Here is a 56485-nt window from a genome sequence, read left to right as displayed (position 1 = left end):
CCGCAGCGATGCGCAGATCCGCCAGTTTCTGGTCGCCCGCTATGGCGAGTTCGTGCTGTATCGCCCGCGCGTCGAATCACGTACCTGGCTGTTGTGGTTCGGTCCGCTGCTGGTGTTGTTACTCGGTGGTGCCGCGGTTGCGTTGGTGGTGCGCCGACGCAGCGTTGCAGCGCCCGCCCTGCCCGCCGATGAGCAGGAGTGGTGATGGTCGGCTTCGTGGTTGCGGTGGTGGTGCTGGCCTTGCTCGCGTTCGCCGTGGCGCTGCGGCCGCTGTGGCGAGAGGCACGCGGCCTTACCGCCAGCGTCGCGGTGTTGCTGCTGGCCGCGAGTGCGGCACTGTATTGGTTGGTCGGCACGCCGAGCGCGATCGAGCAACCGGCCAATCGACCAGCCGCGCCACGCTCGTTGGACGAAGCCATCGTGCAACTGCGCGCGGCACTGGCGCGCAATCCCGAGCAAGCCGAAGGCTGGGTATTGCTGGGGCGCTCGTTGTCCAGCCAACAGAAATTTGCCGAAGCGCGTGATGCATTTGCGCGCGCGGTTGCGTTGCGTCCGGATGAGCCGGACGTGCTGGTGGCTGCCGCGCAATCGCGCATGCTGGCCGATGACAGCGGGCGCCCGGATCCTGAAGCCACGCGTCTGCTCGAACATGCGCTGGCGCTGCAACCGAATCATCAACGCGCACGCTGGTTTCTGGGCGTGGTGCAGCGCCAGGCGGGTCAGCCGGCAAAGGCCAGCGAGACCTGGACGCCGTTGCTGCGCGTGGTCGATGCCAACACCCGTCCGGGCTTGCTCGAACAGATCAACGCCGCACGTCGTGAGGCCAAGCTGGAACCGATCCAGGCACCGGCAGCAACGGCCAACGGAAAACGGATCCAGGTGCGCGTGACGCTGGACGCCGAATTCGCCAAACGCACCGGCTTGCCTGGCGACGCCAGTGTCTTCGTGATTGCGCGCGCCGCAGACACGCCGATGCCGGTAGCGGTGGAAAAACACGCGCTGAGCGCATTGCCGTTGACCATCACCCTGGACGACGGCGACAGCCCGATGCCGACGCGCACGCTGTCGTCGCTGGACAAGGTGCAGGTGCTTGCCAGGGTGTCGCGCAGCGGCAATGCGATGCGCCAGGCCGACGACGTCGAGAGCGTGCCGGTGATGGTGGAACTGCCTGCCGCCGTGCCGGTGGAGCTGGTGATCGGCCGCTGATTGTCCGCCACCTGTCGTTGCTCGCCAGGGGCCAATGGACTAAGCGCGGCCAACAACACGCAGCGCCTAATCGCACGTCGGTGATGGACGGCGCGGCGGAGCCGCAGATCCGCGGCGGTAGCATCACACAGCACAAGGGCTCACACCGACGCCCCAGTCCCATCCTTGCACCCGGCGCATGCCATGGCAGATAGAATTGCCACATGACTGAATTCATTCCTCCCGGCACGCGCTTCCACGCCCTGCCCTCGCCGTTTCCGATGAAGCGCGGCGGCGTGCTGCATAACGCGCGTGTCGCCTATGAAACCTGGGGAACCTTGGCCGCCGATTGCAGCAACGCCGTATTGATCGTCACTGGCCTGTCTCCCAACGCGCACGCGGCGGCCAACCACGCCAATCCAGAGCCGGGTTGGTGGGAAGCAATGGTCGGGCCGGGCAAGCCGATCGATACCGATCGCTGGTTCGTGGTCTGCGTCAATTCGCTGGGCAGCTGCAAGGGCTCGACCGGCCCGGCGTCGATCGACCCTGCCACCGGCGCGCTGTATCGCCTCACTTTTCCAGAGTTATCGATCGAAGATGTGGCCGATGCCGCAGCCGACGTGGTGCGCGCGTTGGGCATCGAACAACTGGCGTGCCTGATCGGTAACTCGATGGGCGGCATGACCGCATTGGCGTTGTTGATGCGCCACCCCGGCATCGCGCGCAGCCATATCAACATCTCCGGCAGCGCGCAGGCGTTGCCGTTCTCGATCGCCATCCGCTCGCTGCAGCGCGAAGCCATCCGCCTGGATCCGCACTGGAACGGCGGCCATTACGACGACACGCGTTACCCGGAATCGGGCATGCGAATGGCACGCAAGCTCGGCGTGATCACCTACCGCTCGGCACTGGAATGGGACGGCCGTTTCGGCCGGGTGCGGCTGGATTCGGAACAGGCTGCCGACGATCCGTTCGGGCTGGAATTCCAGGTCGAAAGCTATCTGGAAGGCCATGCGCGCCGCTTCGTGCGCTTCTTCGATCCCAATTGCTATCTGTATCTGAGCCGCTCGATGGATTGGTTCGATCTGGCCGAGTATGTCAACGACAGGACGGCTATCGAGGCCCGTGTCGATGGCCGGCAAGCCGACGGCTCGCATATTGCCGCGCCCCCGGACACAGATGCTTCGACAGACGCCACGGTGCTGGCCGGCCTGGCGCAGATCCGCATCGCGCGTGCGTTGGCGATCGGTGCCAATACCGACATCCTGTTCCCGGTGCAGCAACAGGAACAGATCGCCGAAGGCCTGCGCGCCGGCGGCGCCGATGCGCATTTCCTTGGACTGGATTCGCCCCAAGGCCATGATGCATTTCTAGTCGATTTTGCCCGCTTCGGACCTGCGGTGCGTGACTTTCTGGATAGATGCTGAATAGGTGACCCAATTGCATTGTTGCCATAATGGCCTGATGCGCCACGGTGACCTGAAGGCGATCACGCTATGATGCGGTCAAATTTAAGTTTGGCGTAAGCGGCATGAATCCATTGGAGAAAATTTCGATCCGAGGCTACAAGTCGATCAGGCGACTGGATGACTTGCGCTTAGGCCCGCTCAATGTACTCGTAGGTGCCAATGGGGCCGGCAAGAGCAATTTTATCGGCTTCTTCCGCATGCTCGCCAAATTAATGGCTGGCGAGCTTGGCTATTACGTCGCCAAGAGCGGCGGCCCTGATGCAATGCTTCATTATGGCCGCAAGCAAACACCGCAAATGTCAGCGGAAATGTATTTCGGAAACAATGGTTACCGGCTCATGCTTGAGCCCACGCAGAGCAACTCTCTCATTTTCGCCGAGGAGTCGTTTTATTGGAACTACACTGGCAAGTTTTACTCACTGGGGACTGGCCACAGTGAGACCAAGACGGAAAGCGGGGTCCAGTCCAAGATTGCGAATTTTGTTGTTCCGGCAGTTAGAAGCTGGATTGTTTATCACTTTCACGACACCAGCGACTCAGCACCCGTCAAACAGGCTTGCGCACTAAACGATAACGAGCGCCTGCGACCTGACGGAGCAAACCTTGCTTCTTATCTTTATCGTCTTCGAGAGCAGTTCCCGGAAAATTATCGCCGTATCGTCGATACTGTACGCCTAGTCGCTCCATTCTTTGCTGATTTTCAGTTACGCCCTAACCCTCTGGATACAAGCTCGATCCAACTCGAATGGCGAGAGAAAGGAAGCGACTTTCCATTTCTGGGTCACCACCTCTCAGACGGCAGCGTCCGCTTCATCTGTCTGACGACAGTACTGTTGCAGCCAGACGAACTGATGCCAACAACAATTCTGTTCGACGAACCGGAACTAGGGTTGCACCCTTATGCAATTGAGCTTCTGGCCTCGTTAATGCGTCACGCGGCTGAGCGCCATCAATTGATCATTTCCACTCAGTCCGTCGAGCTTCTAAATCAATTCGAGACGACTGATGTGATTATTGTTGATCGAGAAGGCGATCAATCGGTGTTCCGTCGACTGGAAGAAACCACCCTGGATCAGTGGCTTGAAGAATACTCACTGGGTGATTTGTGGAAGCGCAATGTCTTTGGAGGGAGGCCGCGCTAATGGCAGGCAATCATACCCGGGTAAACATCCTGGTCGAAGGCCAGACCGAAGAAACTTTCGTCCGCGAACTACTAGCGCCGCATCTAGCAAGTTTTGAGGTTTGGATAACTGCACGCATCATCGAGACAAGCAAAGGGCATAAGGGCGGGGCCGTCAGCTACGGAAAAATCGTCCACCAAGTGAAGCGCTGGTGTCAACAGGACCGCCAAGCCGTAGTGACGACGTTGTTCGACGTCTATGGTCTGCCGGGCGATTTTCCAGGCTTTATGCATTGGAACCCTGCATTGCCCTCACCTCCACAAGTTAACGCACTGGAGACAGCATTGGCCGGTGGGGTCAACGAACCAAACCTGATTCCTTATCTGCAACTGCACGAGTTCGAGGCGCTTCTCTTCAGCGAGCTGACCGCATTCTCTTACGTCGGTGTACCAGCTCGCGTGATTGATGATTGGCAGACACAGCTAGCTCAGTTCGTTCATCCCGAAGCAATCAATAATTCAACCGAAACTGCGCCATCAAAACGTTTGATTGCAGGCTGGCCTACGTATGCGAAAGCCAAACCTTTATATGGAACGCTAATTGCCTTACAAATCGGCCTACCACAAATGCGCGTCAGCTGCCCACGCTTCAATGCCTGGGTCGATCGTCTGGAAGCGCTGTAAGAACCGATTGATCTGCAAGCAGTGACTGCTCTGGCACCTGCGATTCCGCCCTAGCTTGGCAAATTGTCTGAGCACCACATTTTCCCATCCAGCATGCGATAACGCCGCTGCACCACGCCGTCGGGCACGCGGTCGTGGGTGATCATCACCAGGCTGCGGTCGCCCAGCGCAGCGGAGAGATCGAGCAACAATGCGTGCGCGGTATCCACATCCAGGCCGTCGGTGGGTTCGTCCAGCAACACGATCGCTGCGTCGCGCAGCAATGCGCGCGCCAATGCCAGCCGGCGCGCCTGGCCGGCCGAGAGCGTGGCGCCGTTTTCGCCCACCCAGGTGTCCAGGCCGTTCTGCGCGGTGGCCCATGCGCGCAAGCGCACCTGATCCAGCACGGTCCACAGGGCCGCATCGCTTGCGGCGGTATCGCCGATGAGCAGGTTATCGCGCACCGTGCCGGCAAACACCGGGGCGTTCTGCGGCAGCCAGGCAATGCGCTGATGCCATTGCGTCTGCGCAAAGTGGCGCAGATCGATATCGGCATACGTCACCTGCCCCGCCTGCGGATCCCATAAACGCAGCAGCAGTGCGGACAAGGTGCTCTTGCCACTGCCGCTGTCGCCGCTGATGGCGATACGCTCGCCAGGCGCCAGCGTCAGATCCAGCGCGTGCAGCACCGGACGTGCACTGCCCGGCCAGGCAAAGCCGACCTGATGCAGTTGCAGCGTGCCGCTGCGTGGTGCATCCGTGGCCTGCGCCGGATCGGCGACCGACGGTGCCTGATCGACGATGGCCTGCAAGCGCGTGGCCGCAACGCGCGCGCCCTGCAGCGCCTGCAACGCAAGCCCGGCGCCGGCCCACACCTCGAGCAGCGCCATGGTCAAAAATACCAAGCCGGCCGCCGTTTCCGCCGCAATCCATCCGTGTCCTGCGGCACCCAGTGCCAGCCAAAGCATACAAACCAGGCCGATACCGCCGCAGAGCGCGTGCAACAGATTGCCGCCGATCAGCCGACGGCGCTGGATGCGATCGCCATCGACCACCGCTGCCGCCGCCGCATCGACCTGGTGCAGCCAGGCACCTTGCGCATCGACGGCGGCGAGATCGACAGCACCTTCCAGTCCCTCGAACGCCTGCGTACGCAATGCGGTGCGTTGCTGCGCGCGCACTTGTTCGCGTTGCGCACCGCCGCGCGCCACCTGCCACGGCACCAGCCCGCCGATGACCACGCCGAGCACCGCCAGCAACCACGCCGCAGGCGGATACATCAACGCGGCCGCAACCATACCCGCAAGCCAGATCCCCACCAGGGCGGTCAACGGCGCCAGTGCGCGCACGCTCAGGCCATCGACTTCGCCGATGTCCGACATCAGGCGCGCCAGCAGATCGCCGGTGCGCGTGGCCGATAACCGACCCGGCGCCAGCGGCAACGCGCGGCCGAAGAACCACACACGCAGATCGCGGGCGATGCGCAGCGTGGCATCGTGGCCGATCAACTTTTCGCCATAGCGCGAGACGATGCGCGCAAAGGTCAATGCGCGAATGCCGGCCGAGGGCGAGAAGAAATTGAAGCCGGTGCCCATGCCCACGACGCCGGCCAGCGCCGCAGCGGTCAAAAAGCTGCCGGACAGGCCGAGCAGGCCCACCCCGGCGAGCATCGTGACCAGCACCAGCAATGCGGACAGCAGCAGGCGCCAGGCATGCCGGCGAAAGACATCACGCAAGCGATCGGCCGGAGCGATATTCATCGCGCCTCCATTGCGACAGTTGCGCCACGCAGGTCGATCACCGTATCGGCCCAGCGCATCACCGCAGTGCTGTGCGTCGCCAGTACCACCGCACGACCGCGCGCAAATACCCCAAGCGTGCGCAACAGTTCCGCTTCGGTGTCCGGGTCGAGAAAGGCGGTCGGTTCGTCCAGCAGCAACAGGTCCGGCTCACGCAACAGCAGCCGTGCCAACGCCACCCGCCGCGCTTCGCCACCGGACAGGCCAAAGCCGCGCTCGCCGATCACCGTATCCAGGCCCGCAGGCAACTGTGCAGCAAAGCGCAGTACCTGCGCGGCGTCGGCCACCGCGTGCAGGCGCGCGTCGCTGGCCTGTGGATCGGCCAGGCGCAGGTTGTCGGCGATGCTGCCGTGAAACAGATACGGCCGCTGCGTGGCATAGCCGATGCGTGCGCCCGGACGCAGCGCCACGCTGCCCGCCTCGGCTGCAAGCCAGCCGGCCAGACCTTCCAGCAAGGTGCTCTTGCCGCTGCCGCTGGCACCGATCACGGCCACACGTTGCCCAGGCTGCAAGACCAGCGAAAAATGTTCGACCACCGTGTATGGAGCGCCTGGCGGCCGTAGCGCAAGATCGCGTGCCTGCAACAGCGGTCCGTGCGCCTGCGCAGGCTCTAGCGCGCGCGCCGGCACGGTCACCCGCACCGTTGCCGATGGCGGCTCGAATCCCTCCAACAGGCGTTCGGCTTCAGCCACCGCAGCCAATGCGTTGGCACGGTCGTGGTAATGCGCGGCCAGCCGCCGCAGTGGCGCGAAGAATTCCGGTGCCAGCAGCAGGCAGAACATGCCCGCGCCCAGGGTCGGCAAGCCATGCAGATCGAGCATACCCAGATAGCTCAGGCCGAAGTACAGCGCCACGATCGCCACGCTCACCGAAGCGAAGAACTCGAGCACCGTGGACGACAGGAAGGCAATCCGCAGCACCTTGAGCGATCGCTCGCGTACGCCTTCAGCGGCAGCGGCAATGCCGCTCAACTCTGCATCGCCGCGTCCGTACACGCGCAGCAACCCGAGGCCTTTCAAGCGATCGGCAAAGTGCCCGCCCATGCGTGCCAGTTCGCCCAGCTGATCGCGCCCGGCGGCTTCGGCGCCCCAGCCCACCAGCATCATGAAAAACGGGATCAGCGGCGCAGTCAGCAACAGCACCAGGCCCACCACCCAATCGACCGAAAACACCGCAATCAGGATCAGCGGCGGCACCAACGTCATCTCGGTGCGGGCGAGCTGGTAGCCGACGAAGTAGCCCTCCAGCGCATCGGTATGCGCCAGGCTCAATTCGCCCAGTTCGCCGCTGCGTTGCCGGCGCAACCACACCGGCCCGTGCTGCACCAGGCGGCGCGCGATGCGGGCACGCAATTCGCGCTTGGCCACATCGGCCACCTCGCCGGTCAGCGACTGTGCCCAGGCGTTGAGCAGGGCACGGCCCACCAACGCACAGACCAGCCCCGCCCCCACCTCGCGCAACTGCGTCAGTGCCAGATGCTGCACCAGCACGGCCTGCAGCAACCAGGCGATCGCCGCCGATTGTGCGAGCAACAGCAGACCGGACACCGCCACCGCCACGCCGGCCAGGCGCCGCGCGCGCCTGGCCGGGGCAGCCAGTGCATCCAGCCATTGGCCGCGTTGACGGCGCTGGGCTGGCGTTTCGCTGGCTCGCACGCTGGGCTGGCTCACATCGCTCTCTGGGAAGACATCGTGTTGCAGGCGATTGTAAGTCGCCACTTGCCGCTACGGGCTGCGCATTGTGACGCACCCGCTCGCCACAGCATTGATTTGGATCAACGCGCATGTCGCGGCAAGCGCAGATGATCGGACGCATTCCTTCATCGACACCCAACCAGGCCCACCCGCCATGATCGACTCGACAGTTGTCGAACTGTCGCGGCTGCAGTTTGCAGTCACCGCGATGTACCACTTCATCTTTCCGCCGCTCACCATGGGCCTGTCGTTCCTGCTCGGCATCATGGAGAGCGTCTATGTGATGACCGGCAAGGACATCTGGCGGCGCATGACGATGTTCTGGGGCGTGCTGTTCGGCATCAACTTCGCCATGGGCGTGGGCACCGGCATCGTGATGGAGTTCGAGTTCGGCATGAACTGGTCGTACTACAGCCATTACGTGGGCGATATCTTCGGCGCACCGCTGGCGATCGAAGGGTTGATGGCGTTCTTCCTGGAAGCGACCTTCCTGGGCCTGTTCTTCCTCGGCTGGAACCGGCTGAGCAAGGTGCAGCATCTGGCCACCACCTGGCTGGTGGCGCTGGGCAGCAACTTCTCGGCGTTGTGGATTTTGATCGCCAACGGCTGGATGCAGAATCCGACCGGCGCGGTGTTCAACCCGGACACCATGCGCATGGAAGTGGTCGACTTCATGGCGGTGCTGTTCAACCCGGTGGCGCAGGCCAAGTTCGTGCACACCGTCAGCGCGGGCTATGTGCTCGGTGCGGTGTTCGTGATGTCGATCAGCGCGTTCTACCTGCTGCGCGGCAAGCATGTGGAGATGGCGCGGCGTTCGTTCGCGGTGGCTGCCGCGTTCGGCCTGCTGTCGTCGCTGTCGGTGGTGGTGCTCGGCGATGAGAGCGGCTATGCCGCCAACGAACATCAAAAAATGAAACTGGCGGCGATCGAAGCGATGTGGGAAACCGAAGCCGCGCCGGCCGACTTCACCGCCTTCGGCATTCCCAACCAGCAGACCCATACCAACGACTACGCGATCAAGATTCCGTATCTGATGGGGTTGATCGCCACGCGCTCGCTGGACCAGCCGATCCCCGGCATCCTGGAACTGGTCGGACGCGCCGAACACCGCATCCGCGGCGGTCAGATCGCCTACGGCGCGCTGCAGCGTATCCGCGCCAACAAGGACGACGCCGACGCGCGCACGATCTTCGATGCACATTGGCAGGATCTGGGCCACGGCCTGCTGCTCAAGCGCTATCGCGACGATATCGGCAATGCCACGCCCGAGCAGATCGCCCAGGCCGCCATGGACACGGTGCCGCGCGTGCTGCCGCTGTTCTGGACCTTCCGCATCATGGCCGCCATCGGCATCTATCTGATCGCCTTTTTCGCCGTCGCATTCTGGTTCGCCTGCAAGCACAGCTTCCAGGAAAAGCGCTGGTTTCTGACCGTGGCGCTGTGGACCCTGCCGCTGCCGTGGATCGCGATCGAGTGCGGTTGGTTCGTGGCCGAATACGGCCGCCAGCCGTGGGCGGTGGAAGGCGTGCTGCCGACTTTCTATGCGGCATCGGGCCTGGATCTGTACGAAATCCTGTTGACCCTGGTCGGCTTCACCGCGCTGTACACCACGCTGCTGGTGATCGCGGTCAGGTTGTCGTTGAAGACGATCGGCAAAGGCCCGGACCTGCTGTTTCCGCCGAGCAACACCATCCCGTCACCGAACACCAGCTCGCCCCACGCGTCCACACCCAACGCCCCATTGCGCACCGGCGCACCGTAAGCCAGGAGAGACACCATGGATTTCATCTTGCTCGACTACACCACGCTGCGCCTGATCTGGTGGCTGCTGCTGGGCGTGTTGCTGTCCGGTTACGCGGTGATGGGCGGCTTCGATCTGGGCGTCAGCACGTTGTTGCCGCTGGTCGCCCGCAACGATACCGAACGGCGCCTGGTGATCAACACCATCGGCCCGGTCTGGGAAGGCAGCCAGGTGTGGCTGATCCTGGGAGGCGGTGCGATCTTCGCTGCATTCCCGCCGTTGTATGCGGTGAGTTTTTCCGGGTTCTATCTGGCGATGTTCCTGATCCTGTTCGCGCTGATCCTGCGCCCGGTCGGCTTCAAGTTCCGCAGCAAGCTGGCCGGGCCGCGCTGGCGCAACAACTGGGATTGGGCGTTGTTTGTCGGCGGCTGCATTCCGGCGCTGATCATGGGCGTGGCGGTCGGCAACGTGTTGCTCGGTGTGCCGTTCCACTTCGACGACAGCATGCGCACGTTCTACACCGGCAACCTGTTCGGGCTGCTGACGCCGTTCGCGCTGCTCGCCGGGCTGCTCAGCGTGGCGATGCTGATGGCGCACGGCGCGGCGATGCTGGTGCTCAAGACCGACGGACCGGTGGCCGCACGTGCGGCGCGGTTCGGCAGCATCGCCGCGCTCTGTGCAGTGGCAGTGTTTGTGGCCGCCGGCGCCTGGGTGTCACTGGGATTGCCCGGCTATGCGGTGACCTCGGCGTTGGCCACCGATGCACCCACCAATCCGCTGGCCAAGACCGTAGCACTCACGGCCGCCGGCGGTTGGTTGCACAACTACACCCGCATGCCGGCCACGTTGATCGCGCCGCTGGTGGGCCTGGTCGGGCTGGCGATGAATGCGCTGCTGTTGCGTGTACGTCGCGGCGGCCTGGCGTTCATCGCCTCGGGCTGCGCCATCGTCGGCATCATCTTCACTGTCGGCTTTGCGTTGTTTCCGTTTCTGCTGCCCTCTTCCACCGCACCCAGCGCAAGCCTGACGGTGTGGGATGCCTCCAGCAGCCGTTTGACGCTCTGGATCATGTTGCTGGCAACCAGCGTGTTCCTGCCGATCGTGCTGGTCTACACGAGCTGGGTCTATCGCGTGCTCAAGGGCAAGGTCACTGCCGACGAAATGGCGGTCAATCCAAACGCATATTGAGTTCGTCTCGTCTCGTCGCCGCTGCGATGCGCATCGCAGCCGCAATGCCGCTTCACCCTTTCACGCTGATCGACGTCACTTGAGGAGAACACCGATGTGGTATTTCGCATGGATCCTGGGCACCGGCCTGGCGGCCTTGGCTGGCGTGCTCAACGGCATGTGGTTTGAAGCCCGCGAGCCCGGGCGTAGCCAATCGCAGCAGTAAAAATATTTCGCTGAATGCTTGCCGATTCCGCATTCCCTATGTAACATACGCGGCTCCTTCGGGGTGTAGCTCAGTCTGGTAGAGCGCTACGTTCGGGACGTAGAGGTCGCAGGTTCGAATCCTGTCTCCCCGACCAGTTTCAAAACACAAAACCGGCCTCGTGCCGGTTTTGTGTTTTCAGGCGCCGTCGCACGAATGTGCACGGTGCGGATGGTCTGTCATGTCTGTTGTCACTGCCGCTGCATCCTCGTCCGCCCGCCTGCGTGGTCGCGGGTTGGTGCTGGCTGCGATCCTGTTGTCCGCGTTCAATCTACGCACTGCAGTGACGTCGCTGACGCCGCTGCTGGAACGCATCGCCGACGAGTACGCATTCGGCGCGCCCACCATGGGCGCGCTCGGCATGTTGCCGACCGCTGCGTTCGCACTCACCGGGGTTGCCACGCCTGCGCTGCTGCGCCGTTTCGGCCTGCCGCGCACCGCGCTGGTGTCCATGGCCCTGGCAACGCTCGGCTTGCTCTTGCGTCCGCTGCTGCCGGGCACTGCCGGGCTGCTGGTCGGATCGTTGGTCGCGCTGGCCGGCATGGGCATGGGCAATGTGGTGTTGCCGCCCTTGGTCAAACGCTACTTCGGCGACCGCGTGGGCGGTGTCAGCACGCTGTACATCACCGTGCTGCAGGTCGGCACCTTGTTGCCGGCGTTGCTGGCGGTACCGGTGGCCGATGCGCTCGGCTGGCGCAGCTCGATGGTGGTGTGGGTCCTGCCGGCGTTGCTGGCGTTGGCGGCGTGGGCGCTGGTGCAGGCCAACCATCGCCGTCTGCGCGCCACCGGGCCGGCGCCGGTCACGCCCACCCCGGAGGCCGAAGGCCGCGTGGCGCGTACCGCCTTGGGCTGGAGCATGGCGCTGACCTTCGGCATGACCTCGCTGATCACCTATTCGATGTTCACCTGGTTGCCGACGCTGCTGCGCGAAGCCGGCGCATCGCCTGCGTTCGGCGGGACCATGGTGGCGCTGTTCGCGGCACTGGGCATGGTCGGCGCGTTGACGATGCCGGCACTGGCAGTGCGCATGCGCAACCCGTTTCCGATCGTGCTGCTATGCGCGGCCTGCGATGTGGCCGCATTCGCCGGCCTGTGGTGGGCACCGCTGGCCGCGCCGGTGCTGTGGGTGACGCTGCTCGGCCTGGGGCCGAGCACGTTTCCGCTGGCGCTGGTGCTGGTCAACCAGCGTTGCCGCACGGCCGCCGGCTCGGCGGCGCTGTCCGGGTTTTCGCAGGGTGTTGGCTACGCGGTGAGCTGTCTGGGGCCGTTCCTGTTCGGCTGGCTGCATGCGCACAATGGCGGCTGGACCGCGCCGTTCGGCTTTTTGCTGATCTGCCTGCTGGTGAAGCTGGCAAGCGCCTGGGTGGCCTGCCGCCCGCAGTTGCTGGAAGACGTGTGGGCGCCGCCGGCACGCGGCGCCCGCGCGGTCAACGGACCGGCAGACTGATGTAGCTGGGCTGCTCCGGGCTCACGTAGACCCGCTGGGTGGCCTTTTGATAATCCCCCGGCTTGGCGAAGAAGATGTTGTCCACGTAGGTCTGCGGATTGCGGTCGTACAGCGGGAACAGGCTGGACTGCACCTGCACCATCACCCGGTGGCCGGGCTGGAAGGTGTGGTTGGCGGTCGGCAAGCCGAACTGGAACGCCAGCGGTTGATTGGATGCCAGCGGCTTGGGCGCGCTGAAACTTTCGCGATAACGGCCGCGGAAGATCGCCAGCGACACCGGCAGCTCGTAGCCGCCCAGCTTGGGATTGGACGCCATCTCGTCCGGATAGACGTCGATCAGCTTCACCACCCAGTCGCTGTCGCTGCCGCTGGTGGACGCCTGCAGATGCACTTGCGGTGCGCCGGCGATCTGCAACGGTTCGGTCAGCGGCTCGGTGACGAAGGTCAGCACGTCCGGGCGGCCATCGACGAAGCGCTGGTCCTGCACCAGCCAGGTGGTCCACATGCTGCGATCGGCAAAATCCACCGGGCGCGGCACGAACGGCACCGGCTTGGCCGGATCGGCCACGTATTCCTCGAAACCCGGCTGCCCCACCGCCGGCCGCTGGAACGACAGCTTGCCGCCGGCCTGCAGATATAGCGGCTTGCTGGTCGATGCGCAGCCCTTGGCGCAGCTGCGCGGCCACGCCTGCAGACGGTCCCAGTGATTCTCGCCGGTGTTGTAGATGAACACCGGCGGCGTGCTCGCCTTGGGCGCGCCATCGACCAGGTATTGATCGAAGAACGGACGCAGCACGTCGTGACGGAACTGGCGCGCGGTATCGCCGTCGAACGTCAATGCGCCCAACGCGCTGCCGTCGTAGTTCACCTGACTATGCCGCCACGGTCCCATCACCAGATAGTTGAGCGTGTTGCTCTTGTCGCGCGGTTCCATCGCCGCGTAGCTATGGATCGCACCCCACATGTCTTCCTGGTCCCACAGGCCCTGCAGCCACATGGTGGGCACTTTCATCGGCGTGCGCGCCATGACGGTGTCCAGCGCCTGGTCCTGCCAGAACGCATCGTAGGCGGCGTGTTCGGTGAGCTTGTGCCACCACGGCAATTGCTCCAGACCCGCGGCCTTGGCAAAGTCGCCTGCCGAGCCGGCGCGCAGGAAATTGCTGTAGTCGTCATGCCCCTGGCGCGCGATGCCGGTGCCCTTGCCGCGCTGGGTGAGCTGACCGGTGAAGTAATCGAAATTGACCTGACGGAACGCGCCGTAATTGAACCAGTCGTCGCCCATCCAGCCATCGATCATCGGACTTTCCGGCACCGCGACCTTGAGCGCCGGATGCGGATTGGTCAGCGCCATCACCACGGTGAAGCCCTCGTAGGACGAGCCGATCATGCCGACCTTGCCGTTGGACTCCTTCACGTTTTTCACCAGCCAGTCGATGGTGTCCCAGGCATCGGTGGCATGGTCGACCTCGCTGGGATTGAGCGTACCGCGCAACGGCCGGGTCATCACGTAATCGCCTTCCGAGCCGTACTTGCCGCGCACGTCCTGGATCACCCGGATATAGCCGCCCTCCACGAACACATCGTCGCCCTGCGCGAGCAGATCCTTCATATGCGGCGAGGCCATGCGCTCGGTGCGCCCGCTGGCGTTGTACGGCGTGCGCGTGAGCACCATCGGCGCGTTGCGCGCGCCCTTGGGCAGCACGATCACCGTATGCAGCTTGACCCCGTCGCGCATCGGGATCATCACCTCGCGCTTGATGTAGTCGTTGGCGGCGTCGGCCGCCACGAACGGCTTGCCGGTGATATCCGGCGTCATCGGCGAGGTTTGCGCAATTGCGCTACCGGTAGCGGCGGCAATGGCGGTGGCGAGCAGGCAGGCGGCAAAACGGCGCATGGAATCTCCGGCAACGACGGGGGGCAGGATGGACAACCGCAGCAGGGTAGGCACAGGCGCCCCGCCTGCGGGAGTGTCGAAGGTACCGGGTAGGTCGCGCTGCGGTGCGGATTGGCTGAGAGGCATCGGCGCTTGCGATGTCGCGAAATGACCACGCCATGCTGCCTGCACGTTGCAAGCCGGTCTTCGCTTGGTCAGCGTAAGCCAGCCCGAAGCCAAGCAAACGTCAGTTGGCAGACCTGGAACCCTCACGCTTCCGCAGGAACTGCAGATGCCTTGCAACATTCGATCGCACGGTTACAGCGACTGAGCGCCTGCGCGATATCCGCTTCAATGGCACGGCAGCGCCGGCTTCAGTGCCGTACCTGACCTTCGCCACGCACCACAAAACGCTCCACCGTGAGCGCTTCCAGCCCCATCGGGCCGTAGGAATGCAGCCGCGTGGTCGAGATGCCGATCTCGGCACCCAGGCCCAGCTCGCCGCCATCGGAAAACCGCGACGACGCGTTGATCATCACCACCGCCGAGCGCAGCGCCTGTACGAAGCGCTCCGCATTGGCGTCGTCCTGCGTGGCGATCACTTCGGTGTGGTCCGAGCCGTACTGGCGGATATGCGTCAGCGCCGTGTCCAGGTCCGGCACCACGCCGATCGCCAGGATCAGATCGAGGAATTCGGCAGCGTAATCGTCGTCGCTGGCAAGGGCGATATCCGGCAGCACGGCGCGCGTTGCCGCATCGCCACGCAGTTCCACGTTGCGCGCGCGCAAGGCCTGCGCAGCAAGCGGAAGAAACTGCGCGGCGATGTCCGCATGCACCAGCAAGGTCTCCAGCGCATTGCAGGCAGACGGCCGCGTCGCCTTGCCGTCGATCAGCAGGCGCACGGCCAGATCCACATCGGCCGACGCATCCACGAACAGGTGGCACACCCCCTTGTAATGCTTGATCACCGGCACGCGCGCGTGCTCGGCGACAAAACGGATCAGGCCTTCGCCACCACGCGGAATGGCCAGGTCGATAATGTCGCTGAGCTGCAGCAGTTCCAGCATGGTGTCGCGGCGCAGATCCTCCACCAGCGTCAACGCCGCCTCCGGCACCCCCGCCGCGCGCAAGGCGCGCTGCAGCGCACGCGCAATGGCGGTATTGGAATGGATCGCCTCCGAACCGCCGCGCAGAATCACCCCGTTGCCGGCCTTGATGCACAGCGCTGCCGCATCGGCGGTCACGTTGGGCCGCGCTTCGTAAATCATTGCGATCACGCCCAGCGGCACGCGCACCTTCTGCACGACGATGCCATTGGGACGAATGTCCTCGCGCGTGATCTGCCCGACCGGATCGGGCAACTGCGCAACCTCGCGCAACGCGGCCGCAATGCCGGCCAGACGCTGCGGATCGAGCGCCAGCCGATCGAGCATCGCACTGCCCACCCCCTTCTCGCGCGCCGCCGCAAGATCCCGCGCATTTGCGGCGAGGATCAACGCGGCATCCTGCTCCAACGCAGCGGCCATGGCATCGAGCAACGCCTGCTTGGCGGACGAGGACAGTTGCGACAGCACTTGCGCGGCATCGCGGCATTGCAGGGCGAGAGTTTTGATGGTCATTGGGGGAATCGGGAGTGGGGAATCGGGAATGGTAAAAGCGCGCGCCATCACTTTACTGCGACGGAATCGGCAGCGGGAAAATCAGCGGAAAACGCCCTTGCGATTCTCCATTCCCGATTCTCCATTCCCAATCCCCGCTACAACAGCACCAAATCATCGCGATGCACCACATTCTCGCCATAACTGTAGCCGAGCACATGCTCGATCTCGCGCGAGTGGCGACCGGCGATGCGGCGGATATCGACGGCCGAATACTGGCTGACGCCGCGTGCCAGGCAACGCTCGCCATCGCCATCGCGCAGGCGGATTTCCACCATGTCGCCACGACGGAAATCGCCTTCCGCGCAGGCCACGCCGCCGGGCAATAGCGAGGCGCCCTTGTCGGTGAGCGCCGCCGCAGCGCCACCATCGACCAGGATCGCGCCAGGCTCCACCGGCGCGTGACGCAGCCAGTACTTGCGGGCGGCAACCCGCGTGCGCGCGGCGTGGATGCGCGTACCGCGCAGGCGATCCTGCGCCAGTGCGCGGACCACCTCGCCACTGCGGCCGTTGAACAGATAGGTTTCGATGCCGGCCGCGCCGGCCTTGGCCGCCGCCTCCAGCTTGGTGCGCATGCCGCCGGTACCCACGCCGCTGCCGCTGCCACCGGCCATCGCCAACACCTCTGCGGTGAGGTCGGGCACCGCGTCGAGCGCACGCGCCATCGGATTGCTGCGCGGATCGGCGCTGTACAGTCCATCGATATCGGTGGCGATGAACAACGCATCGGCATCGACCAGTGCCGCCACGATCGCAGCGAGATTGTCGTTGTCGCCCAGCTTGAGCTCGTCCACCGACACGGTGTCGTTCTCGTTGATGACCGGCAACGCGCCCAGCCGCAACAACTCGCCCAGGGTGGCGCGCGCATTGAGATAACGGCGACGGTTACGCAGGTCGTCGTGGGTGAGCAATACCTGCGCGACCGGTCGCTCGAAAAAGCGCTGCCACAGCGCGATCAACTGCGCCTGCCCCAGCGCCGCCAGCGCCTGCCGCGCGGCAATCGGAGCGCCCACAGCGGCGGCCTTGGGCAGGATCGCGCGACCCGCCGCCACCGCACCGGACGACACGATCACCAACTCGCGCCCGACCGCCAGATTGGCCGAGACGAACTGCGCCAGCCCCAGTGCAAAGCGCGGCGACAAGCCACCGCCATCGGCGGCAAGCAGGCTGCTGCCGACCTTGAGCACCGCACGCCGCCACGGCGGCAGCGGCTGTTCGGTGAAGGGCGATGCCGTGCCGGTGGGCGTGCTCATGGCGGCGAGGTACTCAGAACGTGTTCCATTCGTAGACGCTCAGCGTGGACGCATCGCGCAGGACCAGAGGGTCGCGCGCGACGATCTGTTTGGCCTGGTCCAGGCTACTGACGTTGACCAGCACATACGCCCCACCCGAGCGATCGCTGAAACCACCGGTCAGCTCGAGTTGCCCAGCAGCTCGCAGTTCCTCCAGGAACGCCAGATGCGGCTCCACCACATCGGCGGGAAACTCGGCATTGCGGATCGCCACGACCAGGTAGCGCGTCTTCATCAGCCTACGTCCTTTGCGCGTGCGGCCGCTGGCGTGCGTTCGCGGCCATGCGGTGCAGAGATCACCAGAAAGCGCGCTTCGCCCTCCGACAGATTGTGCATTTGGTGGGTCGAACCCGGTGGCACGTGCAGGCCCTGCCCCACACGCAACACATGCTGGGTGCCATCGACCTGCAGCATCACTTCCCCGGCCAGCACGTAGAAGAAATGGCGTGCGCGGCTATGCCGATGGCGCAGTTCGGCAACGCCTGGCGGCATGTGTTCTTCGAGTACGCTCAGGGTTGGATCGCGCAACAGGTGCCAGCCTTCGCAGGACTCGCCCCAGGGATAGTGTTCTGCGGTGTCGGTACTGATCACGGCCATCAGCGCAGGGCCTCCCAGCGGGCATGCAGGACATCCAGCTGCAGATCCGCAGCGGCGCCCGGCGACACGCGTGCGGCGAGACTGCCTTCGGGCGTGCGTCCCTGACCGGCGGTGTCGGCCGATTCCGCTGCAGCCTGGTAGGCCTCGCGGAACGGCACACCGGCCACGGCCGCTTCCACCGCCACATCGGTGGCGTACATGCCCGAATCGATCGCCGCACGCAACTTGTCCGGGCGCCATTCCAGATTGGCAAGCAAGGCCGGCAGCAATTCGAGCGCCGCCAATCCACGCCCGAAACCGTGCACGATCGCGCCCTTGCTGCTCTGCAGATCGCGGTGGTAACCGGACGGCAGCGACAGCAGCTGTTCGATCTCGGTACGCGCTGCCGCCACGCTGGCGTGGGTGGCGCGCATCAGTTCGATCACGTCGGGGTTGCGCTTGTTGGGCATGATCGAACTGCCGGTGGTGTATTGCGCCGGCAACGCGACAAAGGCGAACTCGCCACTGGTGAACAACGACAGATCCCAGGCGATACGGCGCAGGTCCAGGGTGGCGCTGCCCAGCGCTTCGAGCGCGGCCAGTTCGAATTTTCCGCGCGAGAGTTGCGCGTAGATCGGCGAGACCTGTAACCGTGCGAAGCCCAGTTCAGCAGTGGTGTGCGCACGGTCCAGCGGCAGGTTGACGCCATAGCCGGCGGCGGTTCCCAGCGGATTGCTATCGACCAACCGGAAGGTGTCGTTGGCACGCACCGCATTGTCGATGAACGCCTCTGCCCAGCCCGCCCACCACATGCCAGCCGAGGACACCACCGCGCGTTGGATATGCGTATAGCCCGGCACCGGCAGCTCGGCTTCTGCGTGCGCGCGGTCCAACGCCACCTTGGCGATCTCCGTACTGAGCGCGGCCACGCGCTGCAGCTTGTCCTTCAACCACAGGCGCGTGGCGACCAGGATCTGGTCGTTGCGGCTGCGCCCGGTATGGATCTTGCGGCCGGCATCGCCCAACCGTTCGGTCAGGCGTGCTTCGATCGCCGAATGGCAATCCTCGTAGCGCTCGTCCAGCACGAACGCGCCGCTGCGGAAGTCCTCTGCCAGCAGATCCAGTTGTTCGCTCAGCCCGCCCAGTTCCTGCAACGACAGGATGCCGATGTGCTGCAAGCCCTGCGCATGCGCCTTGCTGGCCGCGATGTCGTGCAGGAAGAACTCGCGATCCAGGATCACGTCGTCGCCAGCCAGGAAAGACTGGATCTTGGCGTCCACCGCCACGCCGGGTTTTTGCCACAACAGATTGGTCATCGTGCAGATCCTTCAAAAAAATCCGCATGCAGCGCAGGCGGAGTCAAGCAATCGCATGTACGCGCCAGGCGCACCCAGCAAGCATTAGCACGTTTGCGCGACGCGCAGCGTGCGCGCTGCACGCAGCGCAGCGACGCAAGCCAGCCGATCAACGCGCAACTGCAGTCAATTCGTCCCAGCCAAACGCCCGATTGAGATTCTGCATCGCCTGCGTCGCCGCGCCCTTGAGCAGATTATCCAGCGTCGCCACCACCACCACGCGCTTGTTGCCCGGCGCCAGGGTCACGCCGCCGATCTGCACGCCGTGTTTGCCGGCAATGCGGCTCACCCACGGCGCCTCGTCGACAAGCTCGATCAGCGCCTCGTCGGCGTAGCGCTGCGCGTAACGCGCCTGGATCTGCTCGCGCGTGAGCGGTTGCTGCAGCCACAGGTTGACGGTCATGGTGATGCCGCGAAAATGCGGCGCCACATGCGGCATGAATTCCACCGGCACGCCGAGCTGCGCAGACACTTCGCGCTCGTGCATGTGGTTGGTCAGCGCATACGGCATCAGGTTATCGGCGAGCAGCTCGGGGTTGTTCTTGTCCGAGGGCGTGGTGCCGGCGCCAGAATAACCGGACACGCCAAAGCACTGCGGCGGGCCGGCCAGCTGATCGAGCAGCGGCGCGATCGTCAGCTGCATCGCGGTGGCGTAGCACCCCGGGTTGCTGATGCGCTTCTGCCCGGCGTAGCTGCCGCGGGTCAGTTCCGGCAGCCCGTAATACCAGGCCGGATCGAAGCGGTAATCGGCCGACAGATCGATCAACACCGTCTGCGGCCTGGCCGCATCGATCGCAGCGACGAAGGGTTCGGCCTTGCCGTTGGGCAACGCCAGGATCACCACGTCGGCGGCCTTGGCCGCCACTGCATCGGCATCCAGGCTCTCGTAGCACAACTCGCCCCGATAGGCAGCGTTGTGGTTGGCAACCGCTTGGCCAGCCAGTTCGCGCGAAGACACGAAACTCAGCTGCAGATGCGGATGTGCCATCACCAGCTTGATCAATTCCGATCCGGTATGCCCGCGCGCACCGACGATGCCGATGGTCGTTGTTTGAACAGTCATGCGTTTGCTTCCAGGCGGAACTGCAGGTGGCGTTTGACCCCGGCCCATTCCGTATCGATGATGGAGAACACCACGGTATCGCGCGGCGTGCCGTCAGGGTGGCGGGTGTGATTGCGCAGCACGCCGTCCTGTTTTGCACCGAGCCGCGCAATCGCCGCACGCGAGGTGTGGTTGAACCAGCTGGTCTCGAACACCACGCTCAAACAGCCCAGGGTTTCGAAGGCGTGCTGCAACAGCATCCGCTTGGTATCGGTATTGACGCCGCTGCGCTGCACGCGCGGCGCGTACCAGGTGTAGCCGATCGACAGCTTGGGCACTGTCGCATCCAGTCCGTAATAGCGCGTGCAACCGACGATCGCACCTGTCGTATCGCGCACCACGAACGGCAACATCGCTCCATCGGCCTGCGCGGTCAGCGCAGCGGCCACATACTCGTCGACCTGCGCAGGCTGTGGCACACCGGTGTACCACAGCCGCGACAACGCGCCGTCGCCCAGCGCAGCACGCAGACCATCGGCATGCGCGGCCTGCAGCGGCTCTAGCGTCGCGTGCTGTCCGCGCAACGTCGGCGGCTCGCGCCAGTGCGATGGCAAGGCGATGGGCGTCATCGTGCTCAGCCCAGCAGCGTCGGCTGACGCGTGGCGCAATGCGCCACGCAGTGCTGGATCTGCTCGAAATTTTCCAGCCCGTACCAGAACACTTTCCACTTTTCCTGCTTGATGCAGCCGTCGGATTCGGCGTAGTAGAAGATGTTGACCTGGTTGTTGTGACGCGAGCGCCAGAACAGCTGCTGCGTCTCTTCGCGCATCACGTTCCACACTGCACGCCCCAGGCCTTCGCCCTGCGCATCGTCGAGCACGGCGAACTTGTCCAGATAGGTCAGCCTGCCTGCACCGAACTGGCCTTCGTCGGTGAGAATCACCGCAGCACGATAGTTCTCGCTGACGTAAGCGCGCAGCAACGTGGTAGTGGCGAAGTACTCAGGCACCAGGGTGCGGCCGAAGCTGGATTCGATCAGGGTCTTGAGCCGTGGCAGATCCAGTTCGTCCCACGAGGTCGCACGCAATACGCGCTCGCCGCGCCGCACCAGCGTGCCCGACCCCTTGTGCGTGAACAGTTCCTTGGCCAGATCCGCCGGCCGGGTGATCGACACCGATGATTCCAGCGGCAGGCGATCGAGCAAATCCTTGATCTGCTCGATCTTGACCCGCATGCCGCCGTTGATCCACGGCTGCTGCATCAAATGGTCGAACTCGGTGGACAGGTTGATCGAGTCGATCAGCTTGCCATCGGCGTCCAGCAGCCCGCCGGTGCCGGTGAGGAAAATGATCTTGTACGGCTGCAGCTCCTGCACCAGCTCGTTGGCGGCAAAATCCGCGTTGACGTTGAGGATCTGTCCGCTCGGCGTCTCGCCCAGGCTGGTGATCACCGGGATCGAGCCGGCCTGCAGGCTGGCTTCGATCGGCGCCAGATTCACCGCCTTGACCTCACCGACCAGGCCATAGGTGTCGCGGTCCAGATACTCTGCTTCGAACACGCCGCCGGTGATCGAGGTCGCACGCGCACCGTTCTGCTGCAGCGCTTCGACCAGCTTGAGGTTGGAGGCCTGGAACACCTTGCGCACGATCGCCAGCGCTTCCGGCGAGGTCACCCGCAGCCCGTTGACGGTGCGCTTTTCGATGCCCGCCGCAGCCAACTCTGCGTCCAGCTGCGGGCCGGCGCCATGCAGCACAATCGGAGTCAACCCCACTTCCTGCAGGAACGACAGCGACGAGGTCAGCGCGTCCAGGTCGTCGCGCAGCACCGCGCCGCCCACCTTGACCACCGCAAAGCGCTTGGCATCGAGCTGCGAGAAACGCTTGAGGTACTGGCTGATTTCCTTGGCGCTGGCCATGCTCGAAAGCAGGCGCACGATGGTCTGGCGGGTCTGTTTGTGGGGCTGTGCGGAGAGGGACATTGCCGTGATCGAAAAGAGGAATGGCCGCGCCAGGCGCGGAACGCTTTTTTAGAGGGAGCCGTTGATGATGCGATGGACCGACGCGGCGTAACGCTGCAATTGCGCCAGCGTCACGAACTCGTCGGCGGTATGCGCTTGCGCGATGTCGCCAGGGCCATAGACCAGCGCGGTATAGCCACCGGCCGAAAACAACGAGGCCTCGGTCCAGAAATCCACCGCATTGCCGATCGGCAGGTCCAGCGCATCGGCCACGTCGCGTGCGGCCAGGCGGCGTTCTTCGGCACGCGCGATGTCTCCGGACGGCAGGCTCGGCCCACGGAAGGTTTCTTCGAAATGCGCTGCGTGTGGATCGGCAAACCCGGCGAAGGTTGCCAGCAATCCATCCACGTCCATCGACGGCAACGGCCGGAAACCAAAGCGCAGTTCCGCCGCCGGCGCGATCATGTTGGCCTTGATGCCACCGTCGACGCGACCGATGTTGAAGCGCAATCCGGTCAGGCCGCCGAAGCGCGCATGCGCCAGCGATTCGACATGATCCAGCGCCTTGCCGCCCCAGCGCATCGCCTGGTGCAACGCGCTTGCGGAAGGATCCTGCTTGCCCGATGCATGCCCGGCACGCCCGGCAAAGCGCATCAGCACCGAGCTGATGCCGCGATGCGCCAGCACGGCCTCGCTCATCGTCGGCTCGGCAACCAGCACAGCGTCGTACGGCAATCCACGCGCCAGGAACGCGGCGATGCAGCGTGGGTCGTTGGCTTCTTCGTCGGAGGAAAACAGAAACGCCGCATCGCCCTGCCCGGCATTGGCCGCTGCCACCAAGGCCGCTGCCGCGCCCTTGATATCGCACACGCCCAGACCGATCACGCGATCGTCGGTGCGCCGCATCAGGTGCGGATCGGCGCTCCACTGCGGCGAATCCGGCACCGTGTCCAGATGCACGTTGAACAGATACTTGGGCGTGCCGCGTACCGCGTACAAGCTCACCGCCCCGGCACCGTGATCGATCACCTCGACCTGGAACCCCGGCAGCTGCGCACGCAGATAATCGAAGATGCCGCCTTCGGCAGCGATCGCACGCGGCGGATTGCGGGTGTCGAAGGACACCAGCTCCTGTAGATGCGTCAGTGTGTTGTCGAGCAGTGTGGTCATGGATCGCGTCTTGATTGCGTCGGGCAGCATATGGTTGGTCGTTCTAACGCGCATCTAGCCCTTGCCCCGCCTGCGGGGGAAGGTGCCCGACAGGGCGGATGGGGGCACGCAGCAGGTCACCCTCATCCGGCGCTATGCGCCACCTTCTCCCGCATGCGGGAGAAGGAACATGCGGGCTGCCTGCGGGACGCCCGCCTCAGCGGTTGACCTGCGCGTAGAGCGTCGAGCTCATCCCGAACAGCTTGATGAAGCCCTCGGCCTCTTCCACGCCCCAGTCGGCCGACTGCGCGTAAGTCGCGCCCTTGGTGTTGAGCAGGTGCGGAGAACGCACGGCCACCGCATCGACGCGGCCGCCACGGGTTTCCAGCGTCACTTCGCCGTTGACCTTGGACTGCGAGGACTTCAGGAACGCCTCGATGTCGGTCTTGAGCGGGTCGTGATAGAAGCCTTCGTACACCAGCTCCACCCACTTGCGCGCTACGTCCGGCTTGAAGCGGTTCTGCTGCTTGGTCAGCACCGCATCTTCCAGCGCACGGTGCGCGGTGAGCAGCGAGATCAGGCCCGGCGCTTCGAACACGATGCGGCCCTTCAGCCCGATCACGGTGTCGCCGGTATAGACGCCGCGGCCCACGCCGTATTGCGCGAACAAGGTATTGAGCTTGGCCAGGATCTTCGCGCCCGGCAGCGGCTTGCCATCCAGCTCCACCGCTTCGCCTTCGACGAACTTCAAGGTCACCGTCAACGCTTCGGTCGGCCAGGCGCTGCGCGGCGCGCACCAGCCACGCGCACCCTCGCCCGGTGCCTCCCACCGGTCGATCTCGCCGCCGGACATGGTCAGGCCCAGCAGGTTTTCGTTGATGGTGTAGGCCTGCTGCTTGGCACGCACGCCGAAGCCGCGCGCTTCCAGATACTTCTGCTCGTAGGCGCGGGTCTGGGTGTGTTCTTTCTGGATTTCGCGGATCGGCGCAACGATCTGGTAGTCGCCCAACGCCTTGACCGCCAGGTCGAAACGCACCTGATCGTTGCCCATGCCGGTGCAGCCATGCGCGATGATGCGCGTGCCCAGTTCCTCGGCGCGCTTGAGCGCGGCATCGACGATCAGATAACGGTCCGACACCAGCAACGGATACTGGCCCTGATAGCCCTCGCCGGCCCACACGAACGGCTTGACGAAGCCTTCCCAGATCGCCGGACCGCCATCGACGGTGACATGGCTGGCCGCGCCCAATTCGGCGGCGCGCTTCTCGATGAAGTCGCGCTCTTCGGCGTCAACACCACCGGTGTCGGCAAACACCGTGTGCACGGCGTAGCCGCGCTCCTGCAGATACGGAATGCAGAAGCTGGTGTCGAGGCCACCGGAGAAAGCGAGGACGATGTCCTTGGTGCCGGGAATCGGGAGTTGGGAATCGGGAATGGTGGAAGCAGTGCTCATCATTGTTTCCTTAGTACGTAAATGTGGGGGCCAAGGTTCTAGCTGTTGCGATTCTCTAATCCCGATTCCCGATTCCCGCTTGCGAAGCCAGGGCCGCCATGATCGCCTTCTGCACATGCAGGCGATTTTCCGCCTCGTCGATGGCGATGCAGTTGGGCGAATCCATCACCGCATCGGTGGCCTTGACGTTGCGACGCAGCGGCAGGCAGTGCGAGAACACGCCGTTGTTGGTCAGCGCCATCTTGGCTTCGTCGACGATGAAATGCTGGTACTGGTCGCGGATCGGCTTTTCCGGTTCCCAGTTGCCGAAGAACGGCAGCGCGCCCCAGCTCTTGGCGTAGACGACATCGGCGCCGCTGTAGGCGCTGCGGATATCGTGGCTCACCTGCAGCGAGCCGCCGCTTTCGGCCACGTTCTGCGCCGCCCAGTCCATGTAGCGCTGATCCAGGATGTAGTCCGGCGTCGGGCACAACAAGGTCACGTCCATGCCCATGCGGGTGGCGATGGTGAGCGCGGAATTGGCCACCGCGGTGTTCAACGGCTTGGGGTGATAGGTCCAGGTCAGCACGTACTTCTTGCCGCGCAGATCCTGGGTGCCGAAGTGTTCCTGCAACGCCATCGCGTGCGCCAACTCCTGGCACGGGTGGGTGATCGTCTCCATGTTGATCACCGGCACCGGCGAATACTTGGCGAAGCTCTTGAGCACCTGGTCCTCGCGGTCCTTGGACCAGTCGACGAACTTCGGGAACGCGCGCACGCCGATCAGATCGACATAGCGGCCCAGCACGCGCGCCACTTCGGCGATGTGCTCTTCGGTATCGCCATCCATCACCGTGCCCAGATTGAACTCGATCGGCCAGGCGTCCTTGCCCGGCTGCAACACCACCGCATGCCCGCCCAGCTGAAACGCGCCCAGCTCGAAGCTGGTGCGGGTGCGCATGGACGGGTTGAAGAACACCAGCGCGATCGACTTGCCCTTCAGCTCGCTTCCCAGCTTGTTGCGTTTGAACAACGCGGCCTGGGTCAACAGCGCGTCCAGTTCGGCGCGGCTCCAGTCCTGGGTGTTCAAGAAGTGCTTCAGTGACATCGATCGATCCTTGTGCTGCGTGCTTCTGCTGCGTGGTCCGCCAGGAGCGACGGGGTGCGCGACATGCGCGTTTCTTGCGGTTGAAACTTTTGTGACACCGAAACGAAAAAACCCAGCCGGGAGGCTGGGTTTTCAACAACCGAACAGCAACGCGCTCCGGTTACCCAGCGAAAATGTGGGATTCCGGTCGGCGGGCACGCGAGGTCATGCCGGAGGCCATCCGCGCGGCGCTGGTGTCGTGCTGAAAGGGGTTTGCTTGCATAGGGCGCGAATCCTCGCATGCATGCGGGCACGGCGCAACCGATATGCGCCTCATCGCGGCGGCGCGACGATGGCGTCGGGAATATACGGGGTCACCGACACCCGGATCCGCAGCCGGTTGCCCGGATCTTCCGGCAGCCGCGAGCGGTACTTGGTGCCCTTGTAGACGTAGTCCACGTCGAAGGCGATCGGGCGCCGGAACTCGCGCGGCACCTCCACCACCCGGCAGTTGCGCCGTGTACTGGTCGGCGGCACCGCCACTGGCGCAGTCGCCGGCTCGGGACGCCGCGAGAACATCTCCTTGACCGAATCCACCATCCGGTTGATGCGGCCTTCGTCATCGACCGGCGTGGCGACCACCGGTACCGCCTGCTCGGCCTCGCACTGCTCTTCGATCCGCGTGGCGCGCAAGGTCTGGTAGACCGGCTCCACGTTGAGCACCTGTGCGTAGTCCAGTTTCACGTTCTCGATCACCACCACCCGGTTCTTGGGATCGGCTTCTGCCGCGTGCGCTGACGATGCCTGCCAGGCGCACACACACAGCAGCAGGAAGAACAGGAAAGGTCGCATCAGTACCGGAACGGCGCAGCTAGGCAGTACGTAAGTGTATGGAGCTTGCGAGCACCTGGGCTGAACGCAGCCCATCCGCTCGCGCTCATCTACAGATCGGTTCGTCATCCAGCCGCGAGGGGCTAGAATCGTGTGGTTACCCTTTTCCAGATGCCGATGAGCCTGCGCCTGCACAACAACCTGACGCGGCGGATCGAGCCGTTCGCGCCGCTCGATCCGTCCAGCCCCACCCTGTATGTGTGCGGCCCCACCGTCTACAACTACGCGCATATCGGCAACGCCCGCGGCCCGGTCGTGTTCGATGTGCTGGCCGCGCTGCTGCGGCGGCGCTTTGGGGCGCTGCGCTACGCGCGCAACATCACCGACGTGGACGACAAGATCAACGCCGCCGCGCAGGCGCAGGGCGTGCCGATTTCGACCATCACCGACCGCTTCGCCGCGATCTACCGCCAGGACATGGCCGCGCTCGGTGTGGTTCCGCCGGATATCGAACCGGCAGCCACCGCACATATCCCGCAGATCGTGGCAATGATCGAACAGCTGATCGCCAACGGGCATGCCTATGCCGCCGAGGGCCATGTGCTGTTTGCGGTGGCCAGCTTCGAGCACTACGGCAAGCTCTCGCGCCGCGACCCCGACGAAATGCTGGCCGGCGCACGCGTGGACGTGGCCCCGTACAAGCGCGACCCCGGCGACTTCGTGCTGTGGAAGCCGTCCAGCGACGAGCTGCCCGGCTGGGAGTCGCCGTGGGGACGTGGCCGCCCGGGCTGGCATATCGAATGCTCGGCAATGGCCGCCGCGCACCTGGGTCCGACCATCGACATCCATGCCGGCGGCGTGGACCTGCAGTTCCCGCACCACGAGAACGAGATCGCGCAGAGCGAGTGCGCGCATGGCGGCGCCACCTTCGCGCGGTTCTGGCTGCACAACGGCATGCTCAACTTCAGCGGCGCCAAGATGAGCAAGTCGCTGGGCAATATCGAGACCGTGCACGACCTGATTGCCAGGCATCCGCCCGAAGCGCTGCGCTACGCCTTGCTGAGCGCGCACTACCGTCAGCCGCTGGATTGGTCGGACGCCTTGATCGAGCAGGCCAAGAACACGCTGGACCGGTTGTATGGCACCTTGCGCGACCTGGCCGCTGCCGAACACGCGGCAGGGATCGACCTCGCGCAGCCGGGCGCGATTCCCGACGATGTGGAGTCGGCGCTCGACGATGACCTCAATACGCCACTTGCACTCTCTGCAATCGCCAGCATCGCCTCCGAAGCACGCGCGCTGCGCAACCAGCTCGCGCATGGCGGCGAGCTATCGGCACGCATTGCCGAGCTGTCCGGCCTGAAAGCCAAACTGCTCGGCGCAGGCCTGGCGCTGGGACTGCTACAGCAAGACCCGGCCGCCTGGTTCTCGCGCGGCACCGATGCCGGCGACGATGCGCGCATCACCGCGCTGGTCGAAGAGCGCAATGCCGCCAAGAAAGCCAAGGACTTCGCCCGCGCCGACGCCATCCGCACGCAACTGGCCGACGCAGGCATCGTGCTGGAAGACACCCCGCAGGGCGTGCGCTGGAAACGCGCCTGACCGCCGCTTCTTCCCTGCCGGGGAGCCTGAGATCGTTTCCTTCTCCCCTGCAAGGAGAGAAGGTGCCCCGAAGGGGCGGATGAAGGCGCACCGCAGGGATGCATCGTCGTTCACGGCAAACGCGTCGCCACGCGTCCGCCAAGGCAAACCGCTACCAACTCGCCACCGATGTTCCGCGCCGTTGCATGGCGACAGCTTCACAGGCTGCAAGCGCTCACGTCGCTCGCGGCACACTCTCAGCCCGCCCCCTCGCCCGAGGGGAGGGGGCTTTCACCAAATGATTGGGATTCTGGATTTTCGATGACCACCACCCCCTTCCCGCTCGAACCCACCGCCGCCGACGCACAAGCCGCCATTGCCGAAGAATTTGCCTTCTTCGGCGACTGGTCCGAGCGCTACCAGTACCTGATCGACCTGGGCCGCAAGCTGCCCAGCTTCCCCGAACAGTGGAAAACCGAAGAACACCGCCTGCTCGGTTGCCAATCGATGGTATGGATCGTGCCGGACGGCAATGCGCAGCGGCTGGATTTCCACGCCGTCAGCGACTCGGCGATCGTCTCCGGGCTGATCTACCTCGCCTTGCGCGTGTACTCGGGGCGTAGCGCGCAGGAGATCCTGGCCACCGAGCCGGACTATATCGCCGGCATCGGGCTGGCCAAGCATCTGTCGCCGACCCGCAGCAACGGCGTGGCCGCGATGCTGGCCTTCATCCGCGACACCGCCCGCGCGCAGCAGTGAGCACCCCGACGCCCTCGCCTTCCGCATCGCTGCGCACGCTGTTCGCCCATCCCGGCTTCGGCCTGGTGCTGCTGTATCGCGTGGCGGCGATGCTGTCGTACCAGATCGTCGCGGTCACGGTCGGCTGGCATATCTACGAAATCACCCGCAATCCGCTCTCGCTCGGACTGATCGGCCTGGCGGAGATCCTGCCGTTCTTCTGCATCGCCCCGTTCGCCGGCTACCTGGTCGATCACCTGCCGCGCCGACGCTTAGGGATGGTCGCAGTGCTGGGCCTGGTCGCTACCGCGCTGCTGCTGTTGGCGATCACCCACGGCTGGCTGCCGGTGCAGGGCGTGTGGCCGATCTATGCGGCCATCGCGCTGACCGGTGCGGCGCGCTCGTTCCTGTCGCCGGTCTATAACGCGCTGTTCGCGCGTGCGTTACCGCGTGAAGCCTTCGCACGCGGCGCCAGCATCGGCAGCGTCACCTTCCAGGCCGGCATGGTGATCGGCCCGGCACTGGGCGGCGTGCTGGTCGGCTGGGGCGGCAAGGGTCTGGCCTACGGCGTGGCCGCGAGCGTGGCGTTGGTGGCGATCCTGGCGCTGGCCTTGTTGCGCGTCAGCGAGCCGGTTGCCGAAGGCCAGCGCGCACCGATCTTCCGCAGCATCGCCGAAGGCGCGCAGTTCGTACTGTCCAACCAGATCATGCTGGGCGCGATGGCGCTGGACATGTTTTCGGTGCTGCTGGGCGGCGCGGTGTCGATGCTGCCGGCCTTCATCCACGACATCCTGCACTACGGCCCGGAAGGCCTGGGTATCCTGCGCGGCGCGCCTGCGCTGGGCTCGATCGTGGTCGGGGTGTGGCTGGCGCGGCACCCGTTGCAGCGCAATGCCGGACGCATCCTGATGCTGTCGGTGGCCGGCTTCGGGCTGTGCACGATCGCGTTCGGGCTGTCGCGGCATTTCTGGCTGTCGGCGGCAATCCTGCTGGTGTACGGCATGTGCGACGGCGTCTCGGTGGTGGTGCGCCAGACCATCCTGCAGCTGGCCACGCCCGATGCGATGCGCGGCCGGGTGTCGTCAATCAACGGCATCTTCATCGGCTCGTCCAACGAGCTGGGCGCGTTCTACGACGGGGTGATGGCGCGCCTGGTCGGGCTGGTGCCGGCAGTGGTGATCGGCGGCTGCGTGACCCTGGGCGTGGTGGCCACGACGGCGTGGAAGGCGCCCAAGCTGCGCAAGCTGGATCTGCGCGATTTGCAGTGAGGCCTGCGACGGCAACCTGCCGCTTGCGAACGCAACCGGCACTTGGTCCCGCTTCGGGTGCTGTCCTCAATGCGAACTCGACGCTGCCCGCGCGTCAGGGCGACTGCCGACGCGCGCACCTGATGGGTCAAGTGCCTGAGGTACGAGCGCCTTTGTGGGATTGCATCGCGTTCCGCACGCGTCGCACCGAACATCGCAGCTGACTTGCGCAGGTCTGATCGCGCATCGCGTAGCTGCGCCTGCCTGACCACACGACACGCACCAGGTGTATGCATAAACGCCTCGTCCACGTCCGCGACACGCACAAAAAACCCCGCACATGGCGGGGTTTTTTCAATCGACTGCTTACGATTCGACCTGCGTTGAACGATCAGTCGCCCTGCTGCTTCTGCAGGTGCTCCCAACGTTCCTGGGCGTCGATGGTGCGTTCGGCGGTCAGACGCGCATCCAGGCGGTCGATGCCGATCTCTTCGCCGGTGTCCACGCAATAGCCGTAGTCGCCGTCTTCCAGACGCTTGAGGGTGCTGTCGATCTTGCCGATCAGCTTGCGGTGACGGTCGCGGGTGCGCAGTTCCAGCGAGTTCTCGGTCTCACGCGTGGCACGCTCGGCTTCATCGCCGATATCGCGCACTTCTTCGCGCAGGTTTTCGATGGTCTGCTTGGATTCTTCGACCAGGTCGTTGCGCCAGCTCTGCAGACGCTGACGGAAGTACTCCTGCTGCAGCTTGCTCATGTACTCCTCATCGGCTGCAGGCTTGTAGCCCTGCGGCAGGATCGGACGACCGGTTGCTTCATCGGTCTTGTACTCGACCACCTTGTACTTGGTCTTGGGGGTCGGGCTGGACGGCTTGGAGGTCACGGCCACGGCCACCTTGCCGACCGGACGGGTCGCGGCGGGCTTGGCGGGGGATTCGGTTTTGGTTGGCGTTTTTGCTGAAGATTTCGAAACGGGCACGGGATTCTTAAGTGACGGGGTCGCAGGCTTTGCCGGCTTCGCAGGGACGGCCTTGGGGGCCGGTGCGGGCGCGGGCTTTTCAGCCTTGACCGGGACTGACTTGGCCGGAGCCGGCTTGGCGGCCGGCTTCGGTACGGACTTGGGCGCCGCCGGCTTGGTTGCCGGTTTGGCGGCAGCCGGAGCTGCCTTGTTCGCCGCCGGCTTGGCAGCACTCTTGGCGACGGGTTTCACCGACTTGGGGGCTGCAGCCTTGGAGGCCGGCGCCGGCTTGGCAGCGGTCTTGGTCGCAGGTGCCTTCTTGGCAGCGGGTTGCTTGACGGCCGGCGTTGCCTTCTTGGCGGCCGGTTTTGCAGCAGCAGGCGCCGCTGCCTTTTTCGCAACGGGTTTGGCGGACTTCTTGGCGGCCTCTACGGCCTTTTTTGCAGGTTTTTTAGCAGCCACGAAACGCTCATCCTTGGTTCCCCCGGGGCCCGGGAAAGCGGGCCTTTATAGCTTACCCCACGGACCCCGGCAACCACCTGTTAATCTAAGTGGCATATCATTGGCAAGTGATCGGACGCCTGCTCATCGCGCTGCTGCGCTTCTACAAGCTGTTCATCAGCCCGCTGCTCGGGCCGCGCTGCCGTTTTGCGCCCAGTTGCTCGGAGTACGCGATGACCGCCATCGGCCGCTTCGGTCCGCTTCGCGGCTGCTGGCTGGCCGCGCGTCGGCTCGGCCGTTGCCATCCGTTTCATCCGGGCGGGTTCGACCCCGTCCCCGACGCACCCCCATCCGCGTCGTCCCCCTCTTCCACTTCCTGCAGTTGCAAAGGACCTCATCCATGAGCCGAACCCTCATCGTCAACGCCCGCCTGGTCAACGAAGGCAAGGAATTCGATGCCGATCTCCTGATCGAAGGTGGCCGCATCGCCAAGATTGCCGACAAGATCGCTCCCGGCGCCGGTGATACGGTGGTGGACGCGGCCGGGCGCTGGGTGCTGCCGGGCATGATCGACGACCAGGTGCACTTCCGCGAGCCGGGCCTGACCCACAAGGGCGATATCGCCACCGAATCCGGCGCTGCGGTAGCCGGCGGCCTGACCAGCTTCATGGACATGCCCAACACCAATCCGCCGACCCTGGATGCAGCCGCGCTGCAGTCCAAATACGACGCTGCGGCCGGGCGCGCCTGGGCCAACTATGGCTTCTATATGGGCGCCAGCAACGACAACCTGGCCGCGATCCAGACGCTGGATCCGAAGACCGCACCGGGCATCAAGGTGTTCATGGGCGCCTCCACCGGCAACATGCTGGTCGACAACCCCGAGACGCTGGACGCGATCTTCCGCGATGCGCCCACGCCGATCATCACCCACTGCGAAGACACCCCGACCATCGATGCGACGCTGGCGCAGTACAAGGAAAAATACGGCGACGCGTTGACCCCGGAGATGCATCCGGACATCCGTTCGCGCGAGGCGTGCCTGAAGTCCTCGCAGCTGGCGGTGTCGCTGGCGCGCAAGCACAACACCCGCCTGCATGTGCTGCACATCTCCACCGCCAACGAGTTGGCGTTGTTCGAAGCCGGCCCGTTGGTCGATGCCGATGGCAAGGTGCGCAAGCGCATCACGGCCGAGACCTGCATCCACTTCTTGCGCTTCGACCGCAGCGATTACGCGCGGCTGGGCAACCTCATCAAATGCAACCCTGCGATCAAGGACGCCGACGACCGCCTGGCGCTGATCGAGGCGCTGGCCGAAGACGTCATCGACGTACTCGCCACCGACCACGCCCCGCATACCTGGGAAGAAAAACAAAAGCCCTACGCGCAGGCGCCATCGGGCCTGCCGCTGGTGCAGTACGCGCTGGTCGCTGCGCTGGAGCTGGTGCACGAAGGCAAGCTGCCGATCACCCGCATCGTGCAGAAGTTCGCGCATGCGCCGGCGCAGTTGTTCGATGTGGAAGAACGCGGCTTCCTGCGCGAAGGCTATTTCGCCGACCTGGTGATGATCGACAACACCCCGTTCACCGTGAAGCGCGAGCAGGTGTTGTCCAAGTGCGGCTGGTCGCCGTTCGAAGGCACCACCTTCCGCTCGCGCATCGCCGCGACCTGGGTCAACGGCCAGCAGGTATGGGATGGCGAACAGTTGCTCGGCAGTGCCGCCGGTCAGCGCCTGACCTTCGACCGCTGATGCGTGCAGCCCTGTTTGGCGCCTGGCTTGCGCTGGCGCCGCTCGCGTTCGCTGTCGGCAGTGCCGCTGCGCAATCTGCGGCCACTGCAGAGGTGGTGTTTCCGCAAAGCGCCTCGCAAGGCGCATTGGTGATCGGTAAGGTACCGGCCGGCAGCCAGGTGCAGTACGCCGGCCGCACGTTGCGCGTGAGCGGTTATGGCAGCGTGGTGTTCGGCATCGGCCGCGATGCCAGCGGCCCGTTGCAGGTGCAGATCATCCGGCCCGATGGCAGCAAACAGACCGTCAGCATCGCGGTGACGCCACGCGATTGGCCGGTGGAACGCGTCAATGGCGTGCCGCCCAAGACAGTCAATCCGCCTGCGGCGATCGCCGAGCGGATCAAGCGCGAACAGGCACAGGTCACCGCCGCGCGCGACCGCGACGATGCGCGCACCGATTTTGCGCAGCCCTTCATCTGGCCGGTGCAGGGCCGCATCAGCGGACGTTTCGGCAATGCGCGCGTCTACAACGGCCAGCCCGGCGCCGGCCATTCGGGCATGGACATCGCCGTGCCCACCGGCACGCCGGTCAAGGCACCGGCGGCCGGCGTGGTGACCTTCGCCGCACCGGACCTGTATCTGACCGGCGGCACCGTGCTGCTGGATCATGGCTTCGGGGTGAGCTCGAATTTCCTGCACCTGTCACGCATCGATGTGAAGGTAGGCGACCGGGTGGAGCAAGGCCAGGTAATTGCGGCGGTGGGTGCCACCGGGCGCGCGACTGGGCCGCATCTGCATTGGGGGATGAATTGGTTCGACGTGCGCATCGACCCACTGTTGGTGCTTGAGCGCAAACAATAGAGCACGGGGGATCGATCGGGGCCGGCGCGCAGCGGTGCGGGAACACTCCGGTTGCCTATGTTCACTGCGGCGCGGTTCGATGTGCGCATCGACCCACTGTTGGTGCTTGAGCGCAAACAGTAGAGCGTGCTGGGTTTCGCCAGGGCCGCCGTGCAGTCAGGGTAGCGCGGCGCGCTGGTTCTGTTCGGCCCACCCGTCGCGCTTGTGTTCGCCGCAAAGGTTTGCGGTATAACCGGAACGGCCGTCGGCGGTTGCCCTGCATTCGCGCACGATCAGCCACAGACGGTCTGTCCAGCGCTGCGGCGTCGGACGTGCTTCATCTCCCCTCCCCCGACCGCAGGAGATGTGCGACATGCGCAACGAGCAACTCAAACCCACCCTGGGCACCTGGCAGTTGTGGGGAATCGCCGTAGGCCTGGTGATTTCCGGCGAGTATTTCGGCTGGAGCTACGGTTGGGGCACCGCCGGCACGCTGGGCTTTCTGGTGACCACCGTGTTGGTCGCGGTGATGTACACCTGCTTCATCTTCAGCTTCACCGAACTGACCACCGCCATCCCCAACGCGGGTGGGCCGTTCGCCTACAGCCTGCGCGCGTTCGGCACTTACGGCGGCATGCTGGCGGGCCTGGCCACGCTGATCGAGTTCGTGTTCGCGCCACCGGCCATTGCGATGGCGATCGGCGCCTATCTCAACGTGCAATTCCCGACCCTGGACCCGCGCATCGCCGCAATCGGGGCGTATGTCATCTTTATGAGCCTGAACATCGTCGGCGTAGCGATCGCTGCCACCTTCGAGTTGATCGTGACCTTGCTGGCGGTGATCGAGCTGCTGGTCTTCATGGGCGTGGTGGCGCCGGGTTTCAGCGTGGCGCGCTTCGCCGCCAATGGCTGGGCCGGCAGCGATGTATTCGGCCCGGCTGCGATTTCCGGCATTTTTGCCGCGATTCCGTTTGCGATCTGGTTCTTTCTGGCGATCGAGGGCGCGGCAATGGCGGCCGAAGAAGCCAAGGACCCCAAGCGCACGATTCCGCGCGCCTACATCGCCGGCATCCTCACCCTGGTGGTGCTGGCATTGGGAGTCATGGTGCTTGCCGGCGGGGTCGGCGACTGGCGTCAGCTCTCCAACATCAACGACCCGTTGCCGCAGGCGATGAAGGCGGTGGTCGGCAGCAGTTCGACCTGGCTGCACATGCTGGTGTGGATCGGCCTGTTCGGTCTGGTGGCCAGTTTCCACGGCATCATCCTGGGCTATTCGCGGCAATTCTTTGCATTGGCGCGTGCCGGTTTCCTGCCGCACGGCCTGGCCAGGCTGTCGCGCTTTCGCACGCCGCATCGCGCGATTCTTGCCGGTGGCGCGATCGGCATCGCGGCGATCTGCAGCGACAGCGTGGTCAAGATCCAGGGCATGTCGCTGACCGCGGCGATGATCACCATGTCGGTGTTCGGTGCGATCGTGATGTATGTGATGAGCATGCTCAGCCTGTTCAAGTTGCGCCGCGCCGAGCCCGGACTTGAACGCAGTTTTCGCGCGCCGGGCTATCCGGTGGTGCCGGCAATCGCGCTGCTGCTGGCGCTGGTGTGTCTGGTGGCGATGGTCTGGTTCAACCCGATCGTGGCGTTGATCTTCCTGGGACTGCTGGGCGTCGGCGCGCTGTGTTGCGTGCTGAGTCTGCGTGGCCAGGGCGGCTCCACGGCCAGCGTCAGATGAGCGGGTTTGCGTTCACTGCAGGCGGCGAACGCTTCCAGTTCGCCGATCTCAAGCAGTTGCTGGCCAAGGCCACGCCAGCACGCTCGGGCGATCGACTGGCCGGGCTCGGCGCCGACTCCGGTTTGCAGCGGGTGGCGGCGCAGATGGCGCTGGCCGACCTGCCGCTGCGTCATTTCCTGGATGAAGCGGTAGTGCCGTACGAATCGGACGAAGTCACCCGCCTGATTGTCGACCAGCACGATGCGGCCGCATTCGCCGCCGTCGCGCATCTCACCGTCGGCGGCTTTCGCGACTGGCTGTTGAGTGCGCAGGCCGATGAAACAACGCTGGCGGCGCTGGCGCCCGGACTGACGCCCGAGATGGTGGCGGCAGTCTCGAAGTTGATGCGCGTACAGGACCTGGTCCTGGTCGCGCAGAAGACCCGCGTGGTCACGCGCTTTCGCAATACGCTGGGCTTGCGTGGACGTCTGTCCACGCGCCTGCAGCCCAACCACCCCACCGACGATGCCACCGGCATCGCCGCCAGCGTGCTAGACGGCTTGTTGTACGGCAACGGCGATGCGGTGATCGGCATCAACCCGGCCAGCGACAGCCTGGCCGCCACCACCGCGTTGCTGCGCATGCTGGATGCGGTGATCACCGGCTACCAGATCCCCACGCAGTCCTGCGTGCTAGCACACATCACCACCACCATCGAAGCGATCAACCGCGGCGTGCCGGTGGATCTGGTGTTCCAGTCCATCGCCGGCACCGAAGCAGCCAATGCCAGCTTCGGCATCAATCTGGCGCTCTTGCAGGAAGGCCATGACGCCGGGGTGGCGTTGCGGCGTGGCAGCGTCGGCGACAACGTAATGTATTTCGAGACCGGCCAGGGCAGCGCGTTGTCGGCCAATGCGCACCATGGCGTGGATCAGCAGACCTGCGAAGTGCGCGCCTATGCCGTGGCGCGGCAGTTCAAGCCGCTGCTGGTGAACACGGTGGTGGGCTTTATCGGCCCGGAATATCTCTACGACGGCAAGCAGATCATCCGTGCCGGGCTGGAGGATCATTTCTGCGGCAAGCTGCTCGGCGTTCCGATGGGTTGCGACATCTGCTACACCAACCATGCCGAGGCCGACCAGGACGACATGGACGTGCTGCTGACCCTGCTCGGCACCGCCGGCATCAACTTCATCATGGGCATTCCCGGCTCCGACGATGTGATGCTCAATTACCAGACCACCTCGTTCCACGATGCGCTGTATGCGCGCCAGGCGTTGGGCCTGCGCGCTGCGCCCGAGTTCGAACATTGGCTGGAACAACAAGGCATCCTTCGCCTGCGCGACGGCCGCTTCGAACTCGGCAACGAGCTTCCGGCACCGTTCCGGCGTGCGCTGGAGCAGTTGAACACCGGCAGCGCGCCATGAGCAGCCCGACGACACCGCCACGCGATGCCTGGGCACAACTGCGCCAGCTCACGCCGGCGCGTATCGCGCTGGGGCGCGTCGGCACCAGCCTGCCGACAGGCGCGCATCTGGATTTCCAACTTGCGCATGCGCAGGCACGCGATGCGGTACATCTGGCCTTCGATCCGCAGCCGCTGCAGGCAGCGCTGCAACAACGCGGGCGGGAAAGCATCGTGTTGCACAGCGCGGCGGTGGATCGGCATACCTATCTGCAACGTCCGGATCTGGGCCGACGCCTGAGCGAAGACGCTGCCGCTCATTTGCGCGGGTTGACCGCCGTACATGGCGGCGGGCATGACGTGGCGGTCGTGGTCGCCGACGGGCTTTCTGCATTGGCCGTGCATCGGCATGCAACGCAGATGCTGGAGCATATCGATGCCCTGGCCGCGCACGAACACTGGTCGTTGGCGCCGGTGGTATTGATCGCGCAAGGCCGCGTCGCCATCGGAGACGAAGTCGGCGAACTGCTCGGGGCCAAAATGGTGATTGTCCTGATCGGCGAGCGCCCCGGCCTGAGCTCGCCCGATAGCCTGGGTCTGTATCTGACATACACCCCGCGCGTCGGCCTGACCGACGTTGCGCGTAACTGCATTTCCAATATCCGCACCGAGGGGCTGAGTTACGCAGAGGCAACTCACACGCTGGCTTACCTGCTGCGTGAATCGTTTCGCCGCAAGTTGTCCGGCGTACAACTCAAGGACGAAGCGGAGCAACCGGCACTGCCGTCGGCGGGCCCGCCTAATGCTGCGCTTCGCAACTTTTTGCTGCCCGATGGTTAGAGCCACTACTCGCACCTGCTGCCTTGCTGCGAAGGCATTCAGCGCCATCTGAGACGAGGCCCGGGATCCGCGGCCCAACCGCAGCTGGATCTACACTGTGCGCGTCAAAGGACACCTCGCGTTGCCGTCACAGACCGTGACCACGCTGCGCATCGCATCCTGGCCGAGCGAATCGAACGCACGAATGCACGGCGCACGGTGGCCACCAGCATCCATTTACCTAATCTTGGCGCGACGCGCGTTCACTGAGCACGCCATTCTCATACACCGCCAGCGATCCAGGCGCCGCGTGATCGCCACCTTCAAAATCGAACTGGAGATCGCGCTCCAAGGCAAAAAAGCGCCTGACCGATTGCGGCCGAAGCGTGGCCACGAAACTGCCTGCGGTAAGCACCAGATGGTCGCCGTCCACCGCGATCAGTATCATGCCGGCGCGAGGCGCACGATAGCGGCCTGCGTAACGCGCAAGCGTGGCGGCGGGGAGTGTGATCACCTGGGTTGGCGGCGTGTAGGGCGCAGGCCCATGCGCATAACTGAGGACGCGATGCATGCGCCAGCGCCCATCCGCGAACTTCCACACGGTGGTGAAGTCGGCCTGTCCATCCAGGCGCTCGGCCGCATTGCGCTCGCGCACATAAAAGCGGTGGCGGCCCGACAAGATGGCGTAGCCGCCCTGAAGCGGATGAAACACAAACGTTTCGCCAAGCGCCTCGCGTCGAAGATGTAATGCGGCGTCACCGCAAGGACCGTTTTTCAACGACGCCACGACCGCTTCGCGCGGGGTCGTCAGGCCAGTCTTGTCGTGATAGAACTCGACGTCTGCAGTGAACGCCTCGGCAATGGCCTTCATATCGCAGGCGTTATAGGCGTTCCAGAAAGCCGCATCGGCAGATCGAACCTGATCTTCGTCTTGTTGCGCAACCGCTCCGAAGGCGTTGCCCGCGACACACATCGATAACGCAACGATCAGCTTGGCGAATCTCATACCGCACCCCACTGTGTTGAATTGCACAGTAGAAGATCGGCAGCGTAGCAACACGCCCCAAAGGTCACCCTGCCGCATGGCGGTGTCGACTAACAGCTGCATGCAGAAACGCAGCTCGCGTTACCTAGACCTTCCCCGCACTGATCGCGTTTGAAAGCAGGAACATTGCGGCAGAACAACTGCGCGGTGGGCAGATGCATGCCTGCGCATCCCTGACCCAATGCGCGCGCACGCTGCGCGGGCGGTTCACATCCGCTTGCCGGTCGCACACGGCATGTTATCGGCCAAGATCAGCTGAGCGCCCCGTCCCGGGGATTACTGGCCGCATACGTGCTGGTACGCAACTCGTTGTCGTGCGGATGGCGCAACGCATCGCGTACGGCTTCAGGCAATGTATCGACATCCAGCATCACCTTGCACGAGTGCACATCACGCACGACCGAAGCCGGCAGGATGAAATCACCTCCGTTTTCGATATTGATGACGAGCTCGGCGCCATCGTTGCGAATATCACGGATTGCGCCCACGCCCACTTCGCCGTCGCGCAGGAACACCATTTGACCGATTTCGATCCGTTGCATGTCTTGCTCTCCTCGACAAAACCGTCGGTGTATCAGAGTACGCGGCACTGCACACCAGCTGACAAGCGCGCCACACATCAGCGCCTCAGGCGCGCACATCGCTGCGTGCATCACCCGCTGGAAATCCACTGATCCCGGGTTGCAAGCTGATGCCAGGGCAGCGAACCATCCAGCGACCGACTCGCCGCATCCCGAAGCCAACCGCGGCCGCCAGCACGCAATACGCGCCGGTGAGCTCGCTCACCACATGCCGGTTTATCGCAGCGGAACGTCGGCCACTTTGTCTTGATAATCCTTCTTCGGATCCACACCGAACAGCACCTTGATACCGGCCAACAGGCTCGACCCGTTGAGCCAGATCTGCGCGTGATCGGTGTCCAGACGCAGCAGCGCCAACTTCGGATCGTCCTTGCCGCCTTCGTACCAGGCAGCGACATGCGGATTCCACAAGCGCTCGACCACTGCCGGGTCTGTGTCCTCGCGCAATGAACCGCTGATGCTGGCGAACAGATCGTGGCCCTTGCTGCTGAAGGCGCCAATGACGCGACGGCCCTGCCCCAGCATCGCAATCAGCGCATTGTCCTTGGAGGTGAAAAACCAGATCGGCCCGCCGCTGTCGCCTTCAATCTGCGCGGTCATCGGGCGCGCATGGCCATCCTCCACACCATCCAGTCCCAGCATCACGGTGCGATCGGATTTGAGCGCCTTCCAGAATTTGTCCTGCAGCTCTTTGGGGTCTGCCATTTCGATTCCTGCCATGCGTAGGTCTACGCGGGTAACCCGAGTGTGGAAGCCAGGCCGGCCACGACACGTGACGATGTGCGCCGTTATCTGCACACGCCCGCAACACGCATTGCGCTCGCCAATGGTGCAAAAGCATGTGGCATCGCAGCACGCAACCCGCTTACACGACGAAAAGTTGGCGAAAACCGTGATGACACCGATGATCTCGAACATTGCACCGGCCTGGCTGATCAGAACAGGCGAACCCGGCAATACCATCGCGTCGATTCCTGCTCGATTATCCAAACGCCTTACCCCAAACGCAGCCGGCATTGCTGCCTGTGCCGTGTCGTGTCGTCGCATGCCGTCTGTATCGCCTTGACTCCCGTGTCCAGCACGTATCCAACGATACGCACCTACTCCAAGAGAGAGCGTCATCCCATGTCCGCACTGTATCTCCGCACGACCTGCATCGCCGCTACGCTGCTGAGCCTGGTCAGCATCGATGCCGTCGCATTGACCGGCACGGCCACCCGGCCTCAGCTCACCAGCAGCGAGGCAGGCACTTATACGATCACCAAAGCATTGGCCAAGGCGGGACCACTCAACGCATTGGTGACCGACAACTGGAATCCCACCGCTGGCGTCGCCCTGCTCAGCGCGGACTATGCGGTCGCCGCCGATGGCTCCACCCGGTATCGCACCGTGCAGTCGGCGATCAATGCAGCCGTGGCTGCAGGCGGCAGCACGCGTCGCTACATCAGCATCAAGGCAGGCACCTATACCGAGCTGGTCTGCGTCCCGCTCGAGGCTCCGCCGCTGACGGTCTTCGGCCTGGGTACCAATGCAGGCGACACCATCATTCGCTTCAACAACGCCAACCCCACCCCCAAGCCGGCGGGCACCGCAAGCCACCCGTGTGCCAGCAACGCATCCGCTACCATCGTGGGCACTTCCAACAGTGCGACGGTGACAGTCCGCGCAGCCGGCTTCCAGGCCCGTCATCTGCGTGTGGACAACAATTACGTCGAAGGCACCTACGCCAACGACAACCAATCGGCCGTAGCGCTGGCGGTGCGCGGCGACAAGGCCAGCTTCGAAGACGTTCTGTTGACCGCCAATCAGGACACCTTGCTGATCAGCGCCATTAGCGCAACCAGCCTGATCCGCGCTTATTTCAAAAGCAGCACGATCGAGGGCGATGTCGATTTCATCTTCGGCTCCGGCGTCGGCGTGTTCGACGGCGCCACCATTCGCTCGACCGGCGCGCGTCTGGGCAGCAGCCGTGGCGGCTACATCTTCGCGCCCAGCACACGGCCAGCCAGCAGCTACGGGTTTCTGGCGATCAACAGCAGCTTTGTCGGCGTGTCCGGTTCTCCCGACAACGCCACCTATCTTGGACGTGCCTGGGATGAGGGTGTGGGCAGCCTGAGCGCCTACGTCAACGGGACCTCGCCCAATGGGCAGGTGACGGTGCGCAACTCGACCCTCGGAAGCCATATCCGCAAGGCCTCACCGTGGAATGCATCCACCGTCAGCCGTCCGTATTGCAGCAGCAACTGCGCCAATTCGCCAAACCGTTTTTATGAGTACAGCAATACCGGTGCCGGTAGTGCCGACTGAAGACGACGACGACGCCTCGCGTGCGCCAGTGGCGTACTTCAAGTTGGCGGCTGGCTTCGGATCATCGCGCCCACACGTCTGCCAGGCATGTGCATGGCAGTTGCCGGTCTGGCATCGCTGACCACGCCGGCGCGCACTGACTGACACCGTAGCCATGACCTGTCGGCAAGCCGCCTCGCGCGGTTTGCCGACAGGCGTTGTTGCCAACGCATCAACGCTCGGCAGCAGCCCGAGTGGTTTTGCGATCAACCGATCGCGCTGATCGCCGAACGATGTGTGATTGCAGCACAAGCATCGACCGTAGGCCGCGCTGAAGCGCGGCGATGTCTCCACCGCCTGCCATCCACTGCCAACAGATCCGCCGACCTGCGCTTGCTCGAAACGACGGTCCGCAACTGCCGACCTGCGCGCTCAACCGAGCGCGATGATCGGCCTGTCTGGAGCACGCCAACGACACATAGCGAAGCGACTCCAAGCACGTCATGGAAGCAACAGGAAGCGCAAATCGCGGCGTGATGCAGTGGCTCGCAATCCATTATCCATTGCTCGCGACCATTCGGCAGCCGCGTAGGCTGACGTGCTTAAGAGCAGCTAACAAAACCTGGCGAGCGCCTGTCAGTGAGTGCAGTAGTTTTGTCGGCCGTATCTTGGTAGATGCAGTCAGAAGTCCAGATCAAACACTGAGTGGGTCGAATGCGCGGTGCCCTCACCGCTGGCGGGACACGCCGCAAGTACGTCGTAGGCTCGGTGGCGGCATCCATGCCGCCACACGGTCCCGGAAGCGGCGAGGACACCGCACCAGAGACTCCGCTGGTTGCTGTGTTTAAACCCATGCATGCCGGCCATCTCGACTGGCCCTTGCCCGCCCAGCGTCGCGGGACCTTACGCGGCATGGATGCCGCGTAAGCGCTTACAAGGACGTCCTTGCAGCGTGTCCCGCGACGCTGGGCAGGCAAGGGCCCTGCAGGCAGGCCGCAGATAGCCGGCCTGCAGTAGGCTGACGCGAAGTCGTTTTGTTAGCCGCTCTTAATCCGCGCCGCTGGCCGCACGCCAGCTATGCCATAGCTGTTGCACTGGCGGCGGATAGGCCGACTTGCCACTGAGTTCGCGCTGCAGACGCAACCGCGCCAGTCGCGACCACACCCGATGCGGCCGCGCCAACGCCGGCTTGCGCGGCCAGGCACGCAGCAATTGCGTACGCCACGCAGCGGTCGTCATGCCGCCCGGGGCCGCGCTGTCGCCGGCCACACGCTGCCGTGCATCCAGCCATTGCACTGCCACCACGGTGGCATCGCCAGGCTGGTTGCGTGCAAACAGTACCGCTTCGACTGCGAGCACAGCCTCGGCAAAGGCACGCAATGTCGCCAACGCCTGCTGCAGCGACTGCGGCTGCGCGCGGGCGTCCTGCATGGCCGGCAAGGTGTCGGCCAGTTGCGCCCACGGCGCACGCACCGGTTCGAGCACGCGCCCCAGCGGATGGCGCGAGCGCTGCTGTGACCAATCGCGCAGCTCCTGCTGCCACCAGGCCAGCTTGGCATCGGCCGGCAACGGGTCGCCGGCGATGTTCATGATGTCTTCCCACTCCTGCAGCAGCGCAAACCAGGCTGCGGTGAGGTGTCGCTGCGGTTCGGAAATGAAAGGCTCGGCAACCGACCATTCCGGCCAGCGGGTTCGCCACTTGTCGAGAAAACTGTCGAGGGCGCTGGATTGGCTCATGGCGGGTCCAGAAAAAGAAAGAAGATCAGGTGCGCGGCCACGCCGCCGCATCCCACAGCGTCTGCGGCTGTTCGACCAGCACGTCGGCCTGCCAGCTCGACGGCTCGTCGTCGTGCAGGCGATAGCCCCACAACACCGCCACCGATGGCATCGCCGCCGCGCGCGCGGCAAGAATGTCGCGCTCGTCGTCGCCGACATAGACGCACTGGGCCGGCGCAACGCCGATGCGCTCGGCCGCTGCCAGCAACGGCAGCGGATGCGGCTTGCGCTCGGCCAGCGTATCGCCGCCGATCAACACCGCGCAGCGCTGCTGCCAGCCCAGTTGCGGCAGGATCAGCCGCGCCAGGTATTCGGGCTTGTTGGTGACGATGCCCCACACGCGGCCGGCGCGCTCCAGGCGCAACAGCAGTTCCTCGACACCGTCGAACAGCGTCGACTCGGTCCCGATCAAGCCTTCGTAGCGACGCAGGAATTCGGGGACCAAGGCGGTGCGCGCAGCATCATCGAGCTCGGCAAAGGCCACGCCGACCATCGCACGCGCCCCTTTCGACACCACCGGCCGCAACTGCTCCAGCGCAATCGGCGCGCGCGCGCGCGCGGCCAGCATTGCGTTGACCGTGGCCAGCATATCCGGCGCGCTGTCCAGCAAGGTGCCGTCCAGATCGAACAACACCGCACGCGGAAAACTCACGGGCCCACCAACAGCGACCAACGACAAGCAGCGCGGCAGGAATCGGAAGACATCGAGATCGCAGCCAACGGATGTTGCCAATCCCGAATCCCGATCCCCAACTCCTCGCCCTTCATGGCCTCACCGCATACGCCAGATAATTGACCTCGGTGCGCGACGACAACCGCGCGCGGTTGCGCCACGGCTCGTACAGCATGCCGCTGACGTCTTGCAGCTGCAGTTCGGCACTGCGCAACCAGGCCGCAAGCTCTGCCGGCTTGATGAAATCCTTGTAGTGATGCGTGCCCTTGGGCAGCAGCCGCGCGATGTATTCGGCGCCGACCACCGCCAGCGCGAACGCAGCCGGAGTGCGATTGAGCGTGGACAGGAACAGCTTGCCGCCCGGCTTGAGCAGGCTTGCGCAAGCGCGGATGATCGCGGTCGGGTCCGGCACGTGCTCGAGCATTTCCATGCAGGTCACCGCATCGAAACTGCCCGGTTGTTCGGCGGCCAGGTCTTCCACCGACTGCACGCGGTAATCCACCTGCACGCCCGATTCCAGGCTATGCAGGCGCGCCACCTTGACCAGCTCCGGCGCCAGATCGATCGCGGTGACCTGCGCGCCCAGACGCGCCATCGATTCGCTGAGCAAACCGCCGCCGCAACCGACGTCGAGCACGCGCGCACCGGCAAGATCCAGCCGCGCGGACACATAGTCCAGACGCACCGGATTGAGCGCATGCAGCGGCTTTTGCGGGCCGTCGGCATCCCACCAGCGGTTGGCCAGTGCAGCGAACTTGTCCAGCTCGCTCTGATGGAAGTTGCTGGAAGTGGATTGCGTATTCGGATTCATGCGGGGGCTCCGTGATGCGATGACGCGCGATCAGGCGCGGACGGTGCGGATGCGTTCGCGCCATTGCCGCGCATTGGCGACAAGGGCAGCGGTATCCATGTCGATCAGCTCGCGCTGCACCAGTTTGGGTTTGCCGGCGATCCACACATCGGTGACCTGATGACGGCCGGCGGCGTAGATCAATTGCGACAACACATGATGCAACGGCTGGGTCTCCAGCGCAGACATGTCCACGCAGACCAGATCGGCCTGCTTGCCGATTTCGATCGAGCCGATCTTGTCGCCGAAGCCCAATGCGCGCGCGCCGCCCAGCGTGGCCGCGCGCAGCGTGGTGGCCGCATCCAGCGCGGTGGCGTCGTTGGCCACGGCCTTGGCCAGGATCGCGGCGGTGCGGTTTTCGCTGAACATGTCCAGATCGTTGTTGCTGGCGCAGCCGTCGGTGCCGATGGCCAGGTTCACGCCCGCACGCTGCAAGGCGCAGGCCGGGCAGAAGCCCGACGCCAGCTTGAGGTTGGACTCGGGGCAATGCACCACGCTGACGCCGCGTTCGGCGCACAGATGGATTTCCGCCTCGGTGAGCTGGGTCATGTGCACGGCGATCAGGCGGTCGTTGACCAGGCCCAACCGATCCAGACGCGCCAGCGGGCGCTGGCCATATTGCTTGACCGAATCGGCCACTTCCTGCGCGGTTTCATGCGTATGCAGATGCACCGGCAGGTCCAGCTGGTCGGCAAGCATGCGTACGCGCTCGAAATTCGCGTCATTCACCGTATACGGCGCATGCGGTGCGAATGCGGTGCCGATCAACGGGTCGTCGCGCCATTGGTCGTGCAGCTCGCCGGCCCGCGCAAAGTATTCGTCGTCCGACGATGCCCAGGCGGTGGGGAAATCGATGATCACCGCGCCGACCAGCGCACGGAAACCGTGCTGCTTGTAGACCGCCGCCTGCACGTCGGCGAAAAAGTAGTTTTCGTTGACGCAGGTGGTGCCGCCGCGCAGCATTTCGGCGATGGCGAGCGTGGTGCCGTCGGCCACGAACTCCGGCCCGATCACCGCCGCTTCCACCGGCCAGATGTGCTGCTGCAGCCACACCATCAACGGCAGATCGTCGGCAATGCCGCGTAGCAGGGTCATCGGGTTATGCGTATGCGCATTGACCAGACCCGGCATCAGCGCGGCTTCCGGCCGCGAGACGGTCTGCTTCGGCGCAAACCGTGCGCGTGCTTCGGCAGTCGGCAGGATCGCCACGATGACGCCGTTGCTGACCGCCACCGCGTGGTTTTCCAGCACCACCGCATGCGGTTCGATCGGCACCACGTAACCGGCTTCGATCAACAGGTCGCACGCTTCGGGAGGGGCATTGGTCATCAGCGGATCCATAAGAGGTTAGTTGTCGAACGGCCAGCTGGCATCGCCACCGGCCACAGGCACATAGCGCTGGCCGTTGTAGCGCAGCACCTGGCGCACGCGACGGGACCGTTCGGTATCGGTGTCGCTGCCAGCTACGCTTTCCACGGTAGACACGTTGGCTGTCAGCACGATGTCCGCATAGCCGGCATGTCCCTGCGGCGCCATGCTCAGGTTCAGATTGGCGACTTCGGTGATCACATCGCCCTTCCCCACACTGCACGGCTCGCCTTTCACGCGTTGCCACGCATAGAGATCGCGTTGCAGCACCGGGCGCAAGCTGCGCCCTTCGCGCACCAGCAAGGTCAATGCCTGATTGCTGTAAAAATCCGGGCAGCTGGGCCCGCGCGCTGCGCTATGCACCACCACGCCAATCGCGCGCACGCCCTTGGCCAGGTCGTAGCGCGCGGTATCCAGACGCAGACTGTCGGCCGCGAGTTCGAAGGCGGCGTCCTCACCCATGTCCTGCGCGTAAAACGCCAGCACCTTGCCGCTGGCGGCATCGAGCATGGCCACGCGCAACTCAATGTCGCGCTCGCCAGGCACGGTCTGGGCGTCGCCAGCAAATGCGATTGCCGCCAGCCGGATCGCCGCATCGTTCGGCCACGGCTTGCAGGTCTGGGCCACCGCACGCTCGACCGGCACCGTGGCTGCAGCGCCGCCCACGACCCCGGAGGTTGCAATGGCTGCAACGGCGGCCACGTCACCGGCGCCGCAGGTTGCGGCAGCCGATTGCGCAACGGCCGGGCACGCTGCGAGCGCCGCCCACAGCCCCACCACCACACCGGCACTGCGTAGCGTTCGACCAGGCCAGCGTCCCGGGCGCATCCGGCTTACTTGACGCGCGCCGAGTATTCGCCCGAACGCGTATCGACCTTGATGATTTCATCCTGGTTGACGAACAGCGGCACGCGCACCACCGCGCCGGTTTCCAGCGTCGCCGGCTTGCCGCCGCCGCCGGAGGTATCGCCGCGCACGCCCGGGTCGGTCTCGGTGATCTTGAGCTCGACGAAGTTCGGCGGCTGCACCCAGATCGGCGCGCCATTCCACAACGTCACGATGCAGTCTTCCTCGCCCTTGAGCCACTTGTCGGCGCCGCCCATGCCGGCCTTGTCGGTCTGCACCTGCTCGAAGGTTTCCGGGTCCATGAAGTGCCAGTACTCGCCATCGCTGTACAGGTAACGCATGTCGGTATCGACGACGTCGGCCACTTCCACGTCGTCGGTCGCCTTCATGGTCATTTCGACCACGCGGCCGGACTTGATGAAGCGGTACTTCATGCGGGTGAAAGCCTGGCCCTTGCCCGGCTTGACGTATTCGGTCTCGGTGATGACCGCCGGCTCGTTGTTGACCAGGATCTTCATGCCGTTCTTGACGTCGTTCATGCCAACAGTGGCCATGGTGCAGCTCCTCGATAAGACCACGACCCGCCACAGGCCGTGGCGGGTCGGATTAGAATGGGGTGCCCGCCGCAACCGGCGGGCATTGGTTTTGTGACCGCATATGATACCCGCAGCCTCCCTCGCCTTACAGCCATCGCCGCCCCCCGCCCTGCAGCCGCCGCGCTGGCAGCAGCAGTGGCGTGATGCCGTGCGCGATGCGCGCACGCTGCTGACGCTGCTGGGCCTGGACGCGCAGGCGGACGGGATCAGCGATGCCGCCGCCGCCCAGTTCCCGCTGCGGGTGCCGCACGCGTTCGTCGCGCGCATGCGGCGCGGCGACCCGCACGACCCGTTGCTGCGCCAGGTGCTGCCGCTGGACGAAGAGATGCGGCCGGTGCCCGGCTTCGACCTGGATGCGGTCGGCGATGCCGCGGCCAAGACTGCAGAGGGGGTGATCCAGAAATACCGCGGACGCGCCCTGCTGATCGCCACCGGCAGCTGTGCGGTGCACTGCCGCTACTGCTTCCGCCGCCACTTTCCCTATGCCGAGGAAACCGCCGCGCGCGACGGCTGGCGCGCCGCAGTCGCCGCGATCGCGGCCGACCCCAGCATCGACGAAGTGCTGCTGTCCGGCGGCGACCCGCTATCGCTGGCCACCCCCAAGCTGGCCGAACTGACCGATGCACTCGCCGGCATCGGGCACATCAAGCGCCTTCGCATCCACAGCCGCCTTCCGGTGGTGCTGCCCGAACGCGTCGATGCGCCGCTGCTGGCGTGGCTAGGCGCCCTGCCCTGGCCGGTGGCCTTCGTGATCCATGCCAACCATGCCAACGAGTTCGATGCCGGCGTGGACACCGCCATGCGCGACCTGCGCGAGGCCGGTGCGCAACTGCTCAATCAGGCCGTGCTGCTGCGCGGCGTCAACGACAGCGTCGATGCGCTGGCGGCGCTGAGCGAGCGCAGCTTCGCCGCCGGCGTGTTGCCGTATTACCTGCATCAGCTCGACCGGGTTGCCGGGGTGGCGCATTTCGACGTGGACGATGCCCGCGCGCGCGCGCTGCATGCCGAACTGGCCACGCGTCTGTCCGGGTATCTGGTACCGCGTCTGGTGCGCGAAATCCCCGGCGATACCGGCAAGCGGCCGCTATGACGCGGCGCGATCCCGCCGCTCAGCCGGCCGCAATCAGCTTGACCATATCGGCCGCACTCAACGGGCGGCTGAACCAGTACCCCTGACCGAGGTCGCAGCCGCGCTCACGCAGCAGGTTGAACTGCGCTTCCTGCTCGATCCCCTCGGCCACCACGGTGATCCCCAACGAGTGGGCCATATTGATGATGGCGGTGGTCAACGCCAGATCGTCCGGGTCGCGCTGCAGATCGGCAATGAAACTCTTGTCGATCTTGACCCCGTCCACCGGCACCTGGCGCAGATGGCTCAGGCCGGAGAAGCCGGTACCGAAGTCGTCCAGCCACACCTTCACCCCGGTGCGGTGCAGCTGATCGAGCAGGCTTGCCGCCATCATCTCGTCGCCGATCACTGCCGTTTCGGTCAGTTCCAGATGCAGACGCGCGGCCGGCAGCCCGGACTCGGCCAGACACCGGGCCACGGTGTCGATCAGGGCGCCGCTGCGCAACTGGCGCGGCGAGACGTTGACCGACACGAACAGGCCCTCGCCCACCACCGGCCATTGCGCCGCTTCCAGGCAGGCCGCGCGCAGCACCTTGGGACCGATCACTTCGATCAGCCCGCTCTGCTCGGCGATGTCGATAAAGGTGGAGGGCGCAATCGTGCCCAGCGCCGGATGTTGCCAGCGCAGCAGCACTTCCACGCCGACCAGCATGCGGTCGCTGGTGCGATAGATCGGTTGGTAGACCAGCCGCAACTCATCGCGCTCCCAGGCACCGCGCAACTCGTGCTCCATGTGCACGCGGCGCTCGACCGCGTGATCGGCCGCGCGGCTGTAGAAGCGATAGCAGTTCTTTCCGGCCACCTTGGCCTGATACATGGCGATGTCGCCGTTCTTCAACAACGCAGTGGAATCACTGGCGTCGTCGGGAAACAGCGTGATGCCGATCGAGGTACCCAGGAACACCTCGCGCCCCTGCACATTCAACGGGCCGCTCAACTCGTGCACCAGCCGGTCCGCCAGTTGCGCAGCCAACAGGCTGATATCGCCGCTCTGCAGCAGGATCACGAACTCGTCGCCGCCGAAGCGCGCCAATATCGCGTCGTCGCCGCCCAACACCGCCACCGTGCGACTGATGCGGCTGGCGAACTGCAGCAGCGCTTCGTCGCCGGCCTCATGGCCGAGGGTGTCGTTGACGCGCTTGAAGTCGTCGATATCGGCAAACAGCAGCGCCAACTTGCTGCCGGAACTGCGCGCGGCGTTGATCTGGCAATCCAGACCTTCGCGAAAACCGAGCCGGTTGGTCAACCCGGTCAAGGCGTCGGTGTAGGCCATGTGGCGCACTTCCCGATCATGCCGGGCGATGGCCTCGCTCATGCGGCCGAATGCGGACATCAACTCGCCGATCTCGTCGTTGCGCGGATGCGGCGGCAGCTGCACCGTGTAGTCGCCGCGCTCGATCTGCCGCGCTGCCGCTGCCAGCAGACGCACCGGTGCCACCAGCGTGCGCTGCACGTAGATGGCCAGCAACACCCCCAGCGCGACCAACGCCGCCAGCAACACCAGTAGCCAGCCCAGATCGCGCTTGCCGATCGCGTTGAGGTTTTCCACCAGGATCAGATTCGCCCCGGACTCCAGCTTGCGCGCGCGTTCGCGCGACAAGCCAACCCGCACGCCGCCGATGTACTGGTCGCCGATCTTGATCGGCATCGTCACATCCAGCACTTCGGACGATGACTGCAACAGCAAGGCCTGCGCGGCCACCGCCCTGGCCGCCAGCGGGTCGGTCATCGCTTGACCGTAGCGCTGCAGATTCACGCTGCCGTCGTGCACCAGACGGCCGTGTCGATCGAACACCAGCACATAGCTCACTACCTGCTGACGCGTGACATTGCGCACCAGTGCGCCCACGGTGCCCAGATCGGCGTAATACAGCGGATTGGCAAGGCCAGTCGCCAGTTCGGTCGCCAGGGTTTCGCCGCGGTTACGCAGGCTGCGGTCGAACAGCTCGTGCAGGATCTGCGCGCTCAGCCCGCGCACTTCGCGCTGCATCGTGCTCTGGCGTTGCAGCAGCGAGGCCAGAATCGCACCGACCAGCAGCAACGTCAGTGCCATGACCAACAGGAAGCGTGCCTGCAAACCGAAGCGTACCTGCGTCATTCCACTCGGCTCCTGACACGTTGCACCTCGGCGCTCAGCGCCTGCAGGCGCTGGCGGCTGGCGTCATCCAACGGGTGGAACGCGGTGGTGTCGAAGAAGCGTTTCAACGCCGGGGCCGCCTTCGGATCGGAGGCGGCTTGCAACAGCACCGCGCGCAGGCGCCGCTCCACCGCCGGATCCATGCCCTCGCGCACCATCTCCACCGCGCGCGGCAGCGACGCACTGCGGTGCACAATACGGAAATCGCGCTTGAACGCTGCCGGCAGATGACGCTCGTCGTCCCAATCCAGATTGCTGAAAGCACCGGCATCGATCATCCGCTTGTGCACGAGCGAGGCGATGTTCAATGTCGAACCGACCACCAGATAGCCCACAGAGCCGAGCACCCGGGTGTCGTCCGGCGACAGCAGCACGTCACAGGAGATGCCGCTGCGCATCAGTTCCAGCATTGGCATCAGATAGCCGGTGGTGGACGAAGCGTCCTGCAGCGCCAAGGTGTGCCCACGCAGTTGCCTGAGCGACTGAATCGGGCTGTCGCGGCGGACGAAGAACACGGTGTTGACCTCGCGCACACCGCCACGCTCGCTCATCACCAGCGGCCGCGCACTCCCGCGTTGCTCAAGCAACATCGCCGCTCCGGTGGTTTCGCTGACCCAATCGACCCGACCACGCCGCAAATAGCTGGACATCTGCCGCGCATCCGGCGCCATCAGGATTTCGCCCCGCCGGATACCGACCTCGCGCATGCGCGGGACCACATAATCCAGCAAGGGCTTGAGTTGGTCGTAATGTGTGGCAGGATCATCGCTGATCCGCCCGAGTACCAATACCGAGGAAGGTGCCTCAGCGGCCGTTGCGGCCAAGCTTGCCCCGGCGACCAGCCAGAGGGCAATCAGACACCAATGTAGACCGCGCAAAACGGACACTCCCCTAGAGCCGCCGACAGCCTAGCCGAATCTGTTCAGATGTGACAGACGTCAGCTTGCGTCGCGTTTTGCCAGCATTGCCATACGCTGCGCATCGGACAGGATGCCGCGAATCAGCCGCACCTCCTGCTCGGTCATCCCCGCACGCAGCAGCAGGCGTCGCAGTTTGCGCATCGCCGACTCAGGCGCCCGGCCCTTGTGGAAGTCGATATCGTCCAGGGTCTCGCCCAATTGGCCGAACATCCCTTCCAGTTGCGCATGACTGGCCGGGCCCTCGCGCAGCCCGCCGGCGGCCGCGGCGGGCGCAGGGTCGCCCGCGCCCGCCGCCAGCTGCGCCAGCCGCACCTCATAGGCCAGCACCTGTACCGCCGCCGCCAGATTGAGCGAACTGAACGCCGGGTCGGACGGGATATGCACGGCGGCATGACAGAGCTGCAGCTCGTCGTTGGTCAACCCGGTGCGCTCGCGGCCGAACACGAACGCCACCTCGGCCGGCTCGCCGGCCTTGGCCCAGGCGCGCTGCGCACCCTCGTCCGGCGCCAACTCTTCCAGCGCCACCCGCCGCGCACGCGCGGTGCAGCCGATCACCCAGGTGCAATCGGCCACCGCCTCGGCCAGGGTGGCGAAGATCGGCGCCTCGTCGAGCACGTCTTCGGCACCGGCCGAGCGCCGGTAGGCGTCTTCGTCGAGCGCGCGCTCGGGCGCCACCAACACCAGCCGCGAAACGCCCATCGTCTTCATCGCGCGCGCGGCGGCGCCGATGTTGCCTGGATGCTGGGTGCCGACGAGAACAAAACGGATGCGCTGACTGACGGACATGAACAGAGAATTGGAGAGCGGCTTGGCCGTAGATGGTAAACTGCGCGGCCGGCTTTCGCGCCGGACCGCTCTTTTACCTTCGCCATTTCCGATTCTGCCTTCACGGGAGCTTTAACCATGCAGAAACCCGCCGTCACCGTCATGGTCAAAGCCGCCCGCCTCGCCGGCAATGTGCTGTTGCGCGGCATCAACAAGCTCGATTCGCTCAATGTGGTGCAGAAGGGCCGCATGGACTACGCCAGCGAAGTCGATGCCGACGCCGAGAAGGTCATCATCAAGGAACTCAAGCGCGGCTACCCCGAGTACGCCGTGTTCGGCGAAGAAGGTGGCGTGCAAGGCGGCAAGAGTGGCCGCTACACCTGGGTCATCGACCCGCTGGACGGCACCAGCAACTATCTGCGCGGGTTTCCGCACTACTGCGTGTCGATCGCGCTGGTGGAAAACGGCGAACCCACCGACGCGGTGATCTTCGACCCGTTGCGCAACGAGCTGTTCACTGCCAGCCGGGGCGCCGGTGCAGTGCTCAACGACCGTCGCATCCGCATCGCCGAACGCAAGGATCTGGAAGGCGCAATGGTCCACACCGGCTTCCCGCCGCGCGAGCGCGCGCGCATCAGCGCGCAGCTGAAGTGCGTCGACGCACTGCTGGTGCAGGCAGAGGATGTGCGACGCACCGGTTCTGCCGCGCTGGATCTGGCCTATGTGGCCTGCGGCCGCGCCGACGCGTACTTCGAAGCCGGCGTCAAAGCCTGGGACATCGCTGCCGGCGTGTTGCTGGTGCGCGAAGCCGGTGGCCGCGTCTGCGACTACAAGGGCGCCACCCCACCGCGCATGGACAACATGGGCCCGGAAACCCAGCAGATCGTCGCCGGCAACATCAAGATCAGCGACGCGCTGCAGAAGGTCATCGTCAATACCGGTTACGCGCGCGAGTTCGACGCCAAGCTCTGATCGACGGCGCGGGCGGACACGAGCCTGCGTGCTGGAGCTGAGTTTCGGCGCAGACCTGGCGACCGAGATCACTCAGTGCCACTGGCTCATGCAAACGAAGAAGGCCGGGATCGCTCCCGGCCTTCTTGCGTTGCAGCGTCAGCTCAAGATTCAGGCGATCGCAGCGTGGTAGCGGCGCTCGACTTCTTCCCAGTTCACTGCGTTGTAGAACGCGCCGATGTATTCCGGGCGACGGTTCTGATACTTCAGGTAGTACGCGTGTTCCCACACGTCCAGGCCCAGGATCGGGGTGTTGCCCTCGAACAGCGGGCTGTCCTGGTTGGCAGTGCTTTCCACTACCAGCTTCTTGTCCGGGGTCACGCTCAACCAGGCCCAGCCGGAGCCGAAACGGCTGATGGCGGCCTTGGTGAAGGCTTCCTTGAATTTGTCGAAACCACCGATGTCCTTGTCGATCGCCTTGGCGACCTCGCCCTTGGGCTCGCCGCCGCCATTGGGCGAGAGCACGGTCCAGAACAGCGAATGGTTGGCATGGCCACCCCCGTTGTTGCGCACCGGGCCCTGCAGGTTTTCCGGCAGGCTCTTCAGCTTGGACACCAGCTCTTCCACGGGCAGGTCGGCGTATTCCGTTCCTTCCAGCGCCGCGTTGACGTTGTTGATGTAGGTCTGGTGATGCTTGGTGTGATGGATTTCCATCGTCTGTGCATCGATGTTCGGTTCCAGCGCGTCGTAGGCGTAGGGCAACTGCGGAAGGGTATAAGCCATGCGTGTCTCCTGGACTTGTCACCCGGCGAAGACCGGGCGTTGCGGATAGATGGTAGGGACGACGGGGGCGCTTCCCAAGGGTCTTGGTAGGGAAATTTCATTCCATCGCACGCCGTGCCCTGTGCGCTGCACACCTTGCACCATGCCCCGGTTACTTGGGCGTGAACCGTGCCCTCGCCCGGCCGCGTTCAAGCGCGACACAGTCGCGCAACGGCATACTTGCTCTGCCGTTTCCATGCCTTGTTTTCCGGACACACTCATGCGCAAACCCGCTCTGCTGATCGTCGCCATCGTGCTGCTCGTCGCCGGGTTATGGGGCATACGTGTGATGCAGACGCCCAAGCCGCAATTCGCGCCACAGCTCAACGCGCCGATCGCTGCCACGGCCCCGGTCGGACCGGTGCGTCAGCTACCGCGGCTGCCGGCCTTTTTGCCGACCGAAGCGCTGGCCACGATCGTGTTGATCCAGCGCGGCGGACCGTTCCCGCATCCGCAAGACGGTGGTGTGTTCGGCAATCGCGAGCAGCGTTTGCCGGAGCGCCCGCGCGGCTATTACCGCGAATACACCGTCGACACACCCGGCAGCGCCGATCGCGGCGCACGCCGCATCGTTACCGGCGGCACGCCGCCCGAAGCCTGGTATTACAGCGACGATCATTACGCTAGCTTCAAATCGTTCCAGGGTCCGACCCCAGAGCAGGCACCATGAACGCAGGCGACTTCGCACTGGATCTGTCCGACCCGCAGCAGTCCGGGGTGTATCAATCCGATACCGACGATCTGGACACCATGGCCGCGCTCGCCCGCGACGCCGGCCTGCGCATCCTGCGGGTGGATCTGGCCAGCTGCAGCGACAAGCACATGTTGCTGATGCGCCTGGCCATCCAACTGGATTTCCCGGCCAGCTTCGGTCGCAACTGGGACGCGCTCTCCGATGCCTTGCGCGACCTGGCCTGGCTGCCCGCATCACATGGCTATGCGCTGTTGATCAACGGCGCAGACGCACTCGCGCGCACTGCACCGAACGATCGCAACGCCTTGCTGGATATTCTCGATGAAGCCGCAACCGCCTGGGCCGCTCGCGGGCTCACATTTGCGGCATTTGTGGCGCCTGCAAGTGCTTGCGACTGAGAGCGGCTAACAAAACCTCTCGAACGCTGTAGCGATGGCAGCAACGTCTTGGCCACAAATGACGCGATGTCGGGAATGGCAGCGACATTCAGATGCGATCAAAAGCGTGGTTAGTCGAGTGCGCGGTGCACTCACCGCACCAGAACGTTCGTAGGTCGCTTCGTTGAAAGCCTGCCTGTTATTCGCTCGCGTTGCGACGCTGATCGGACGCACCGTCATCCAGAAAACGCGCTGATTGCACTGCTTGCAACCATGCACACCGACGCTCTCGATTGGTCCTTGCCCGCCTACCGTCGCGGGACCTTACGCGGCATGGATGCCGCGTAAGAGCCTTATCTGTTCGGATTCTGGCAGTTTAGGTGTCGAGAGCCGACGTGGGCCACC

General features: G+C 64.7%; 52 protein-coding genes and 1 tRNA gene (1 of these 53 cut by a window edge). 24 read left to right on the top strand and 29 right to left on the bottom strand.

Translation table 11 applies throughout. From position 1 onward, the window contains the following. The 5 genes from GGR62_RS11910 to GGR62_RS11890 all read left to right on the top strand — a co-directional run. A protein-coding gene (locus GGR62_RS11910; RefSeq protein WP_184408109.1) for a cytochrome c-type biogenesis protein crosses the window boundary here: on the top strand, nucleotides 1-205 show its 3' portion. It extends 230 nt beyond the left edge of the window; the window shows 205 of its 435 coding nt (coding positions 231-435); its start codon lies beyond the left edge, outside the window; the stop codon is at nucleotides 203-205. Then, complete coding sequence (locus GGR62_RS11905) at nucleotides 205-1206, top strand: tetratricopeptide repeat protein (RefSeq protein ID WP_184408108.1); 1002 nt, start codon at nucleotides 205-207, stop codon at nucleotides 1204-1206. Before GGR62_RS11910 ends, GGR62_RS11905 begins: the two co-directional genes overlap by 1 nt. A gap of 203 nt (nucleotides 1207-1409) precedes the next feature. Further along, nucleotides 1410-2612, top strand: a complete 1203-nt coding sequence (locus tag GGR62_RS11900; protein ID WP_184408107.1) for a homoserine O-acetyltransferase — start codon at nucleotides 1410-1412, stop codon at nucleotides 2610-2612. A gap of 104 nt (nucleotides 2613-2716) precedes the next feature. Beyond that, a complete protein-coding gene (locus GGR62_RS11895; RefSeq protein WP_184408106.1) occupies nucleotides 2717-3796 on the top strand; it encodes an AAA family ATPase in 1080 nt (359 codons plus the stop codon). Continuing rightward, nucleotides 3796-4458: a DUF4276 family protein gene (locus GGR62_RS11890; RefSeq protein ID WP_184408105.1), complete on the top strand. Its 663-nt coding sequence runs from the start codon at nucleotides 3796-3798 to the stop codon at nucleotides 4456-4458. Before GGR62_RS11895 ends, GGR62_RS11890 begins: the two co-directional genes overlap by 1 nt. A gap of 50 nt (nucleotides 4459-4508) precedes the next feature. Here the strand turns inward: GGR62_RS11890 and cydC are convergent, their stop codons facing one another. Next, a complete protein-coding gene (gene cydC, locus GGR62_RS11885) occupies nucleotides 4509-6197 on the bottom strand; it encodes a thiol reductant ABC exporter subunit CydC (RefSeq protein ID WP_184408104.1) in 1689 nt (562 codons plus the stop codon). Beyond that, nucleotides 6194-7936 (bottom strand): thiol reductant ABC exporter subunit CydD, encoded by a 1743-nt coding sequence (gene cydD, locus GGR62_RS11880; protein WP_184408207.1) that lies wholly within the window; start codon nucleotides 7934-7936, stop codon nucleotides 6194-6196. Before cydD ends, cydC begins: the two co-directional genes overlap by 4 nt. A gap of 148 nt (nucleotides 7937-8084) precedes the next feature. On the opposite strand from cydD, the gene GGR62_RS11875 reads away from it, so the two are divergent. From GGR62_RS11875 to GGR62_RS11855, 5 genes are all read left to right on the top strand, one after another. Further along, complete coding sequence (locus tag GGR62_RS11875; protein ID WP_184408103.1) at nucleotides 8085-9692, top strand: cytochrome ubiquinol oxidase subunit I; 1608 nt, start codon at nucleotides 8085-8087, stop codon at nucleotides 9690-9692. 15 nt (nucleotides 9693-9707) lie between these two features. Then, complete coding sequence (gene cydB / locus GGR62_RS11870) at nucleotides 9708-10859, top strand: cytochrome d ubiquinol oxidase subunit II (RefSeq protein WP_184408102.1); 1152 nt, start codon at nucleotides 9708-9710, stop codon at nucleotides 10857-10859. 94 nt (nucleotides 10860-10953) lie between these two features. After that, the gene (gene cydX / locus GGR62_RS11865) at nucleotides 10954-11064 is read left to right on the top strand and encodes a cytochrome bd-I oxidase subunit CydX (RefSeq protein WP_184408101.1); all 111 of its coding nucleotides are present in this window, start codon (nucleotides 10954-10956) and stop codon (nucleotides 11062-11064) included. Nucleotides 11065-11123: 59 nt separating this feature from the next. Next, a tRNA-Pro gene (locus tag GGR62_RS11860) sits at nucleotides 11124-11200 on the top strand. 123 nt (nucleotides 11201-11323) lie between these two features. Next, entirely contained in the window at nucleotides 11324-12550 is a 1227-nt protein-coding gene (locus tag GGR62_RS11855) for an MFS transporter (RefSeq protein WP_184408206.1), read from the top strand. Here the strand turns inward: GGR62_RS11855 and GGR62_RS11850 are convergent. From GGR62_RS11850 to GGR62_RS11790, 13 genes are all read right to left on the bottom strand, one after another. Further along, a complete protein-coding gene (locus tag GGR62_RS11850) occupies nucleotides 12531-14444 on the bottom strand; it encodes a CocE/NonD family hydrolase (RefSeq protein ID WP_184408100.1) in 1914 nt (637 codons plus the stop codon). The genes GGR62_RS11855 and GGR62_RS11850 overlap by 20 nt on opposite strands. Nucleotides 14445-14797: 353 nt before the next feature. Next, the gene (locus GGR62_RS11845) at nucleotides 14798-16042 is read right to left on the bottom strand and encodes a glutamate-5-semialdehyde dehydrogenase (RefSeq protein WP_184408099.1); all 1245 of its coding nucleotides are present in this window, start codon (nucleotides 16040-16042) and stop codon (nucleotides 14798-14800) included. A gap of 137 nt (nucleotides 16043-16179) precedes the next feature. Next, on the bottom strand, nucleotides 16180-17334 hold the full coding sequence (proB, locus tag GGR62_RS11840) for a glutamate 5-kinase (protein WP_184408098.1): 1155 nt from the start codon (nucleotides 17332-17334) through the stop codon (nucleotides 16180-16182). Between the two features lie 13 nt (nucleotides 17335-17347). Then, nucleotides 17348-17608: a YciI family protein gene (locus tag GGR62_RS11835; protein WP_184408097.1), complete on the bottom strand. Its 261-nt coding sequence runs from the start codon at nucleotides 17606-17608 to the stop codon at nucleotides 17348-17350. Next, nucleotides 17608-17970: a cupin domain-containing protein gene (locus tag GGR62_RS11830; RefSeq protein ID WP_184408096.1), complete on the bottom strand. Its 363-nt coding sequence runs from the start codon at nucleotides 17968-17970 to the stop codon at nucleotides 17608-17610. The genes GGR62_RS11835 and GGR62_RS11830 overlap by 1 nt, the downstream gene beginning before the upstream one ends. Then, nucleotides 17970-19265, bottom strand: coding sequence for an argininosuccinate lyase (locus tag GGR62_RS11825; RefSeq protein ID WP_184408095.1), 1296 nt, complete (start codon nucleotides 19263-19265; stop codon nucleotides 17970-17972). The genes GGR62_RS11830 and GGR62_RS11825 overlap by 1 nt, the downstream gene beginning before the upstream one ends. A gap of 148 nt (nucleotides 19266-19413) precedes the next feature. After that, complete coding sequence (gene argC, locus GGR62_RS11820) at nucleotides 19414-20367, bottom strand: N-acetyl-gamma-glutamyl-phosphate reductase (protein ID WP_184408094.1); 954 nt, start codon at nucleotides 20365-20367, stop codon at nucleotides 19414-19416. Continuing rightward, the gene (locus GGR62_RS11815) at nucleotides 20364-20975 is read right to left on the bottom strand and encodes a GNAT family N-acetyltransferase (RefSeq protein ID WP_184408093.1); all 612 of its coding nucleotides are present in this window, start codon (nucleotides 20973-20975) and stop codon (nucleotides 20364-20366) included. The genes argC and GGR62_RS11815 overlap by 4 nt, the downstream gene beginning before the upstream one ends. A gap of 5 nt (nucleotides 20976-20980) precedes the next feature. Next, complete coding sequence (locus GGR62_RS11810) at nucleotides 20981-22324, bottom strand: acetylglutamate kinase (protein ID WP_184408092.1); 1344 nt, start codon at nucleotides 22322-22324, stop codon at nucleotides 20981-20983. 48 nt (nucleotides 22325-22372) lie between these two features. Then, entirely contained in the window at nucleotides 22373-23473 is a 1101-nt protein-coding gene (locus tag GGR62_RS11805; protein WP_184408091.1) for an acetylornithine deacetylase, read from the bottom strand. A gap of 196 nt (nucleotides 23474-23669) precedes the next feature. Beyond that, nucleotides 23670-24905, bottom strand: coding sequence for an argininosuccinate synthase (locus tag GGR62_RS11800; RefSeq protein WP_184408090.1), 1236 nt, complete (start codon nucleotides 24903-24905; stop codon nucleotides 23670-23672). A 55-nt stretch (nucleotides 24906-24960) separates the two neighbouring features. Then, nucleotides 24961-25992, bottom strand: a complete 1032-nt coding sequence (locus tag GGR62_RS11795; protein ID WP_184408089.1) for an N-acetylornithine carbamoyltransferase — start codon at nucleotides 25990-25992, stop codon at nucleotides 24961-24963. A gap of 312 nt (nucleotides 25993-26304) precedes the next feature. Beyond that, a complete protein-coding gene (locus GGR62_RS11790; protein WP_184408205.1) occupies nucleotides 26305-26802 on the bottom strand; it encodes a hypothetical protein in 498 nt (165 codons plus the stop codon). Nucleotides 26803-26979: 177 nt separating this feature from the next. Here GGR62_RS11790 and cysS point away from each other — a divergent pair, with 177 nt between their 5' ends. From cysS to GGR62_RS11775, 3 genes are all read left to right on the top strand, one after another. After that, nucleotides 26980-28404, top strand: a complete 1425-nt coding sequence (gene cysS, locus GGR62_RS11785; protein WP_184408088.1) for a cysteine--tRNA ligase — start codon at nucleotides 26980-26982, stop codon at nucleotides 28402-28404. Between the two features lie 300 nt (nucleotides 28405-28704). Beyond that, nucleotides 28705-29142, top strand: a complete 438-nt coding sequence (locus tag GGR62_RS11780) for a SufE family protein (RefSeq protein WP_184408087.1) — start codon at nucleotides 28705-28707, stop codon at nucleotides 29140-29142. Next, nucleotides 29139-30389: an MFS transporter gene (locus GGR62_RS11775; RefSeq protein WP_184408086.1), complete on the top strand. Its 1251-nt coding sequence runs from the start codon at nucleotides 29139-29141 to the stop codon at nucleotides 30387-30389. The genes GGR62_RS11780 and GGR62_RS11775 overlap by 4 nt, the downstream gene beginning before the upstream one ends. Before the next feature lie 370 nt (nucleotides 30390-30759). Here GGR62_RS11775 and dksA read toward each other — a convergent pair whose 3' ends face one another. Then, nucleotides 30760-31785 carry an RNA polymerase-binding protein DksA gene (gene dksA, locus GGR62_RS21380; RefSeq protein WP_184408085.1) on the bottom strand — a complete coding sequence of 342 codons (1026 nt, stop codon included), beginning with the start codon at nucleotides 31783-31785 and terminating at the stop codon, nucleotides 30760-30762. A gap of 89 nt (nucleotides 31786-31874) precedes the next feature. Here dksA and yidD point away from each other — a divergent pair, with 89 nt between their 5' ends. From yidD to eutC, 6 genes are all read left to right on the top strand, one after another. Further along, complete coding sequence (yidD, locus tag GGR62_RS11765; protein WP_184408084.1) at nucleotides 31875-32168, top strand: membrane protein insertion efficiency factor YidD; 294 nt, start codon at nucleotides 31875-31877, stop codon at nucleotides 32166-32168. Next, entirely contained in the window at nucleotides 32165-33514 is a 1350-nt protein-coding gene (locus GGR62_RS11760; protein ID WP_184408083.1) for a dihydroorotase, read from the top strand. The genes yidD and GGR62_RS11760 overlap by 4 nt, the downstream gene beginning before the upstream one ends. Beyond that, complete coding sequence (locus GGR62_RS11755) at nucleotides 33514-34353, top strand: M23 family metallopeptidase (RefSeq protein WP_184408082.1); 840 nt, start codon at nucleotides 33514-33516, stop codon at nucleotides 34351-34353. Before GGR62_RS11760 ends, GGR62_RS11755 begins: the two co-directional genes overlap by 1 nt. Nucleotides 34354-34696: 343 nt before the next feature. After that, nucleotides 34697-36061: an ethanolamine permease gene (gene eat / locus GGR62_RS11750; protein WP_184408081.1), complete on the top strand. Its 1365-nt coding sequence runs from the start codon at nucleotides 34697-34699 to the stop codon at nucleotides 36059-36061. Continuing rightward, a complete protein-coding gene (locus GGR62_RS11745) occupies nucleotides 36058-37467 on the top strand; it encodes an ethanolamine ammonia-lyase subunit EutB (RefSeq protein ID WP_184408080.1) in 1410 nt (469 codons plus the stop codon). Before eat ends, GGR62_RS11745 begins: the two co-directional genes overlap by 4 nt. Next, nucleotides 37464-38285 carry an ethanolamine ammonia-lyase subunit EutC gene (gene eutC, locus GGR62_RS11740; RefSeq protein WP_184408079.1) on the top strand — a complete coding sequence of 274 codons (822 nt, stop codon included), beginning with the start codon at nucleotides 37464-37466 and terminating at the stop codon, nucleotides 38283-38285. The genes GGR62_RS11745 and eutC overlap by 4 nt, the downstream gene beginning before the upstream one ends. Before the next feature lie 220 nt (nucleotides 38286-38505). Here the strand turns inward: eutC and GGR62_RS11735 are convergent, their stop codons facing one another. The 3 genes from GGR62_RS11735 to GGR62_RS11725 all read right to left on the bottom strand — a co-directional run bounded on the left by GGR62_RS11735 (nucleotide 38506) and on the right by GGR62_RS11725 (nucleotide 40610). Continuing rightward, nucleotides 38506-39372 (bottom strand): DUF4440 domain-containing protein, encoded by an 867-nt coding sequence (locus GGR62_RS11735; protein ID WP_260305872.1) that lies wholly within the window; start codon nucleotides 39370-39372, stop codon nucleotides 38506-38508. Between the two features lie 188 nt (nucleotides 39373-39560). Further along, nucleotides 39561-39851 (bottom strand): hypothetical protein, encoded by a 291-nt coding sequence (locus GGR62_RS11730; RefSeq protein ID WP_184408078.1) that lies wholly within the window; start codon nucleotides 39849-39851, stop codon nucleotides 39561-39563. Between the two features lie 255 nt (nucleotides 39852-40106). Next, entirely contained in the window at nucleotides 40107-40610 is a 504-nt protein-coding gene (locus GGR62_RS11725; protein WP_184408203.1) for a pyridoxamine 5'-phosphate oxidase family protein, read from the bottom strand. 405 nt (nucleotides 40611-41015) lie between these two features. On the opposite strand from GGR62_RS11725, the gene GGR62_RS11720 reads away from it, so the two are divergent. Next, nucleotides 41016-42197: a putative acyl-CoA thioester hydrolase gene (locus GGR62_RS11720; RefSeq protein ID WP_184408077.1), complete on the top strand. Its 1182-nt coding sequence runs from the start codon at nucleotides 41016-41018 to the stop codon at nucleotides 42195-42197. A 1026-nt stretch (nucleotides 42198-43223) separates the two neighbouring features. On the opposite strand, the gene GGR62_RS11715 is transcribed toward GGR62_RS11720, so the two are convergent. The 6 genes from GGR62_RS11715 to efp form a co-directional block, all read right to left on the bottom strand. Continuing rightward, complete coding sequence (locus tag GGR62_RS11715; protein ID WP_184408076.1) at nucleotides 43224-43913, bottom strand: phytoene/squalene synthase family protein; 690 nt, start codon at nucleotides 43911-43913, stop codon at nucleotides 43224-43226. Nucleotides 43914-43938: 25 nt separating this feature from the next. Continuing rightward, on the bottom strand, nucleotides 43939-44604 hold the full coding sequence (locus tag GGR62_RS11710; RefSeq protein ID WP_184408075.1) for a phosphoglycolate phosphatase: 666 nt from the start codon (nucleotides 44602-44604) through the stop codon (nucleotides 43939-43941). 112 nt (nucleotides 44605-44716) lie between these two features. Beyond that, nucleotides 44717-45436, bottom strand: coding sequence for a bifunctional 2-polyprenyl-6-hydroxyphenol methylase/3-demethylubiquinol 3-O-methyltransferase UbiG (gene ubiG / locus GGR62_RS11705; RefSeq protein ID WP_184408074.1), 720 nt, complete (start codon nucleotides 45434-45436; stop codon nucleotides 44717-44719). Nucleotides 45437-45466: 30 nt separating this feature from the next. Beyond that, nucleotides 45467-46804, bottom strand: coding sequence for a TRZ/ATZ family hydrolase (locus GGR62_RS11700; protein ID WP_184408073.1), 1338 nt, complete (start codon nucleotides 46802-46804; stop codon nucleotides 45467-45469). 18 nt (nucleotides 46805-46822) lie between these two features. Beyond that, nucleotides 46823-47626: a hypothetical protein gene (locus tag GGR62_RS11695; protein ID WP_184408202.1), complete on the bottom strand. Its 804-nt coding sequence runs from the start codon at nucleotides 47624-47626 to the stop codon at nucleotides 46823-46825. Nucleotides 47627-47676: 50 nt separating this feature from the next. Beyond that, nucleotides 47677-48243, bottom strand: a complete 567-nt coding sequence (gene efp / locus GGR62_RS11690; protein WP_002802373.1) for an elongation factor P — start codon at nucleotides 48241-48243, stop codon at nucleotides 47677-47679. Between the two features lie 103 nt (nucleotides 48244-48346). Here efp and epmB point away from each other — a divergent pair, with 103 nt between their 5' ends. After that, a complete protein-coding gene (gene epmB, locus GGR62_RS11685) occupies nucleotides 48347-49375 on the top strand; it encodes an EF-P beta-lysylation protein EpmB (protein WP_184408072.1) in 1029 nt (342 codons plus the stop codon). 19 nt (nucleotides 49376-49394) lie between these two features. Here epmB and GGR62_RS11680 read toward each other — a convergent pair whose 3' ends face one another. From GGR62_RS11680 to GGR62_RS11670, 3 genes are read right to left on the bottom strand one after another with little or no spacing between them, the layout of a single operon-like run. Beyond that, the gene (locus tag GGR62_RS11680) at nucleotides 49395-51512 is read right to left on the bottom strand and encodes a GGDEF domain-containing phosphodiesterase (protein WP_184408071.1); all 2118 of its coding nucleotides are present in this window, start codon (nucleotides 51510-51512) and stop codon (nucleotides 49395-49397) included. Further along, nucleotides 51509-52438, bottom strand: a complete 930-nt coding sequence (locus tag GGR62_RS11675) for a phosphate/phosphite/phosphonate ABC transporter substrate-binding protein (protein ID WP_184408070.1) — start codon at nucleotides 52436-52438, stop codon at nucleotides 51509-51511. The genes GGR62_RS11680 and GGR62_RS11675 overlap by 4 nt, the downstream gene beginning before the upstream one ends. Before the next feature lie 51 nt (nucleotides 52439-52489). Beyond that, nucleotides 52490-53257, bottom strand: coding sequence for an RNA methyltransferase (locus GGR62_RS11670; RefSeq protein ID WP_184408069.1), 768 nt, complete (start codon nucleotides 53255-53257; stop codon nucleotides 52490-52492). A 117-nt stretch (nucleotides 53258-53374) separates the two neighbouring features. Here GGR62_RS11670 and GGR62_RS11665 point away from each other — a divergent pair, with 117 nt between their 5' ends. Beyond that, nucleotides 53375-54208, top strand: coding sequence for an inositol monophosphatase family protein (locus GGR62_RS11665; protein WP_184408068.1), 834 nt, complete (start codon nucleotides 53375-53377; stop codon nucleotides 54206-54208). 150 nt (nucleotides 54209-54358) lie between these two features. Here GGR62_RS11665 and GGR62_RS11660 read toward each other — a convergent pair whose 3' ends face one another. Further along, the gene (locus GGR62_RS11660; RefSeq protein ID WP_184408067.1) at nucleotides 54359-54970 is read right to left on the bottom strand and encodes a superoxide dismutase; all 612 of its coding nucleotides are present in this window, start codon (nucleotides 54968-54970) and stop codon (nucleotides 54359-54361) included. 259 nt (nucleotides 54971-55229) lie between these two features. Between GGR62_RS11660 and GGR62_RS11655 the strand changes: the two genes are divergently transcribed. Further along, nucleotides 55230-55679, top strand: a complete 450-nt coding sequence (locus tag GGR62_RS11655; protein WP_184408066.1) for a ribonuclease — start codon at nucleotides 55230-55232, stop codon at nucleotides 55677-55679. Beyond that, a complete protein-coding gene (locus tag GGR62_RS11650; RefSeq protein ID WP_184408065.1) occupies nucleotides 55676-56101 on the top strand; it encodes a barstar family protein in 426 nt (141 codons plus the stop codon). The genes GGR62_RS11655 and GGR62_RS11650 overlap by 4 nt, the downstream gene beginning before the upstream one ends. The last annotated feature ends 384 nt before the right edge of the window (nucleotides 56102-56485 follow it).

The organism is Xanthomonas sp. 3075, assembly GCF_014197275.1.
In the GTDB taxonomy this organism is placed as follows: Bacteria; Pseudomonadota; Gammaproteobacteria; order Xanthomonadales; family Xanthomonadaceae; genus Xanthomonas; species Xanthomonas campestris_B.
This window is presented reverse-complemented; position numbering and strand designations above follow the sequence as displayed.

What these genes read in the sequence shown, in the direction of transcription:
- GGR62_RS11905 (WP_184408108.1), top strand. Translation starts at nt 205, where the DNA reads ATGGTCGGCTTCGTGGTTGCGGTGGTGGTGCTGGCCTTGCTCGCGTTC.
- GGR62_RS11660 (WP_184408067.1), bottom strand. Translation starts at nt 54,970, where the DNA reads ATGGCTTATACCCTTCCGCAGTTGCCCTACGCCTACGACGCGCTGGAA.
- GGR62_RS11715 (WP_184408076.1), bottom strand. Translation starts at nt 43,913, where the DNA reads ATGAGCCAATCCAGCGCCCTCGACAGTTTTCTCGACAAGTGGCGAACC.
- GGR62_RS11670 (WP_184408069.1), bottom strand. Translation starts at nt 53,257, where the DNA reads ATGTCCGTCAGTCAGCGCATCCGTTTTGTTCTCGTCGGCACCCAGCAT.
- GGR62_RS11655 (WP_184408066.1), top strand. Translation starts at nt 55,230, where the DNA reads ATGCGCAAACCCGCTCTGCTGATCGTCGCCATCGTGCTGCTCGTCGCC.
- GGR62_RS11745 (WP_184408080.1), top strand. Translation starts at nt 36,058, where the DNA reads ATGAGCGGGTTTGCGTTCACTGCAGGCGGCGAACGCTTCCAGTTCGCC.
- GGR62_RS11735 (WP_260305872.1), bottom strand. Translation starts at nt 39,372, where the DNA reads ATGCAGCTGTTAGTCGACACCGCCATGCGGCAGGGTGACCTTTGGGGC.
- GGR62_RS11800 (WP_184408090.1), bottom strand. Translation starts at nt 24,905, where the DNA reads ATGAGCACTGCTTCCACCATTCCCGATTCCCAACTCCCGATTCCCGGC.
- GGR62_RS11725 (WP_184408203.1), bottom strand. Translation starts at nt 40,610, where the DNA reads ATGGCAGGAATCGAAATGGCAGACCCCAAAGAGCTGCAGGACAAATTC.
- GGR62_RS11805 (WP_184408091.1), bottom strand. Translation starts at nt 23,473, where the DNA reads ATGACCACACTGCTCGACAACACACTGACGCATCTACAGGAGCTGGTG.
- GGR62_RS11730 (WP_184408078.1), bottom strand. Translation starts at nt 39,851, where the DNA reads ATGCAACGGATCGAAATCGGTCAAATGGTGTTCCTGCGCGACGGCGAA.
- proB (WP_184408098.1), bottom strand. Translation starts at nt 17,334, where the DNA reads ATGAGCACGCCCACCGGCACGGCATCGCCCTTCACCGAACAGCCGCTG.
- cysS (WP_184408088.1), top strand. Translation starts at nt 26,980, where the DNA reads ATGAGCCTGCGCCTGCACAACAACCTGACGCGGCGGATCGAGCCGTTC.
- GGR62_RS11665 (WP_184408068.1), top strand. Translation starts at nt 53,375, where the DNA reads ATGCAGAAACCCGCCGTCACCGTCATGGTCAAAGCCGCCCGCCTCGCC.
- GGR62_RS11700 (WP_184408073.1), bottom strand. Translation starts at nt 46,804, where the DNA reads ATGACCAATGCCCCTCCCGAAGCGTGCGACCTGTTGATCGAAGCCGGT.
- argC (WP_184408094.1), bottom strand. Translation starts at nt 20,367, where the DNA reads ATGACTGTTCAAACAACGACCATCGGCATCGTCGGTGCGCGCGGGCAT.
- GGR62_RS11875 (WP_184408103.1), top strand. Translation starts at nt 8,085, where the DNA reads ATGATCGACTCGACAGTTGTCGAACTGTCGCGGCTGCAGTTTGCAGTC.
- ubiG (WP_184408074.1), bottom strand. Translation starts at nt 45,436, where the DNA reads ATGAATCCGAATACGCAATCCACTTCCAGCAACTTCCATCAGAGCGAG.
- GGR62_RS11720 (WP_184408077.1), top strand. Translation starts at nt 41,016, where the DNA reads ATGTCCGCACTGTATCTCCGCACGACCTGCATCGCCGCTACGCTGCTG.
- cydC (WP_184408104.1), bottom strand. Translation starts at nt 6,197, where the DNA reads ATGAATATCGCTCCGGCCGATCGCTTGCGTGATGTCTTTCGCCGGCAT.
- GGR62_RS11845 (WP_184408099.1), bottom strand. Translation starts at nt 16,042, where the DNA reads ATGACCATCAAAACTCTCGCCCTGCAATGCCGCGATGCCGCGCAAGTG.
- GGR62_RS11680 (WP_184408071.1), bottom strand. Translation starts at nt 51,512, where the DNA reads ATGACGCAGGTACGCTTCGGTTTGCAGGCACGCTTCCTGTTGGTCATG.
- cydB (WP_184408102.1), top strand. Translation starts at nt 9,708, where the DNA reads ATGGATTTCATCTTGCTCGACTACACCACGCTGCGCCTGATCTGGTGG.
- GGR62_RS11815 (WP_184408093.1), bottom strand. Translation starts at nt 20,975, where the DNA reads ATGACGCCCATCGCCTTGCCATCGCACTGGCGCGAGCCGCCGACGTTG.
- GGR62_RS11755 (WP_184408082.1), top strand. Translation starts at nt 33,514, where the DNA reads ATGCGTGCAGCCCTGTTTGGCGCCTGGCTTGCGCTGGCGCCGCTCGCG.
- eat (WP_184408081.1), top strand. Translation starts at nt 34,697, where the DNA reads ATGTGCGACATGCGCAACGAGCAACTCAAACCCACCCTGGGCACCTGG.
- eutC (WP_184408079.1), top strand. Translation starts at nt 37,464, where the DNA reads ATGAGCAGCCCGACGACACCGCCACGCGATGCCTGGGCACAACTGCGC.
- GGR62_RS11780 (WP_184408087.1), top strand. Translation starts at nt 28,705, where the DNA reads ATGACCACCACCCCCTTCCCGCTCGAACCCACCGCCGCCGACGCACAA.
- GGR62_RS11650 (WP_184408065.1), top strand. Translation starts at nt 55,676, where the DNA reads ATGAACGCAGGCGACTTCGCACTGGATCTGTCCGACCCGCAGCAGTCC.
- GGR62_RS11835 (WP_184408097.1), bottom strand. Translation starts at nt 17,608, where the DNA reads ATGAAGACGCGCTACCTGGTCGTGGCGATCCGCAATGCCGAGTTTCCC.
- GGR62_RS11825 (WP_184408095.1), bottom strand. Translation starts at nt 19,265, where the DNA reads ATGACCAATCTGTTGTGGCAAAAACCCGGCGTGGCGGTGGACGCCAAG.
- GGR62_RS11895 (WP_184408106.1), top strand. Translation starts at nt 2,717, where the DNA reads ATGAATCCATTGGAGAAAATTTCGATCCGAGGCTACAAGTCGATCAGG.
- GGR62_RS11810 (WP_184408092.1), bottom strand. Translation starts at nt 22,324, where the DNA reads ATGTCCCTCTCCGCACAGCCCCACAAACAGACCCGCCAGACCATCGTG.
- efp (WP_002802373.1), bottom strand. Translation starts at nt 48,243, where the DNA reads ATGGCCACTGTTGGCATGAACGACGTCAAGAACGGCATGAAGATCCTG.
- cydX (WP_184408101.1), top strand. Translation starts at nt 10,954, where the DNA reads ATGTGGTATTTCGCATGGATCCTGGGCACCGGCCTGGCGGCCTTGGCT.
- GGR62_RS11795 (WP_184408089.1), bottom strand. Translation starts at nt 25,992, where the DNA reads ATGTCACTGAAGCACTTCTTGAACACCCAGGACTGGAGCCGCGCCGAA.
- GGR62_RS11850 (WP_184408100.1), bottom strand. Translation starts at nt 14,444, where the DNA reads ATGCGCCGTTTTGCCGCCTGCCTGCTCGCCACCGCCATTGCCGCCGCT.
- GGR62_RS11760 (WP_184408083.1), top strand. Translation starts at nt 32,165, where the DNA reads ATGAGCCGAACCCTCATCGTCAACGCCCGCCTGGTCAACGAAGGCAAG.
- GGR62_RS11830 (WP_184408096.1), bottom strand. Translation starts at nt 17,970, where the DNA reads ATGGCCGTGATCAGTACCGACACCGCAGAACACTATCCCTGGGGCGAG.
- epmB (WP_184408072.1), top strand. Translation starts at nt 48,347, where the DNA reads ATGATACCCGCAGCCTCCCTCGCCTTACAGCCATCGCCGCCCCCCGCC.
- GGR62_RS11900 (WP_184408107.1), top strand. Translation starts at nt 1,410, where the DNA reads ATGACTGAATTCATTCCTCCCGGCACGCGCTTCCACGCCCTGCCCTCG.
- GGR62_RS11890 (WP_184408105.1), top strand. Translation starts at nt 3,796, where the DNA reads ATGGCAGGCAATCATACCCGGGTAAACATCCTGGTCGAAGGCCAGACC.